Raw genomic sequence first — 57671 nt, 5'->3', positions numbered from 1 at the left:
GGGATGAGTGAGCAGGATGCTCAACAAATGGCGGACAAATATCGTGAAGATCACGGCATGAATGCGCCATTGCCAATGCAGTATGTCCGTTGGGTCGGCAATATCGTGACCAAAGGCGATTTCGGCGATTCTTATACCTATAACAAGCCTATCAGTCAGCTGATCATGGATCGCCTGCCAATGACCTTGCTGATCGCGCTGATGTGCCATTTCGGTTCCACCGTGATCGGTACTTTGCTCGGTATTTTTGTGGCCACCCGGCAATACAGTATTGCCGATACCGTAGTGACCATCTTTGCCTTTATCGGCATGACCACGCCCCGCTTTGTGCTGGCGTTGATCATGCTCTACCTGCTGGTTTTCCATTTCAATTCGACCAACGTCGCAGCGCTGTTTTCGCCGGAATACACCATGGCACCCTGGAGTCTGGCTAAATTCGGCAACCTGTTGGTTCATATCTGGCCGGTACTGCTAGTGGCTATCTTCGGTGGTATGGCGCAGAACCTGCGTGTGATGCGCTCCAACATGCTGGACGTGATGCAGGCACAATATGTTGAAACAGCTCGTGCCAAAGGCCTGTCACCGATGCGGGTGCTGTTCCGTCATATCGTACCAAATGCCCTGCATCCGATGATCATGTTCCAGGGGGTTGCCCTGCCCTACATGATTGCCGGTGAGCTGGAAATCGCGATTGTCTTTGCCCTGCCAACCGTCGGTCCGCTAATTGTCCAGGCCATGCAGGATCAGGACGTTTTTGTCGTCGCTTCATGCATGCTCATTCTGGCTACCACACTGGTGATCGGTAATCTGATCGCTGATATCACGCTGGCCTTACTGGACCCTCGTGTCCGTCTGTCCTGATAAGAGGTTTTTATCGTGGAGAACACTATGCAATCTGAAATCATCCTGGAACAGGATCCGCGTGAACGGCCAAAATCAAACGACGAGCGTTATCTGGCTCTGGTCTGGCGTCGTTTTAAACGTAATAAATTAGCGCTGGTTTCTATGTGGCTGATTCTGGCCATGCTGGTTCTGGCTATCTTTGCCTCTTTCTTTGCACCGCAGGATCCGGCGCAGCGCAGTAATGAAGATGTTTACCTGCCACCGCAGGGTATCCATTTCTTCAGTGATGAGGGTTTTTCGGTCCGTCCGTTTGTTTATCCGTATGAAACCACCTTTGATCCGGAAACATTTGAACCAAAATATGTGCAGAACACCGAGAAAAAGGTCTATCTGCAATTTTTCAGTGAAGGCTGGGAATATTCCTTCCTCGGCATGACCTTCAATACCCATCTGTTTACCGCGCAGGATAACCAGAAAATCTACATTCTCGGTACTGACGGGATGGGCCGTGATGAGCTGAGCCGTATCTTCCATGGTATGGGCGTCACCTTGCTGATGGCCGGGTTGATCACCTCTATCTGTGTGATTGTCGGTAGTCTGGTTGGTATCACCTCTGGTTATCTGGGCGGTAAGGCGGACTTATGGATCCAGCGTGTGGTTGAGTTGATGCTGGCGTTCCCGGAGTTGCCGCTGTATCTGTCGGTGATTGCGATTTTGCCGAAAACGGTGTCACCACAAACTACCTTCGTCCTGTTCGTGCTGTTGCTGGGCTGTCTGAAATGGGCGCAACTGGCGCGTGAAGTGCGCGGTAAAGCGCTGGTGTTACGGGAAATGGACTATGTGAAATCCGCGATTGCTGCCGGTGCTTCTGACAGTCGTATTGTAGTGCATCACATTCTGCCGAACGTGATGTCACATGTGATTGTGGTTGCGACCGGCATGATCCCGACTTTCATCCTGACGGAAAGTTTCCTGAGCTTCCTCGGCGTTGGGATTCGTCCGCCAATGATCAGTCTCGGTTTGTTACTGAATGCGGCCCGTGATTATCAGGTACTGGGTTCTTACCCATGGCTGCTGGCCCCTGTAGGCTTCATTCTGGTTTCAGTTTTGGTTTTCAACGCTGCCGGTGACGGTCTGCGCGATGCGGTTGATCCGTACTCAGGTCGTTAGGCGAGGATTTTAAGATGAATGAACAAACCCTGTTAGTGAACGCGGAAAACATTCAGGTCGATTTCAGAACGGAAGGCGGTATTGCTCAGGCAGTACGTGATGTTTCCTTCAAAATCTACAAAGGCCAGACTGTGGCGCTGGTCGGTGAATCCGGCTCAGGAAAATCGATCTCCGCCCGTGTGCTGATGAAGCTGCTGCCGAAGAGTGCGATTGTCGGCCAAGAGACCCGCATCACCCTGCATGGCGAAGACATGAGCCAGTATGACGAGCAGGCGATGCGCAAAATCCGCGGCAAAAAGATCGGCATGATCTTCCAGGAACCGATGACATCGCTGAACCCGATTTATACCGTGGGTGAACAGATCGGCGAAATTATCCGTGAACATAACCGCACCATATCCAAACAGGAAATCCGTGAACAGGTACTGTCGCTGCTGAAAGAGATGCAACTGCCGGATCCGGAAAAACGCATTGACCAGTATCCGCATCAGATGTCCGGTGGTCAGCGTCAGCGCGTGATGATCGCCATGGCGCTGGCGAACAAACCAGACCTGCTGATCGCGGATGAACCCACCACCGCGCTGGATGTGACGGTACAGGCCGAAATACTGAATCTGCTGAAACGGTTGCAGGAAAAATTCCAGATGGGCGTTTTGCTGATCACACACGATCTGACCATCGTGCGTAAATACGCCGACTGGGTCTATGTGATGCAGCACGGTAAAGTAGTGGAAAACAACGAAACCGAAAACCTGTTTACGGCACCAACACACCCTTATACACAGCATCTGCTGAATTCCGAACCGAAAGGCACCGCACCTGCTGTCCCGGCTGAAAATCCGGTAATTCTGGAAGGGAAAAATGTGCAGGTTTCTTTTGTGACTCAGACCGCCAACCGCTGGTTGCGCCGTCCGGAAAAGCGCTTCCATGCCGTCAAAGGGCTGGATCTGACACTGCGTCGCGGCGAAACGCTCGGTATCGTTGGTGAATCCGGCTCCGGAAAAACCACACTGGGTCATGCCATTCTGCGTCTGATCGAATCCGAAGGCGAAATGACTTATGATGGCATCACGCTGCACGACCGTGACCGCAAAGCGATGCGGCCGCTGCGCAAACGCATGCAGATCGTGTTTCAGGACCCCTTCTCTTCGCTGAACCCGCGTATGACCGTGCGCCAAATCATTCAGGAAGGGATGATCATCAACAATATCGGCACTGATGCTGCGGATCGAGAACAACGCGCCATTCAGGCATTGCAGGAATCCGGATTAGCGCCTTTTGCCATGGATCGCTTCCCGCACGAGTTCTCCGGCGGGCAGCGTCAGCGTATTGCGATCGCCAAGGCGATTGCGATGGAGCCGGAATTCATTCTGCTGGATGAACCCACCTCTGCGCTCGATTTGTCCGTTCAGAATCAGATCATCCAGCTGCTGCGGCAATTACAGCAAAAACATAACCTCTCCTATCTGTTTATCAGCCATGATTTACGCGTGGTCAGAGCGTTGTGCCACCGCATTATGGTGATGCGACACGGAGATTTGGTCGAAATGGGCGATACCGTCACGGTGATGGACGACCCGAAAGAGGAATATACACGACGACTGATCCGGGCAGCATTCGAGGTAGCAGCCTGATAACCCAGAAGAAATGTATTAATCGGAGGCAAGCATGTCGGATTATGTACCGAATGAAGAACGTTATAACCAGATGCATTATCGCCGTAGCGGCCAGAGCGGATTGAAACTACCCCGTATCAGCCTGGGTTTATGGCATAACTTTGGGAATACCGCCGTTCAGGATAACGCCCGGAATCTGATCCGGCATGCTTTTGACTGTGGTATCACGCATTTCGATCTGGCCAACAACTATGGTCCGCCACCAGGTTCAGCCGAAGAAAACTTCGGCAAAATCCTGAAGCAGGATTTCCGCACGCTGCGTGATGAACTGGTTATTTCAACCAAAGCCGGCTATCCGATGTGGACCGGCCCGTATGGTGATGGTGGCAGCAAGAAATATCTGATCTCCAGTCTGGACCAAAGCCTGCAACGAATGGGGCTGGACTACGTGGACATTTTCTATCACCACCGCCCGGATGCGAATACCCCGCTGGAAGAAACCATGGCGGCGCTGGATCTGATCGTACGTCAGGGTAAGGCGCTGTATGTCGGGCTTTCCAATTATCCGGCTGAGCTGACCAAGCGTGCATCGCAAATTCTGAAATCTCTGGGTACGCCGTGCATCATCCACCAGCCGAAATACTCCATGTTTGAGCGCTGGGTCGAAAACGGCCTGCTGGATGTGCTCAGTGAAGAGCAGATCGGGGGCATTGCGTTCTCGCCGCTGGCCGGCGGGTTGCTGACCGACCGTTATCTGAATGGCATTCCGGAAGATTCCCGCGCCGCTAAAGATGGCCGCTTCCTCAAGCCGACCGACATCACCGATGAACGGCTGAAGATGATTAGTGAACTGAACCATGTCGCCTATCTGCGTGGACAAAAACTATCCCAGATGGCACTGCAGTGGGTGCTGCGTCAGCCGGCCATTACCTCTGTGCTGATCGGTGCCAGCAAAACCAGCCAGTTGGATGATGCCGTCGCAGCATTACATTATGTGGAACTGAGCGCGAAAGAGCTATCACGTATCGACGAAATACTCGCCGGTGACAGCAAGTAATCCCTCGTACTCAGGCCATCTTTTTATCAGGAGAAAGAGATGACTGATCCTACGGAAATCAGCCCCCTGACCTGGCAACAGGCCGATGAAATATTAAGCGTTGAGTTCCGTCAGCCCGGCGATATGCCGGGCTATCACTGGCATCGCCAGGTTGAAGTGAATATTCCGTTTGGCGGCCCGGTGCGTTATCTGATCAATGATCAGCAGATTCAACTGCCGGAGGGTCATATTGGTCTCTTCTGGGGCGTGATCCCGCACCGGCTGATTGAGTGCGAAAACTGCACACAGATGGGCGTCATCAATATCCCCCTTTCCCACTTTCTGGCATTACCCGTTGATGACCTGCTGCTGAATAAAATTCTGCACGGCAGTGTCGTGATCTCCACAACCAAAGATCTGTTCGGTCATCATGAGGTGCTACGCTGGCATAATGACAGTCGCAGCAATTCCCATGGTCTTTATCAGCTGATGCAGGAAGAAATCGTGCTGATGATGAAGCGGGTTGCCGTTTCCGGCTGGCAGGAACTCCTGCATACCGAACCGGGGAAACTGCACAGCCTGCGCATGAACGAGCGGAAAATCCGTTATATACAGGCCATGCTGAGCTTCATCTCCGAACATTATTATGAGGCGATCCGGGTCAATGATGTGGCTGAACAAATTCAGTTACACCCGAATTACGCCATGAATCTGTTCAAGCAGGTCATGGGCTATTCGATCAAAGATCACATCACCATGATGAAGATAAACCACGCCCGGGCCTTGCTGGCAGAAACCAACCGTTCGATTCTGGATATTTCGCTGACTACCGGCTTCAGTGCCATGAGCCGGTTTTATGAGGCCTTTCAGAAATTGGTCGGCATCACACCGAATCAATACCGCCTGACGACCCGCAGTAACGCCGGCGTCCTGTTATTACCCATAGAAAAAGAGACAGCTTAATGCTGTCTCTTTCTTTCCTGCCGGTCATATTACAGACGGGCAAATTTCGGTAACCAGTCCCCATGCGCGCGGCGTAAATCATCAACCAAATCATGGATCTGATCCAAATCCAGTTCGGCACTGGTATGCGGATCCAGGTAAGCCGCGTGATAAATATATTCCGGGTTTTCCGTCATCAATGCTTCCACGGTCAGTTGCTGCACATTGACGTTGGTACGCATCAGCGCCGCCAACTGCGGTTGTACGCTGCCGAATTTCACCGGTTGCATACCATTGCGATCCACCAGACAGGCCACTTCTACCGCACAATCCTGTGGCAAATTATCGATCAGGCCTTTGTTCAGCACGTTACCGTAAATGACGGATGGTTCACCGGTAGCCAGCGAGTTGATAATAGCGGCGGCATATTCCCGGCTTTGCTTAATTTCGATGTCATGCTGTGTTTCGATACGTTGCAGCTCTTCTGCCCAGTCGGCAATCTGCCGTTCGCAGCGGCGCGGGTATTCGTCCAGTGGAATATTGAATTTCTCGATCAGATCCGGACGATCGCGCTTGATGAACCAGGGAGAGTATTCGGCAAAATGCTCACTGGATTCAGTCACAAAATAGCCAAACTTGCGCAGAATTTCATAACGCACCCGGTTTCCGTCCGGTACACGGCCTTCGGCGGCCAGCGCTTTCAGGCGCGGATACAAATCCTCTGTGGAACCATCCGGCAGGCGTTGCGTAAATTGGTTATAAAACGCCATGTGGTTGATACCGGCACAGGTATACACCAGGTTAGCCGGCTCAACACCTAAATCCTTCGCCAATTCTTCTGCCGTGCCCTGTACCGAATGACACAGACCAACATATTGGATCTCCGGTACCATACGCTGCACAGCCAGGCTCAGAATAGCCATCGGGTTCACATAGTTCATCAGCAATGCGTTCGGACACAATTCCCGCATGTCACGGGCGATATCCACCAGCACAGGCACCGTGCGCAATCCGCGCATGATACCGCCAACACCCAGCGTATCCGCGATCGTCTGGCGCAGACCGTACTTTTTCGGGATATCGAAATCAACCACCGTAGACGGTTTATACCCACCTACCTGGAACATGGTGATCACGACATCCGCTCCCCGCAATACCTCCCGGCGATCCATACTGGCACTGACAGTCGCCGGTACTTTTAATGCGGAGATGATTTGACCGGCGACCATTTGCGACTCCTGCAAACGTTTGCCATCAATATCCTGTAATGCGATATGCGTGGAGATCAAGGCGGGTTGCTGTAGCAGGTCGCGGACAATATTACGCATGAACACTGTGCTGCCGGCACCAATAATAGCGACTTTCATAGGGTAACTCCGTAATAGACAGGACTGAATCTGAGCATCAGTATCCAGTCTGGAGGCCTGTCCGGTCACTCCACGCTACCCGCAAGTTATTCCCGAAAAATAAGATAGGCCTATGCGATGGAATGACAGCGCATGCGCAGACCATGCCTGTCCGGACCATAGTAATCGGCCAGTTCTGCCGATGTCTGAAAACCGGCTTGCTGATACAGAGATAACGCGGCCGTATTTTCACAATCCACTGACAAATACAATGCCCGCATATGCCATTGCCGGGACAACGCCTGTGACAACTGGATCAGCCAGCGCCCCAGTCCTTTTTGCCGGAATGACCAGTGAACCGCTAACGCGCGGATCTCCAATCCCTGCCAGCCTTGATGCGGCAACAGACAGAGATAGGCAACCAGCGTTTCCTGATGAAACAACAAAAGCGTCGTACATGCCGACCCGGTAATCAGATAGCGCCAGCGACGACGTCCGAAGCCCAGAAACGGATTAAAGCAATATCTTTCCAGATGCAGTAATGCAGGCAGATCGGACAGCGTTGCAATCCTGCAATACATATCCGGAACATGAGGCGGGTTTTGGAAAAAAAATGCCAGCGCATCCCGATCACGCTGGCACTTTTTACCGGACTGAATCATCTCAGTCTCAGGATTCTGCAGAAAACATTAATTGTTCAGCGGTGATGGCAGTGGTTCACCGGTGATCGGATGACGCGCTTCCAGTATGTCCTGGCGCTCCATCAGTTTAGAGATCAGTTTGTTATCGGCCTGTTTAACCTTTTCTTCAGCCACTGCCGTTTCTATTGGCGCTTTTTTCTGTGCCGGTTTTTCCAGTTTCAGACCTTCTGATTTGGGAACATCCGCATCACCCTGAATAATGCAGATACGATCGTGATATTCTTCATCAATACAGTTACCCAGCAGGCTTTCCGCATCAATGTTATCCGCGATGACCGTAATATTGGCATCCGGCGTTTTTTCAATATGACGACCCAGTAACCAGGCCAGATACATTTCAACATGATGACCGCCAGTACCTTTAGTCGTCAGCAGTTCAACCGGTGAGCCACATTGAACCTGAATGCGCAGCAACTCTTTGACAAACTCGACAGGCAGACTCTTCTGGCTGGCACTAACCACAATCTCAAGCTGATTAAATTTAGTTAAATCCATGTCCAAGCATTTGTTCACAGCCTGTTCAATAACAATCAAAATATTCTTCGGCATACCCGCTATCCTTTATTATTCATGGTGAACCAGAAGTTACCCTCTGCCAGAAAGGCAGATTATAGTGCTTGGATCATTAGTCAATGCTACATCCGAAACCTTTACAATAAAATTTCAGTTCTTGTGATCTGTGCTCAAGCTTGATTTTCTTTTTGCTCAAAAAACAAGCAAGGGCCCCGAAAGGCCCCTGACAGATTAAGTCTTGATGATCTTATCCGGCGTCATAACCAAGATTCGGCGCCAGCCAGCGTTCAGCCTCGGCTAACGTCATCCCTTTGCGGGCCGCATAGTCTTCAATCTGATCTTTCTGAAGACCGGCAACCGCAAAATACCGGGATTGCGGATGACTGAAATAGAAACCGGAAACCGAAGCCGCCGGGGTCATGGCGTAAGAATCGGTCAGTTTCATGCCGATAGCCTGCTCCACGCCCAGTAATTTCCAGAGTGTGCCTTTTTCGGTATGTTCAGGACACGCCGGATATCCTGGCGCCGGACGAATACCCTGGTAATTTTCCCGGATCAGCTCGTCATTGGACAGATTTTCATCTGCGGCATAACCCCAGTATTCCTTCCGCACCTGAGCATGCAGGTATTCGGCAAAGGCTTCTGCCAGACGATCACAGACGGCCTGAATCAGAATCGCGTTATAGTCATCGCCGGCAGCTTTATACTGTGCGGCCAGCTCTGCTTCACCGATACCACCGGTGACGGCAAAACCGCCGAAGTAGTCTGCAACACCACTCTCCTTCGGTGCAACAAAATCCGCCAGACAGTAATTCGGGAAGACCTCGCCGTTTCGCGCCTGACTGACCTTGTCCGTCTGCTGACGCAGGAATCGGAATGTCTGCAAGACCTGGCTGCGGGACTCATCGGTATAAACTTCAACGTCATCACCGACGCGATTCGCAGGGAACAGACCAATAATCGCACTGACGTTCACTTCACCGGATGCTTGTAAACGATCCAGCATGGCCTGCGCATCATGATAGAGACGGGTCGCTTCTTCACCCACCACTTCATCTTCCAGAATCCGCGGGAATTTACCGGCCAGCTCCCAGCTCAGGAAGAACGGGGTCCAGTCAATGTAGTCACGCAGCGTGGCGATCGTGACATTATCGATCACTTTCACCCCAAGTTGATTCGGTTTCGGTGGCTGGTAGTTCTGCCAGTCCAGCTGCAACGCATTGGCACGCGCGGCTTCCAGTGTCACCGGCGGTGTGCGTGGCTGCTTGCGGCTGTGCTGTTCACGCACTACCTTATATTCATCGCGCAGACGCTGTACAAACGGTGCTTTCAGTTCGGTGCTCAGCAGGCTCTGCACCACGCCAACGGCACGGGAAGCATTCGATACATACACCACCGGCTCACTGTAATTCTGCTCGATTTTCACCGCAGTATGAGCTTTGGAGGTGGTCGCGCCACCGATCATCAGCGGAATTTTGAACCCTTGTCGTTCCATCTCTTTGGCGACATGGACCATCTCATCCAGCGATGGCGTGATCAGACCGGACAGACCAATAATATCCGCATTCACTTCGCGTGCGGTCTGCAGAATCTTCTCACAAGACACCATCACGCCCAGATCGACGATCTCGTAGTTGTTACACTGCAGTACCACACCGACGATGTTTTTACCGATGTCATGGACGTCACCTTTCACGGTCGCCATGACGATCTTGCCGTTGCTCTGCCCGGCAGCTTTCTCTTTTTCGATAAATGGCTGCAGATACGCCACGGCGCGTTTCATTACCCGCGCTGATTTCACCACCTGCGGCAGGAACATTTTACCGGCGCCAAACAGATCGCCGACCACATTCATCCCGGCCATCAGCGGCCCTTCGATGACCTCAATCGGACGGACTGCCTGCTGACGGGCTTCTTCGGTATCTTCATCAATAAAATCAGTAATACCTTTGACCAGCGCGTGTTCCAGTCGTTTGCCGACCGGCCAGCTGCGCCATTCCTGTTCACGCGGGTCTGCCGCCTGTTGCGCCGCTCCGCCCCGGTATCTTTCCGCGATCGCCAGCAGCTCTTCGGTGGCACCCGGATGCTTGTTCAGCACCACCGCTTCCACTTTCTCTTTCAGTTCGGCCGGAATGTCTTCATAAATAGCCAGCTGACCGGCGTTCACAATCCCCATATCCATGCCGTTTCTGATGGCGTAATAGAGGAAGACAGAGTGAATAGCTTCACGTACCGGATCATTACCACGGAAGGAGAACGATACGTTCGATACCCCGCCGGAAATCATGGCGTGAGGCAAATGGGTTTTGATGTCTTTAACCGCTTCGATGAAATCCACTGCATAGTTGTTGTGTTCATCAATACCGGTCGCCACGGCGAAAATATTCGGATCGAAAATGATATCTTCCGGCGGGAAGCCCACTTCTTCGGTCAGGATCTTGTAGGCACGCTGACAGATTTCGAACTTGCGCGCACGGGTATCCGCCTGACCAAGTTCGTCAAACGCCATCACGATCACGGCAGCGCCATAGCGCCGGATCAGTCTGGCCTGCTGAATAAATTTCTCTACCCCTTCTTTCATGGAGATAGAGTTCACGACGCCTTTACCCTGAATACATTTCAGACCCGATTCAATGACTTCCCATTTGGATGAGTCGATCATGATCGGCACACGGGAGATATCCGGTTCAGAAGCGATCAGATTGAGGAAACGCACCATGCACGCTTCGGCATCCAGCATGCCTTCGTCCATGTTGATGTCGATGATCTGGGCACCGTTTTCAACCTGCTGACGAGCAATATCCAGCGCTTCGTCATATTGTTCTTCTTTGATCAGACGTTTGAACTTGGCTGAGCCGGTGACGTTGGTCCGCTCACCCACGTTTACAAACATCGAGTTGTCATCAATGGTCAGCGGCTCCAGACCAGCCAAACGACAGGCTACCGGAAGTTCCGGCAAGGCACGTGGTTTGACCCCCTCGACGGCTTTCGCCATCGCCCGGATATGATCCGGCGTGGTACCACAACAGCCACCGACCATGTTCAGGAAACCGGACTCGGCCCATTCACGGATGTGTGCCGCCATTTCGTCGGCTTCCAGATCATAGCCACCAAACGCATTCGGCAGACCGGCATTCGGATGCACGGACACATAGCTTTCACTGATGCGAGCCAGTTCCTGCACATACTGACGCAGCTCCTGGGGCCCCAGCGCACAGTTCAGACCAAATGACAGCGGCCGGGCATGACGCAGCGAGTTGTAGAAAGCTTCGGTTGTCTGTCCGGACAAGGTACGGCCTGAGGCATCCGTGATAGTACCGGAAATCATCACCGGCAGTTTGACGCCCAGTTTTTCAAAAATGCTGTCTACGGCAAAAAACGCCGCTTTCGCATTCAGGGTATCGAAGATGGTTTCGATCATGATGATATCGGCGCCGCCTTCTATCAGGGCTTCGGTCGATTCTTTGTAGGCATCCACCAACTGATCAAAGGTGACGTTACGTTTCCCCGGATCGTTCACGTCAGGAGAAATAGAGGCAGTACGGTTGGTCGGACCCAGCACGCCGGCAACAAAACGCGGTTTTTCAGGTGTCTTTGCATTCCACGTATCGACAACACGACGTGCCAGCTGTGCGGCTTCCCGGTTGATCTCGGCTGACAGCGCTTCCATATGGTAGTCAGCCATCGCAATACGTGTGGCATTAAAACTGTTGGTTTCAATAATATCTGCACCCGCTGCCAGATAGGCGTCATGAATCGCCGCAATGACATCCGGTTTAGTCAAGACCAGCAGGTCATTGTTACCTTTCAGGTCTGATGGCCAGTCTGCAAATCGCTCACCACGAAAATCAGCCTCCTGCAATTGATAGCTTTGGATCATGGTGCCCATACCACCATCAATAAGCAGAATACGTTCCTGTAATGACTGATACAGTGCTGATGTGTTTACCTTTACAACCACGGGCGGCGTCCTCAATATCGGTGATGCAGATAATTCTAAAACTAAGATGTCCGACATCCCTGCCGGACAGAATCGTCATATGATAACTCAAGAATAGAGTCAGATTTCCCAGGCCAGCTCTTCTGTGCCCTGAGTCAGCGTATTTAAATCATATGGCGTCAGCTGGTAGACGTAATAGTTAAGCCAGTTAGAGAATAACAGATGTCCATGACTGCGCCAGCTATGATATGGCGGATTAAGCGGATTATTCTCCGGATAATAATTCGCCGGAATATTCGGATTAATCCCGGCCGTCATATCACGGTGATATTCGTTATGCAGGGTTTCTGCGTCGTATTCCGGATGCCCGGTGACAAACACCTGACGACAGTCTTTGGTCGCGGCCAGATAAACACCCGCCACATCAGACTCGGCAAAAATCTGCAGATCCGTATTAGCACGGATAAAATCGCCTTCAAAAGAGGCATAGCGGGAATGTGGCGCCAGAAAGACATCATCAAAACCACGAACCAGCGGATCCTGCTGTTCCAGCTTGCGGTGGTAATAGACCCCGGAAAGCTTCACATCACGGGTCTGTTTTTCCAGTCCGTACAATACCTTCAGTGCCGCCTGCGCCGCCCAGCAGAGGAACAGCGTCGAGGTGACGTTTTTCTTCGACCACTCAATGATCTTGATCAGTGTGTCCCAGTAGACCACATCGTCGAATTGCACCAGACCCAGCGGCGCACCGGTGATGATCAGGCCGTCATATTTGTTGTCTTTGATCTGGTCAAAATCCTGATAAAAGGTCTCGACATGGATCCTTGGTGTGTTTTTGGATTCACGGTCATCAATACGCAGCAGATCCACAATCACCTGCAGTGGTGAGTTAGACAACATGCGCATCAACTGAATTTCCGTTTCAATTTTTTTCGGCATCAGGTTCAGCAGCAACACTTTCAGTGGCCGGATATCCTGATGCGCTGCGCGGGTATCGGTCATGACAAAGATATTCTCTTCTGTCAGCACCCCTGCGGCAGGTAATTGGTCGGGAATTTTGATTGGCATGACTAGCTCCCACATCTATCAGTAAAAACGTCTGGACATCCAGAAATCTACACCATCCAGAGAGACCTGTCACCAAGATCCCCTTCTGATAACCCTATTCAGAAGTACGTTGGCGAAAATAACATCGATCATTACGGTAAAATATTCTGGTTGCGCGGTTTGTTTTACTGGCGATATGGCCTGAAAAAGTGGTGTCGATAGTAACTGGTTGTTAGTATAAAACGACTTAACCAACCTACCGGAACCACCATGATCATAGAAATAATAACTACCGGAGATGAAGTTCTTACTGGTTTCACCGTCGACACCAATGCCTCTTGGGTGAGTCTGCAGCTGCTGGAGCAAGGCTGGCAGGTTCGCCGTCGGCAGACGGTCGGCGATCGTATGGACGATTTAACGGATGTATTACGTGAACGTAGTCTGATTGCCGATGTCATTATCTTTAACGGCGGCCTGGGCCCCACTTCTGACGATAAAACAACGGATGCGGTCGCGCAGGTAGCGGGTGTCCCGCTGGAACTGAACAGCGACTGGCTGGCCAATATGGAACAGAAATTTTCCAACCGGGGCCGTGTCATGCCTGCCAGCAACCGTAAACAGGCAATGTTACCGCAGGGGTCAACCGTACTGGATAACCCGATTGGTACCGCTTGCGGTTTTAAATTAAAGATCAATAACGCGGTTTGCTATTTCACACCGGGCGTCCCGAACGAATTCAAACAGATGGTTAACGAGCAGATCATTCCGGATCTGAAACAGCAATTTTCTTATGGGGCAGCCGTCGTCCGCCGTTATTTCACCTTCGGCATTTCCGAATCCTCGCTGAGCGATATGCTGGATCCCCTCTGCTGGCCGGAACATATTGAGCTGGGCTATCGCTCATCCATGCCGATTATCGAGATGAAACTAATCAGTCAGCATGCGGACGCCGATTTCGATACGGCGGAAAAACAATTGCTGTCGGTCATAACGCCTTACCTGGTCGCTTCCGACTATCTGGACATGCCGAAACGCCTGGCTGCATTGTTGGAGACACATCTGGAGATTCTGGAGGGAAGTACCTGCGGTGAACTGCTGACTGAACTGGCGCCGGATATGCCAAACCTGTGTGCGGATTATCATGCGCATTTGCCTGACAGCGCAGATGAGCTGCTACAACATATCCAGCATCACTCCCGACTGACACTGGCCATCGGTACCGCCAAAGAACAACGTTATCCGATCGCCCTGTGGGATGGTATTCACGGCTGGGCACAAACCCTGTTTGTCCGCACGCTGGATGTGACCCTGCAGCGCCGGATTATTGCTTTTGCAGCGCAGGATATGCTGCGCCGTTATCTGCTGAAACAACCTGTACTGGGTGACTATCAGACACTGCAACGTACCGACAGCTCCTACCGGCCTTAAGCTCCGCGCCGTACGCCAAAACCAACTCCGGCGCCCCGGCCGGAGTTGTTAACGACCTCAGACTCCGAGCAGATTACGGAATTCGTCACCAACCATGGTGGGCATAAATTCGGTAATTTCATAATCCGCCAGTTTATGCAGATGGAACGGATCCGCCGCCAGAATCGGCTCCAGCGTCTCCAGACTTTCTGAACGCGCCAGAATGATGCCACCGGTTCTGGGAACTTTACGTCCGGAAGCAATAAAATGGCCGGCGTCATACTGTTCCTGCAGATATTTTTTATGTGCGTCCATATGGGCATCAATCTGTGCAATATCGGCTTTGTAGATCAGGGAAATAACGAACATAGTGCACCTCCGCGCTGACAATCCGGGTTATTATCAATCCAGCTCTTAATTCAGTATCAGCCAGTTATCCGCATGATGCCACCACTATCAACAATCCGTTTACATTTACGGCCCATCGCATTACGGGACATGAAACCGATCAATACTGTCGTGCAGGATCCGCGGTTTGTTCAGGCCAGTACCGGCTGCCTCATGCCACAATCGGATAGCCAGTTACTGCGCTGGATCATGTCGCAGCAAAAACAGCATGTAAGCGGTTCTGGCTGCTGTTATGCGATACAACTCGCAGCCGTTGACGACCTGATAGGTTTGATCAGTATTCAGCCACAGGGAAACTATGCCGAGCTGAGTTTCTGGCTGCACCCGGAATACTGGCGGCAAGGGTTAATGACCGAAGCGCTGACCGCGGTGATCAACGCCTGGCGGAACCATCATCCGGCAAGCCTGATAACGGCGAGCTGCCATATCAATAATCCGGCCTCTCAGGCACTACTAAAACGGGTTGGAATGCAACTGGCGGAAACAGACGAGATTAGGCAACAACAGCAGTATGCGTTGCCAGACGAATAAATCTGGCGAGGTGGATCCGGAGCTGCGGCGATAGCAGCTCCGGAAATAATCAGAGATTATTTTTTGGCTTCTGGCGCTGCTTCTGCAGGTTTAGCCTGATCTTTCACGATGTCCAGCAGTTCTACTTCAAACACCAGTACAGAGTTTGGCGGAATAGAACCGGCACCCTGTTCACCGTAAGCCAGCGCAGCCGGCAGAGTGAATTTGAACTTGGAACCAACTGGCATCAGCTGCACGCCTTCGGTCCAGCCCGGAATAACACGATCCAGCGGGAATTCAGCTGGCTCTTTACGATCGTAAGAGCTGTCGAATTTAGTGCCGTCAGTCAGTGTACCCAGATAGTGAACACGAACTTCATCGGTCGCTTTTGGTTTTTCACCGGTACCCATCTTCAACACTTCGTATTGCAGACCGGATTGGGTGACTGTCACGCCCTGTTTCTTGGCATTCTCTTCCAGGTATTTCTTACCGTTTTCTAAACTGGCTTTGGCATCGGTTTCGGCTTTCTTGGTTGCCGCTTCGTTGATCTTCTGATCATACGCTTTCAGCGCTTTCTCGATATCTGCGTCGCTCATCTGGGCCTTTTTCGCCAGACCGTCTTTAACGCCGTTCAGAATCATCTCGTTGTCCAGTTTTACACCCAGATCCTGCTGACGGGACAACGTGGTATTAATATAGCGTCCCATAGACAGACCAATCGCATAAGCCGATTGCTGCTCGAATGTTTTCAGCTCAACTTTATCGGCAACAGGCGCCTTGGCTTCTTCTTTCTGACATGCAGCCAGAGATACTGTCACTGCAACCGCCAACAAAGACATCTTGATCATTTTTTTCATTATTTTCTCCACGAGAACAAATCCGGCTCTCTGTTCTTATTAACGAGAGGCTCTTCAGCAAGCGCTCTATACTAACCCCTGTTTTAAACTAACAACAGGGGCCATAAAGGTAATTGTGAGAAAAATGATAAGGCATATAATGCGCCGGTCTACCGGAGAAGAGTGAAACAATGTTACAGCAGATAAACGAGCTTCATGAACGGATTGAACATCTGGAAAGCCGGCTGGCTTTTCAGGACGATACCATTGAACAGCTGAACCAAGCGTTGACGCTTCAGCAGCAGGATCTGGACAAGCTACAGCATCAGATGACCCTGATTATCAGCCGCATGAAAGAGATGGTGGTCAGTCAGATCGCCAGCCAGAGCGAAGAAACCCCGCCGCCGCATTATTAATGCAGTACCGGATTAAGGCTCAAAAATAAAAAAACCGCCGTTGTTTAACCGGCGGTTTTTGTTTTCGGCTTGAACCGGGTGAATTAACCCACCCAGGTATCGCGCAGTGCCACGGTCAGGTTGAACACCGGTTTGTCTGCGGATGACAGCTTGCTGTCGGCACAGAAATAACCTTCACGTTCGAACTGATAAACGAATTCCGGTTTGGCATCACGCAGTGATGGTTCCAGTTTCGCATGGCCTATAATCCGCAGGGATTGCGGATTGATGGTGCTCAGGAAATCATCCGCCGCGCCCGGATTGGCAACTGCGAACAGACGATCATACAGACGCACTTCCGCTTCCAGCGCGTGAGCGGCAGAAACCCAGTGAATAACGCCTTTCACTTTACGGCCATCTGCCGGGTCTTTACCCAGCGTATCGCGATCGACCGAGCAGTACAGCGTCGTAATATTGCCTTCCGCGTCTTTCTCTACACGTTCAGCCTTGATGATATAAGCATGGCGCAGACGCACTTCTTTACCCATCACCAGACGTTTGTACTGTTTATTGGCTTCTTCGCGGAAATCAGCACGGTCAATGAAGATTTCACGGCTGAACGGCACCAGACGTGAACCCATTTCCGGTTTGTTCGGATGATTGATGATCGAAATTTCTTCGAAATGATCTTCCGGCATGTTTTCCAGCACGACACGCAGCGGATCCAATACCGCCATCGCACGTGGTGCGCGTTCGTTCAGATCTTCACGGATGCAGGATTCCAGGGCGCTCATTTCAACGGTGTTGTCCTGTTTGGTCACCCCGATACGATGGCAGAATTCACGCACCGCTTCCGGCGTATAACCACGACGACGCAGACCGGAGATGGTTGGCATACGTGGGTCATCCCAGCCTTCCACAATTCCTTCGGTCACCAGCAGGTTCAGCTTGCGCTTGGACATGATGGAATATTCGAGGTTCAGACGACTGAATTCGTACTGACGCGGATGGCAAGGAATGGAGATGTTATCCAGTACCCAGTCATACAGACGGCGGTTGTCCTGGAATTCCAGGGTACAGATGGAGTGCGTGATGCCTTCCAGCGCGTCCGAAATACAGTGGGTAAAGTCGTACATCGGATAGATGCACCATTTGTCACCGGTCTGATGGTGATCAGCAAATTTGATACGGTACAGCACCGGATCACGCATCACCATAAAAGAAGAGGCCATATCGATTTTGGCGCGCAGACACGCTTCCCCTTCCTTGAAACCGCCGTTCTTCATTTTTTCAAACAGCGTCAGGTTCTCTTCCACGCTGCGATCACGGAACGGGCTGTTTTTACCCGCCTGAGTCAGGGTACCGCGGTATTCACGGATCTGTTCCGGGGTCAGTTCATCAACATAGGCCAGACCTTTGTTGATCAGTTCAACCGCATAGGCGTGCAATTGATCGAAATAATCCGAGGAGTAACGTACCGTGCCATTCCACTGAAAACCCAGCCATTGCACGTCACGCTGAATAGACTCGACATATTCCACATCTTCTTTTACCGGATTGGTATCATCGAAGCGCAGGTTGCAGGTGCCCTGATAGTCACGCGCGATGCCGAAATTCAGGCAGATGGATTTCGCGTGACCGATATGCAGGTAGCCGTTAGGCTCTGGCGGAAAACGGGTTGCAATAGTTGTATGTTTGCCACTCGCCAGATCCTCATCAATGATCTGACGGATAAAATTGGTTGGTCGATGCTCCGCTTGGGTCATCATTCACCTCGGATAGTGATTATCTTTTGTATGCAATAACCGGATATCATCCATATTTATGACATTGCACTCAATAGGTATTTGCCAAATCAGAACCCCGGGCTGGCAAACCTCGTGCAGATCGTCTAACTATTACGCGAAAAGCCGTATGTCATAAACAAAAAAGCCACTGCCGCGAAACGGGCAGTGGCTTGCAGACTTATACGTTCAGTGCGTTAAGTTAACCGGCGATTGCCGTTTTCATCGCACCTGCCACGATTTCAGCCTGTGGACCCAAGACCACCTGCAGATTGTTGGCGTTCAGTTTCACGATTCCACTCGCGCCCAGCGCTTTCAGCTGCTTGTCATTCACGCGTTGCATATCACGTACAGACAGACGCAGACGAGTGATGCAGGCGTCAATCTGGGTGAGGTTCTCTTCACCTCCTAATGCTGCCAGATAGTTGTTTGCTAACTCCTGCATGTCTTTGGATGCTGCAGTATAACTTTGCACATCGCCGTTGTCGGTTTCACGACCCGGAGTTTTCAGATCAAACCATTTGATTGCGGTGTAGAACACGGTGAAGTAAACCACACCGAACACCAGACCGATCACCAGCAGCAGCGCAGGTTTGGTTGCCAGCCCCCAGTTGATCACGAAGTCAAACAGACCAGCCGAGAAACCGAAACCATGCAGTACACCCAGCGCGTTGGTCACCACCAGCGACACCCCGGTCAATACCGCATGAGCGGCATACAGCGCCGGCGCCAGGAACATGAACATGAATTCCAGCGGTTCAGTCACACCGGTCAGGAATGCGGTCAGCGCAACAGACAGCAGCAGACCACCTACCTGAGCACGACGATCTTTCGGCGCAGCCAGATACATCGCCAGCGCTGCCGCAGGCAGACCAAACATCATGATTGGGAAGAAACCCGTCATGAACACACCTGCTGTATGATCGCCGGCGAAGAAGCGGTTCAGGTCACCACGCGCCGCCTGCGTGGCAATTTCTTTGATAACGCCACCGTCGATACCCGGTACAGCTCCGCCTACCGACAAGGTTTTCACCACATCCGGTGCCAGACAGATATTATGCAGCGCACCGGCGACTTCATAGCCAACCTTGGTACATTCGCCCAGACCGAACCAGAAGATGGAGTTCATCACATGGTGTAACCCTACCGGGATCAGCGCACGGTTCAGCAAACCATAACTAAACTCGCCGATAGCGCCTGAATTCGCCACAGTATGTCCGAAGGTATCAATACCATGCTGAATTGCCGGCCACACGACCCCGCTGATCCCGGCCAGAATCAGACAGATAAGACCCGTCATGATCGGTACCAGCCGTTTCCCGCCAAAGAACGCCAGATATGCCGGCAAACTGGTCGCATGGAAACGGTTATAGACATGACCAGCCACGATACCAGCCACGATACCGCCAAAAAATGACATGTTGATCTCGGGATTGATGGTTTTCGCCGCCTCGGTCAGCACCAGGTACCCTGCTGCCCCGGCCAGCCCCGCCGCACCGGCATCATCTTTTGATAAGCCAATCGCAATACCGATACCAAACAGTAATGGCAATTGCCCGAAGATAGCGCCCCCGGCCTGAGCCATAAAGGGAATATTCAGCATATCTGCTTGTCCCAGACGCAGCAGAATTGCCGCCACTGGCAGTATCGCAATTGGCAGCATGATGGCTTTGCCGAGTTTTTGCGTATAACCCAGAATGTTCATGTGTTCCTCTCTATAAGTGCATTTGTGCAGCCCCACAATCATCTTAGTTTATATCACGAAATAAGTTCTGTGATTTATGCCGCATAAAGCGTATTTGTGGAAAAAAAATGGTCAACCCAATTGCAATAATCCGGATGTTTATTCACAATTAAAAATAAGTAGTGAGACCTCATGGAGAAAACACAAATGCGTATGCTGCCGTTAAAAGATAAAGCTCAGGTTGGTTTATGGTCTGCCCGTTATATTGCGGAGCGTATCAATCAGTTTGCGCCTACAGCGGAACGCCCTTTCGTTCTCGGATTACCTACTGGTGGCACACCACTGGCTACCTATAAGGAACTGATAAAACTCTATCAGCAGGGTGAAGTCAGCTTTGCGCACGTCATCACCTTCAACATGGATGAATATGTGGGGTTAAGCGCCGATCATCCGCAAAGCTATCACCGCTTTATGTTTGATAACTTCTTTAATCACATCGATATTCCTAAAGAAAACATTAATATTCTGGATGGTACCGCTGCCGATCTGCAGGCAGAATGTGCAGCCTATGAAGCCAGAATCAAAGCCGTCGGTGGTATCAAGCTGTTTTTCGGTGGTGTTGGCAGTGATGGTCATATCGCTTTCAATGAACCCGCCTCCTCGTTAAGCTCCCGTACGCGGATCAAAACCCTGACGCAGGAAACACTGATTGATAATGCCCGTTTCTTTGACGATGACATCAATCAGGTGCCGAAAATGGCGTTGACGGTCGGTGTCGGTACCTTGCTGGATGCGGAAGAGATCCTGATCCTGGCAACCGGCCATAACAAGGCATTAGCCGTACAGGCCGCGGTCGAAGGCAGTGTGAATCATTTATGGACGGTGTCGGCACTGCAACTGCATGCGCGCGGCATTATTGTCTGTGATGAGCCGGCGACGATGGAACTGAAGGTAAAAACACTGCGTTACTTCCAGCAGTTAGAAGCACCTGAATTAACGAAGTATTAAGGAGATAAACATGTACGCGCTTTGTAACAGTGTACTCCTGACGGGTTATCAGCGGCTGACGGAGACAGCCGTTGTGGTTGCCGATGGAAAAGTGGTCGCGCTGTTACCACAGGCAGAGCTTCCGGCTGATCTGCCGCAGCAAGACATGCAGGGTGATATTCTCTGTCCCGGTTTTATTGATCTGCAGCTGAACGGGTGTGGCGGTGTCATGTTTAATGACACCCCCGATGTGGCCACTCTGGCGCACATGCAGCGCACCAACCTGCGCTCCGGCACCACCAGCTTCCTGCCAACGCTGATCAGCGACAGTGATGAAACCATTGAACAGGCGCTGGCGGCAACCAAAGCATTCATGCAGGCGCATCCGGACCAGGTGCTGGGCATGCACCTTGAAGGGCCATATACCAATCCGAAACGTCGGGGTATCCATCCGGAAGAACAGTTACGCCAGCCTTCCGATGATATGATCGCCTATTTGTGTCAGCAGGCTGTCTGGCTGAAAAAAGTCACGCTGGCGCCGGAACTGAATCTGGCACGCCATATCCGTCAGCTGGCCGATGCCGGTATCACCGTCAGTATCGGCCATTCCGCGGCGACCTATGAACAGGCCATGGCCGGCTTTGATGCCGGAATCCGTTTTGCCACGCATTTATATAACGCCATGACCGCCACCGAGAATGGCCGTACACCGGGCATTGTCGGCGCCATTTATGATCGGCATGACGTCTATGCCGGTGTGGTCGCGGATGGTTTCCATGTGCACTGGGCAAATGTGCGGTTAGCCCACAAAGTGATGGGCGAACGCCTCTGTCTGGTCACGGACGCGACGGCGGCGGCCATGCCACCGGAAGGGTTCGAGAAATTTGATTTCTGCGGCGCCGAAGTCTTCCTGCGTAACGGACGCTGCGAAGATGCTAACGGAACACTTGGCGGCTCCGCCCTGACCATGATAGAAGGTGTGCAGTTACTGGTGGAACAGGCCGGTCTGCCACTGGATGAAGCGGTGCGCATGGCGACACTGTATCCGGCGCGGGCCATCGGTGCGGACGATAAACTGGGGGCGATTCAGCCCGGCTTGATTGCAAACCTGACCCGGTTTGATAAAAATTATCAGATCACCGGTACGATGGTTTGCGGAAACTGGACCAAGGATGTCATATGAGTGCACGCGGAGAGCGGGTTGCCAATCATGAACTGCTCAAGCAGGTTAATGCGGCGTTAGTGTATCGGTTAATTGATACGCAGGGTCCGATCTCACGTGTGGATATCGCTCAGATCAGTGCGCTGGCCCCAGCCAGCGTCACCAACATCACCCGGCAATTGCTGGAGCACGGTTTAATCAAGGAAGTCGCGCAGCAGGCATCGACCGGCGGGCGTCCGGCCATTTCACTGACCACAGAACAGACCGCGTTTCTATTTATCTCCTGCCGGCTGGGACGTGAAGAACTGCAGTGTAGCGTCATGGATTTATCCGACACCGTACATCAGCATACCGTCAGCAAACTGCAGCGACACGATGCAGAAGGGATTGTCGCCGCACTTTCACAAGCCATCCAGCAACAACTGCAGACCGTCCGACCAGAGCAACAGGCCATCGCCATTGCCATTACCATGGCCGGACTGGTTGATCCGCAAACCGGCACAGTGCTGTACTCCCCGAATCATCAGATTGCCAATCTCAGACTGGCGGAACAGCTGCAGACGGTCACCGATCTGCCGATCTATATCGGTAACGATACCCGCGCCCTGGCGCTGGCAGAATACTATCTGGGAACAGCGCAGAAATGTCAGGACTTCATTCTGGTCAGTATTCACCACGGTGCCGGCGCCGGTATTGTCAGCAACGGCCAGTTGCTGCTGGGTAAAAACCGCAACGTCGGTGAAATCGGCCATATCCAGATCGACCCTTTCGGCAATCAGTGCCATTGCGGCAACTTTGGCTGTCTGGAGACATTTGTTTCCAACAAAGCCATCGTGGCACAAACTAAAGCGCTGCTGGAGCGCGGCCATTCCAGCAATCTGGACAGTAACAATTTATCCATAGAGATCATCTGCAAGGCGGCATTGGCGGATGATCCGATCGCCGTGCAGATCATCCGCCAGACCGGCAACCATCTGGGCCGGGTGCTGGCCATTCTAGTGAACCTGTTTAATCCGGAGAAAATTCTGCTGGCCGGTGAAATCGTGCAGAGTGCTGCCGTGCTCTTCCCTGCGCTGCAACAACAAATTCAGCGGCAATCCCTGCCCAGTTTCAATCAGGATCTGCAGTTAGAAAAAGCCCGTTTTCAGGGTCAGGGAACCATGGGAGGATACGCGCTTATCAAGCGGGCATTGCATGAAAGCGACCTGTTACAGCGGATTATGCAGCCCGGGATGGATAATGCTTAATTTCCAGGTAGTACAAGAAAAATACAGTTATCGCCTGATAAACATCATAATAAAAAAAATTTATCTTTAAGAAAAAAAACTCGATTTTTAAGTATGCGCGATGCTGAACATACTTCCCCGCGATGGAATAACAGAGGTACTCATACGCCATGAGCTTTGAATCAGAAAAACGTTTTAACGATCTGCAGCACTTTCCACGCGGTATCCGCCGCAGCGGTAACTTTACCGTAGGTGAAAGCGATCTGCTGGAACGCCATGGACATGCCATGATGGAACTGTACCAGGGCAAAAGAGAGCCAAAAGATGATGTGGAAGCGGCTTTTGTTGAGCGTGTTAAGGCAGACGATGCTGCCGGTAACCCGTTCGCCAAAGTATGGCTGAAGTACATCAAAGTGATTGGTCCACGTCGCGTACATCGTCTGTGCACTTCTAGCGGTGATGAAGGTAGCTTCGAATCCGTGGATGAGCCACTGGAGTAATGGACACGGATCTGCTGCGTACCTTTATTGAGGTCAGCAAAACCCGTCACTTCGGACGCGCCGCCGAGAATCTGTATCTCACACAATCGGCGGTGAGTTTTCGCATCCGGCAACTGGAACAACTGCTGGGTGTCAGTCTTTTTACCCGTCACCGCAATAACATCCAGTTAACCCAGTCCGGCGAACATCTGCTGCCCTATGCAGAAAACATACTGCAGACCCTGGGCCAGGCCAAACAGGCCCTGCAGCGGGATGACGCACAGCATCAGCTTATCATCGGCGCACCGCAGGTATGCTGGGAAATGGGCTTACAACAATGGCTGGATGGCTGGTTCAGTGAACAGCATAATCAGATCATGCGTTTTGAAACCGGCAACCGGGAACAGCTTTGCCGCCAGTTGCTGGAGCGTTCGCTGGATATCGCCGTGATGACTGAACCGAGCAAGATCGATGAAATTACGGTTCAGCAGGTCAGTGAATTCCAGTTGTGTCTGGTGAGTCGTACACCCAATATCACGACCGGAATGCTGGCAGACCAGCCCGTGATCTGGCTGGAGTGGAGCACCAACATGAGCGCTGCACCGCTTCCTGCTGAGTTATCCCAGCGCATACCGGTCTTGCAGACCAGTTCGGTACAGCAGGCATTACAGCACATGCTGAAACATGGTGGCGTTGCCTACCTGCCCCGTCACCTTATCGCGGGGCATCTGAAAAACAACGAACTCCACTTTGTGGAAGGGGCACCGGTATTACCGCGACCGGTGTATATCGCGTATCGTACCGGCAGCGAACAGCAGGCGCATCTGGCCTCGTTGCTGAACCGTCCGCTATATCTCGGCACTCAGACGGTATGAAATTTCCGTTTACTCACCTTGACGGAACTGTTGCGTAAGACCAGACGCGGCGACAGCGTGAGGTGATGAGTATCCAGCTCCCGACCTTCAATCAGACGCATCATTTCCTGACAGCCTAAACGACCGATTTCCCGCATAGGCTGCGCCACACTGCTGATATTCATGACCTGCGCCAGTAACGTATTATCAAAACCGACCACCTGAACCTGTTCCGGGATCTGATAGCCGCGCTGATGCAGGACATCCATCACCTGCTGGGCCGCAACGTCGTTAAACGCAAAGATAGAGGTAAATGGCAACACCGGATGGGCATCCAGATACTCCCGGAAAACGTCGGTCAGCTCCGAAGCAACCAGTGCCGGTGTCTGAATAATATTCTCCGGCGATAACGGCACGCCCAACTCGATCAGTTTGTCCCGGAAACCACCAAATTTTTGTTCACTGTCATCGATCGCTCCCAGATAACCGATCCGGGTGTGCCCCATACTGACCAGATGTTCTGCAACCTGCGCGCCCCCTTCGATATGATCGACCGCCACACTGGTGATCCCGGATATCAGTTGCGTCAGAATCACGATCGGAAATGACGGTTTACTAAACGAGGTCAGATGTACCGTACTGCGCGAGCTTGGCACAACAAACAGACCGTCGATTTTATATTGCTTGCAGGCATTAATCAGCGCCAGCTCCCGCTGTGCATCCCCGTGGGAATTAAACACCAGCAAAGCCCGGCCAAGAAACTGGGCCTCCTGCTCCACGATATCCAGCAATTCGGAAAAATAGGGGTTTGCCAGCGTGGGTAAAATAATCGCAAATAATAATGGCCGATCGGCACTGTTCCGCCGGTTGGCCAACGGTGGATTATAGACATAACCCAATTCCTTGATGACGGCCCGGACATGCGCCGCAGTATCCGGGGACACCTTTTCGGAATTATTTAATACGCGTGAAATCGTGGCAATGGATACGCCAGCCAACTGCGCAACATCTCTAATCGTTGTCATGTCTATTCCGTTTTTTCAGATAACAAGCAAGGCTGAGTCAGCACATGCCATTCCGCATCAATCTGCGCGGTGCCTGCGGTCAGCTCAGCCCGTAACGTCTGCTGCGGCCCTTCTTCCGGGAAAGCCAGATTGGTAACGGCATAACGTCCGTCATCCAGCAACAGCTCTGCCGAGCAGCGATCCAACAGCAGATCCAGCGTCAGAGTCCGGTTCATACCCAACTCAAGCGAGTAGTCATGCGGGAAATGCTGATCATAAGCCTCATTACCCCACGCGCCTTGCCGCAGACAACGCAGGACCAGCTGATTATTCTGCACGGTCAGCATCAGCTGTGTACCCTGCAGCGGTGTCAGCAACAGTGAACTGTTTTCAGCCAGAGTGATGGTCATGGTTAACCGCAAGGCACTGCGCCACTCTGCCTCGAACAGGGTTGCCGGCGCCGACAGGGTCATACCGGCTAACTGATGACTGTCGGCATAGGCTGTTTGCAGTTCACGGATAAAAGCATGATGCAGACGCAATCCGTCTACGGTATGTTTCAGTGTCAGCTCATGCGGCATACTCATCGCCGAGCGCCAGCTGTGCGTCGGCAAATGGTTGGCATACGGCCAGCAGCTCATCCAGCCCAGGGCGATACGACGACCGTCACTTTGTGGAATATCCGCCCAGGTCTGGGTGGCATAAAAATCACGGCCATGATCCAGCCACAACACCGTTTCCGGCGGGTTATCATTCACGAACCGTTTGCCATCAAACCGGCCGACAAAATATTGGGTACCGGAACCGCCGGCATAGGCTTCCCGCTGGACACCCACAATCAGGATCCAGCGACTGTCTGTACTGCCTTCCACGTTGATTTCAAACAGATCCGGACATTCCCACGCTCGCTCATCATGCGCGCCGTGCCCTTCACCAAACACCGAACTGAATACCCAGTTCTTCGCATCGTCAGAATAATAGATCCCGATCTGTTGTCCGAGCGTCACCACCATGACCCAGTGCTGGCCGGGTTCATACCAGAAGACTTTCGGATCGCGGAAATCCTGCAATCCGGGATTCGGGATGACCGGGTTTCCGCTGTATTTCGTCCAGTGACGGCCATTATCCGAGCTGTATGCCAGCCCCTGACTCTGCGGAAAATCCACATCCTCCGGCAGCTTCTCCGCAGCGATCGTGTAATACGCCAGCAGACCATCGTTGCCGCCGAATAATCCTGATTTATCACCGGTATCGACGGTCGCAGTACCGGAAAAGCACATGCCCAGTTCATCCGGCGCCAGCGCAATCGGCAGATGCGTCCATGACAGCAAATCATGGCTTACCGCATGTCCCCAGTGCATCGGACCCCAGACACTGTCGCCAGGGTAATACTGATAAAACAGATGATATTCACCATCTTTATAAACCAGACCATTCGGATCGTTCAGCCAGCCAAAAGCCGGCGTAAAATGCAGCAGTGGACGGTAATGTTTTTCGGCTAACATAGTGGCTCCGGACAGATATGTAACATATGAGACGTTACAAAATCATATTTTTTAAATGGCTATTTTTCCGGAATATACGCGCAAAAATCAGAGCTGAGCAGCAAAATAAAAGAATAATTATGTAAACCATGCTGAAACACACAAACATGGTTACATAAACGTTTCAGAAACGAATTCAGAAACGAATTCAGAAGGACGGGAAGGATCCGCGTTAAGCGCGGACCAGAGCGATCTTTGCCAGTATCTGTTGGGACTTCAGACCGATAATTTGCAGTTCATCGCCTCTATAAATAGCATAGCTGGCCTCAGCCCCGTTGCGCGGAAACGTCACGGAACCGGGATTGATCCGGTAAATGCCCCGCTCATCCTGTTCTATTCCGGCCACATGGGTATGTCCGCTTAGTAACACGTCACCGGCAGCCAGTGGCAATTCCTCCGCTTCATACAGATGTCCATGGGTCATGAACCAGCGCCGGCCACCGAGTAACAACTGGTTGTGAGGAGCCAGACACGGAAACTGCAGCAGCATCTGATCGACTTCACTGTCGCAGTTGCCTCTGACCGCAATGATCTTTTCCCGCAACGGGTTCAGCAGTGCGGCAACCTCCGGCGGCGCATATCCTTCCGGGATCGGATTGCGGGGCCCGTGATTCAGGATATCGCCCAGCAACAGATAGTAATCAGGCTGAAATTGCTCAGCGTGCCGCAGGGTTTCCTGCAGTGCCGGGTAACAGCCGTGAATGTCGGAAATAATCGCGAGGGAAAGCATGGAAGACACCTCATTACAGTACGGAAAACCGCCATTATAGGCATCAGAAAGCAACGCGCCCAGTCATACCGGGCGCGTTCTGTCGTCAGTTTTTCTGAATGAAGCCGATTAATCCTTCCGCCTGCCATTCATAGTAAATCTCGCTACGCTGGCCGCAGCAACTGCCACTGCATCCGGAGGCAGAAACTTTACGCACCCGTCCCTTTCGCATCCAGACACCCAGCATGGCATCGATAGCATCTTCCGAAGTCTGGAACTGCCGGGCCAGTTCGCGCCCGGTCATCCGTTGTTGCTGCTGCAGACAATCAGCCAGTTCACGCAGAATCATACCAGCACCTTCTTGTTCAGCAGAATATCACCCCGGCGACGCATGCCTAAGGTCAGCAACAGGAAACCGCCGGTGTAGAACGCAATCCAGAACAGGCTAGTAGCCGGATGCGCGTTAAAGGTCGCGATCTGGAAATGGAGTGTCGAAGCAGCAAACGCCAGCAGGTTACACCACAATGCCACGAAAACAGCCCAGTTACGTCCGGACTCGCGGAACAGCGCCCCCATCGCAGCAGAGCATGGCATGTACAACAGAATGAACAGCAAGTAAGCAAATGCGCCTGCCGCACCAGCAAAGTGTTGCTGCATGTTGTCATAGATAGAAATATCCACTTCCTGACTTTCCGCCGCAGCCTGCTGATCTTTGACATCACCAATATCCAGACCCACCGGATCTTTGACATTGATACCCGCCAGGTTAGCCGGGATCGTTTCGACCGCTTCAGTCACCTTTGCCCACAAACTGAATTCGGCAGCCGCTTCTTCGCCAGCCACATCAGACTGATACAGTGTATTCAGCGTACCAACCACGGCTTCTTTGGCAAAAATCCCCGTGATGATACCCACGGTTGCCTGCCAGTTATCCTGCTGAATACCCAGCGGAGACAGTACCGGTGTGACTTTCTGTGCGGCAACTGCCAGCAGCGATTTACCATTATTCTGGTTACCGAAAGAGCCGTCGGTACCCATGGAGTTAAACACACTCAGCACAGCCACCAGCAACACAATCACTTTGCCCGCCCCCAGAATGAAGATCTTCAGGCGCTGCCAGGTTTTCAGGAAAATGTAGTTCAGACGCGGCAATTCGTAATCCGGCATCTCCATGATGGAAGATTCGCTTTTGCCCGGCAGGATGGTGTTACGCAATACCAGTCCGGTAAAGATCGCAGCCAGAATACCCAGTAAATAGAGCGCAAAGACCACGTTCTGGCCCGATTCCGGGAAGAAGGCTACCGCGAACAGTGCATACACAGGTAAGCGAGCCCCGCATGACATAAACGGTGCCATGGCGTTGGTCAGCATACGTTCACGCTCGGAATTCAGGGTCCGGGTCGCCATGAACGCCGGCACCGAACAGCCAAAGCCCATCAGCATCGGCACGAACGCCTTGCCCGGCAAACCGAGATAGCGCATCAGGCGATCCACCACAAACGCGGCCCGGGCCAGATAGCCGGATGCCTCCAGCGCCGCCAGAAACATATACAGGAAGGCAATCACCGGAATAAAGGTCGCGACCGTCTGGATACCACTGCCGAAACCATCGGACAGCAGGGAGATCAGCCATTCCGGCAAACCGATATGTTCAAACAGTGTCCGGGAGCCTTCCACAAAAATGCCGCCGGCCAGAATATCGAAAAAGTCAATGAATGCGCTGCCGAGGTTGATCGCAAACAGGAACATCAGATACATCATGCCCAGGAAGAATGGCAATCCCAGCCAGCGGTTCAGCAGAATGTTATCCAGTTGCTCACTGCGCTTCTGGCTCAGCTTGCCATGTTGCTTCAGTGCCGGACGGCATTCGTTATAGACATAACTGAAACGCCCGTCCGCCAGGGTCAGATCCAGATCCTGCTCTTTTTGTAACTTTACCACCTGCTGCATGACCGGCGCGGAAAGCTGCTCCTGCATCGCCTCTTCCACCACCGGATCCTGTTCCAGCAGGCGCAATGCACAACCCCGGGCAGCCAGATGCGGATGATTCAGCTGCGCAGCAATCTCGTCCACCAGCGGATCGATCGCGGCACCATAAGACAGAGCCAGCGGCCGGGTGTCCTGCGCCTGTTCAATCAGTGCCGGCAGAATCGCTTTGAAAGAGAGCACTTCTTTCCGGTTATAAGCAGACAGTGCCACCACCGGACAACCCAGTTTTTCACTGAGGCTTTTGGTATCCACCGACTGGTTGCGGCGTTTGATCACATCGTATTTATTCAGTACAACCAGTACCGGCAGGCCTAATTCACGTAACTGCAGTGTCAGCAGTAATGAGCGTTCCAGACTGCTGGCATCAACCACGTTGATCACTAGATCGGGTTTGTTGTTCATCACATAACGGAAGGCGATCTGCTCATCAATAGAGCTGTCGCGGCTTTCCAGCGCATAGATACCGGGCAAATCGACCAGCTCGTACGCATAATCTTCAAACTGGAATTGGCCGGTTTTTTTGTCGACGGTGACCCCGCTCCAGTTCCCTACCTGCTGGTTGGCGCCCGTCAGTGCGTTAAAAAGGGAGGTTTTTCCGCTGTTCGGATTCCCGACTGTGACGATGTGATGACTCATACGGCTTGCACCTCTATCAAACGGGCTAAGGCTGTCTGAATGGATAGCGTAATGCTGGACGTCGCGATTTGCAGCGGATCCCCCATCGGCGCCTGCCGGATAAAACGAATTTCCGACGACGGAAGCACACCCATCGCCATCAATTTGCGTCTTACAGCAGGATCAAGCTGAACCATGCTCACGATGCGGGCTGTTTGTCCCGGTGTTAATTCAGACAGTAACATACCTAACCACCAGTTATTGAGAATCATTATTACTAAGATTCAGTGTAATGATTCTCCTCACAAAATAAAGTGTTTTATGCGGAAAATACGCCTTCCGGATGAATTAATTTCATCAAGAAATGTGCCATTACAGACCAAAAACATCTGGTTAACATTCAGGCAACAGCAGCAACGCCGTTAAAACAACGAGAGCTGGGTATCGACGATTTGATCAAATTGCAGATGGATAAAAGGCAGGATGGCATCCGCCACCGGCTTGAGCTGTTTTTCAATATAGTGCTGATAATCGAGCGGATGCTGCCGATAAGCCAGTGGCTCCGGCCCCTGGGTTGTGATCACATATTCGATCCAGCCGCGGTGCTGATAACGCGGTGCCAGCCCCCGCTGCTTGCGGATTTCATCGGCCAGCCGGGCCGCTTTTACATGGGGTGGCTGCGTTTTGTCGTAATCGTCGAGTTTGCGACGTAGCCGTTTGCGGTAAACCAGACATTCATCCAGTTCACCCCGCTGGGTTTTTTCGATGGTTTCGCGGATAAACGCACGCGGATCCTGCTCCAAAAAAATCCGCTCATACAGGCCGGTCTGAAATTGCTTCGCCAGTTCGGTCCAGTCGGAACGTACCGTCTCCATGCCTTTGAAGATCAGCTTGTCTTCACCGTTCTCATAACACAGCCCGGCGTAACGTTTTTTACTGCCAAGCTCCGTTCCCCGCAAGGTTGGCATCAGGAAACGGTGATAATGCCGTTCAAACTGCAGTTCCAGGCAGGAATCCAGCTGTAACTCCTGCTTTAACCGTTCCCGCCACCACTGATTGATCTTCGCGACCAGTTGTTTGCCAATCAGCTGCGCCTGCTCCGGACTCACCCGGTTTTTCAGCCAGACAAAGGTCGAGTCGGTATCACCGTAAATGACGGTATAACCATGCGATTCAATAAAGGTGCGGGTTTCCTGCATGATCCAGTGGCCACGCATGGTAATGCCCGAAGCCAGACGCGGATCAAAAAAGCGGCAGCCAACCGATCCCATCACGCCATAAAAGGCGTTCATCAGAATTTTAAGCGCCTGCGAGCGCGGCTGATCCCGTTCCGTTTTCGCCTGTTCCCGGGCATCCCACAAATGCGCGATCAGCCCCGGCAAGATGTGATGACAGCGGGAAAAACGGCCACCGACATAACCGGGAATAGTCTCTTCTTCCGGCTCCTGTAAGCCATGAACCAGTGCCAGAGGGTCAACATGAAAGGTGCGGATAATACTCGGATACAGGCTCTTGAAATCCAGCACCAGCACATCGTGATAAAAACCGGGCAGCGAGTTCATCACATAGCCACCCGGCGAGGTGGCGACTGCACCATATGGCAGATTCGGCGCCACATAACCCGCCTGATGCAACCTTGGCAGATACAGATTGGTAAACGCGGCCACAGAGCCACCGTAGCGATCCAGCTCCAGACCGGTCAGCTGGCTGCGCAGGCAAAGAAACGGTATCAGGTGACACTTGTCGAAAATTTCCAGCACCAGCCGGCAATCTTCCAGATTGTAATGCGCCAGCGCCGGCTTATCGTGATGAAACAGGCGGGTGATTTCGGCAACGCGGTCATCGGGATCATGTATCGCTTTTCCGCGGCCCAGCAATTCCTGTGCGACCGATTCCAGCCCGTAGCGTTCAAAACGGAACGTGGCAGACTTTAATGCGTCAATACCGTCCAGTACCACCCGGCCGGGGAGAACCAGTTGTCCCTGCTGATCATCCATCCGGGACGGACGCCAGCGCATCAGGCTTTGTCCCCTTCCCCAGCGCAGCGGATGCCGGTGAAATTCAGCCCGCCGCAGTAACAGCCGGAAGTCAAAATTCACCACATTCCAGCCGATGATCAGATCCGGATCATGACGCAGGAACCAGCGCTCCAGCGCCAGCAGCAACGAATATTCATCATTCACCCATTCAATATTCTGCTCCGCTGGCTGAGGCGAGCCCACCATGATCACCTGGGATATTTCACGGCCATCCGGCTCACGCAGCAGCAGGGCGACAGAATAGAGCTCACCGCTCATGGCACATTCCAGATCCAGTGACAGTATCCGGAACTTCTGTGTCACTTCAGCGGGTTCAAGCGCCGTGACGCTGACTTCGCGGTAACCGGCACGTTGCCGGTATTCCCCGCTGAAACGCATACCGGCGGTGATAAACCGGTTCATCAGACAAACATCCGCAAAGCGCAGATCGCTCTCGTAAATATCAATCTGATGCAGATGCAGTAACTCGACAGCGCGGTGATAACTCGCCAGGGAGGCAAAGCAGCAGGCCAAAACCGGCTCCTGCAGAAAGGTGTTTAACCGGGTCGTCCGCAAACGCCCGTGCAACTGATGCTGACGGAACAGATCCAGCGCCCGTTCTTTATTTTTCAGCGGCAGATAAAAACAGGGAAGTTCGCCTTCCAGCACCAAACGGACCGGTCCGTCTCCCGTAACCAGCCAGTATTCCGCCTGGGCATGGTCAGCCACATCCCGGCTTTGCCGGGTCAGCAGAAACCCTGTCTGGTGCGCGGTAAACATCAACGATTATTTTTTCCCGTAGCCGGACTGTTTCAATGTAAACCCGGCGTCATTACTCCAGGCATCCAGACCACTGCGGTTATTACCGGCAATCAGACTGGCAGCCAGACTCGGGCTGTTAAACAGATAGTCATCGGTAAACAGATAGCGGTCTTTGGTCCGCACCAGCACACCTTTGACAAGCAGATTATTACGCAGATCGATCACCGCCTGACGTAACGATCCCGCCTGCTCCAGCGTTGCCGTAGAGCCCTGCGTTATCATAAAGCCGGGCTTATAACGCTGCCCTACCGGATAACCGCTGGCTTCCGCATCCTTGACCAGAAAACGATACAGTTCCCGCTCACCGGGCTTGTTTGTCATGAGTGCTTTTTGCAGAACCATTAAGTCATCAAATATATCGATAGGAACGACCGCCGCAACCCGATTGCCCTGAGTATCGACAATAAAATTTACCTGTTTGTTTAACATCCGTGACGCCCTCTGTTTTCCATTATTATCCTGCTGATTTAATACCCGTTTTCCGGCTGAAACTACAACATTTAAATGAAAAATTCAGATGATTCTGCGCTTGCAGCATCACACGGGGTCAATGGATCATCTGATCAGTTGCGCGACATGCTCGCCCACTGCCTGCAACGAATAGAACAGTTCACTGTACCCCGCGTCGGTCGCCAGGGTGGTATGTACGGTCGTCACTGCCAGAACGGTCAGACCCGCATCATGCGCACTGCGAATGCCAGTGGGTGAATCCTCCAGCGCCAGGCATTCCGTCGCAGAGAGATTTAACCGTTCAAGCGCGGTCAGATAAGGCTCCGGATGCGGCTTGGCATGTTGCACATCATCCCGGGTCACAATCAATGGAAAGAAATCACGCCAGCCCAGGTTTTCCAGTACCGGTTCAATTTCACAGCGATAGGAACCGGTGACCAGTGCCATGGCCAGTTCCGTCTGCTGAATTTTCTGCAGTAGCGCTTCGGCGCCGGGCATCGGTACCGGCAGTTCGGTCTGTAATAACGCGAGAAAACGGGCTGTTTTCTGATCCATCAGTTGCTCAATCGCGATCGGTAACTGATAGTCACGGATCAACGTTTCTGCCGTGGCAAAAGTAGACACACCCGAGAACTGCGCCATATAGCGGCTTTTCTCCAGCGAACAGCCAAAAGGCTGCAATTCTGCCTGCCATGCGGCATAATGCAGATGCTCGGAATCCACCAGCGTGCCGTCAAAATCAAAACAGATCGCTTTTACCATTCCGCTGTTCTCCTCATTTATATCCTGCTGCTTGTTTCCTATCGCTACAAAATACATAAAAAATCAAAAAATATGATTATTTATACTTGATGCGAGTGGGGTTTTTTACCATCATAGCGCTACTTTTGATGTTAGGACATGACCAACCATGGTACGTGAAAGAGATGCAATGCTGGTGCATGCGTTCCGTCACTCGACTCCTTATGTAAACCATCACCGTGGTTCTACATTTGTGATCATGCTGAGTGGTGAAACCGTTGCTGATGAAAACTTTTCCTCACTGATTGCAGACATCGCTCTGCTGCACAGTCTGGGGATCAGACTGGTATTGGTTTTCGGTGCCCGACCGCAAATCGACGCGGCACTGATTCAGGATAATATTCCTCTGCGCTTTCATAAACATATCCGCGTAACAGACGATGAAACGTTCAGCGTTATCAAACAAGTCTGTGGTGGTATGCAAATGGATATCATGGCCAAAATGTCGATGGGTCTGATTAATACCCCGATGGCGGGCGCTCATCTGAACGTAGTCAGTGGTAACTTCGTCACTTCTCAGCCACTGGGCGTGGATGAGGGTGTTGATTATTGCCATGGCGGCCGTGTTCGCCGGGTTGATGCCGACGGTGTCAAACGTCAGCTGGATCAGCAGAACATTGTTCTGATCTCGCCTTTGGGTTTCTCCGTTACCGGTGAGAGCTTCAGTGTCAGCTCGGAAGAGGTGGCCGCCAAAGTCGCTATCGCGCTGAATGCCGACAAGCTGATTTCATTCTGTTCCCATCAGGGTGTGATTAACGATAACGGCGAGGTTGTTGCCGAGTTATTCCCGGAACAGGCAGAAGAATACCTGAGCCGTCTTGAAGAAGCCGGTGAGGACAGTTCAGGCACCGCGCGTTATTTCCGTTCTGCGATTGCAGCCTGCCGCGGCGGCGTAGCCCGCAGTCACCTGGTCAGTTACCGGGAAGATGGCGCGCTGGTTCAGGAACTGTTTACGCGCGATGGTATCGGTACACAGATCGTACGCCACAGTGCGGAACAGGCCCGCGCCGCCACCATTGATGATATCGGTGGCATCATGGATCTGATCCGTCCGCTGGAAGCGGAAGGTATTCTGGTCAAGCGTTCCCGCGAACAGCTGGAAATGCAGATCGATAACTTCTTCATCATCGAACGTGACGGCATGATCATCGCCTGTGCGGCACTGTATCCGTTCCCAGAAGAAGCCATGGCTGAGATGGCCTGTGTGGCAGTACATCCGGAATATCGCAGTTCTAACCGCGGTGATCGTATGGTATCGCAGATTGAAGATCTGGCCCGCGCCAAAAACATCCAGAAACTGTTTGTACTGACGACCCGTTCTATCCACTGGTTCCGTGAACGTGGTTTTGAGCCGGTTGAGGTAGAAGCGTTACCCATGGAAAAACAGCGCCTGTATAACTACCAGCGTCGTTCCAAGATCCTGATGAAAAGTCTGTAGAAAAATAAGAAAAGCAAAAAAAGACGGGGCCGTAAAATAGTCCGGCCCCGGTTTGGCAATGGAGATTTCTGGTTTCCACAATCGGGAATCTACCAACTTGCCCTATTATGGTTCGTGTCAGTCGTCACAGTTTGTTGCATTCGTTACCGACTATTAACATAAAGTCAAACCGCCATCACACTTCTCCCGCGTAAAAAGCACTGAAATCATTCAATATTTATTTTTGTGTACTGTTGATCGTGCATGAGGGATTCCCCTTTTTGGTGTTAGCCTGTTACAATGCGCAGGCAAATGCATAAATTTGCACCCCATCAGACGCAGCGCCGATGAGCATAGTGTTGCCATCCGCTGACACGTTAAATGGGGCCAGAAGAGGAGCGTTATCCAGGTCGCTGACAACAGGTGCCAAAACCGTTGAAGGTCAGTCAGGGGGTATAACGCCGAGATAGACACCATCTTTGGCGATGCTGTTTGTCGGCTGCGGGGGCTGAATCCTCCGGGCTGTCACCTGAGGGTGGAGCGCTTCTGGCTGGAAAGAATATCCCTTCCTGCCGCACAAGTTGCACCTTCGTTGTATCAGTTTGTTATACCTGCTTATTCAAGGAGAGCCCGTGAGCAAGGTTACTGTTGCTAAATTTGGTGGCACAAGTGTCGCCGATGCCGAAGCCATGCGCCGTTGCGCAGCCATCGTTACTCAAACTGCCAACACCCGTGTTGTGGTGCTGAGTGCCAGTTCCGGTGTAACCAACCTGCTGGTTGATCTGGCGCGCGGAACATTGTCTGCTACCGAGCAGGAAATTCATCTGAAAAAACTGAAATCCATTCAGGACAACATTCTGAGTGAATTGGGTAACCCTTCCCCACTGCGCGAAACCATGGACGGCATTCTGAAAGAAATCGCCGACATGGCTCGTCAGGCTACCCAGAACAGCGACGCTGCGCTGGAAGATCGTCTGGTGGCGCAGGGTGAACTGATGTCGACTCGTCTGTTCACTGAAATGATGAATCAGCTGGGCCACAAAGCGGTATGGTTTGATGTACGCAAGATCATGCGTACCGACAGCCGTTTTGGCCGTGCCACCCCGGCGATTGAAGCCATTCACAATCTGGCTCAGCAGGACATGGCGCCGTTGCTGAAAGATCATATCGTGATCACCCAGGGTTTCATCGGTGCGAACGCGGATGGCCAGACCACGACGTTAGGTCGCGGTGGTAGTGACTTCAGTGCAGCTCTGCTGGCAGAGGCACTGGGTGTTGATGAACTGGAAATCTGGACTGACGTGCCAGGTATCTACACCACCGATCCACGTCTGGTGAAAGAAGCACATCCTATTCCTGAAATCACCTTCTCTGAAGCCGCTGAAATGGCGACTTTCGGTGCCAAAGTGCTGCATCCGGCGACGCTGCAGCCAGCGGTACGTAAAGGCATTCCGGTATTCGTCGGCTCCAGTAAAGATCCGGCCGCCGGTGGCACCTGGGTGCGTGATACCACCGAATCCAGCCCGCTGTTCCGTGCGGTAACATTACGCCGTAACCAGATCCTGCTGACCCTGCACAGCCCGAACATGCTGCACGCCTGTGGTTTCCTGGCGCAGGTATTCACCATTCTGGCCAAACACGGTATCTCGGTTGATCTGATCACCACCTCCGAAATCAGCGTTGCTATCACGCTGGATCAGACCGGCAGTCAGTCCAGTGGCCGTTCTGTTCTGAGCGATGCAGTACTGGCGGAACTGAATGCGTTCTGTAAAGTGAAAGTAGAAAGCGATCTGGCGCTGGTGGCCCTGATCGGTAACCGCATGAGCGAAGTGAATGGCGTGGGTACTCAGGTATTCGATGCGGTCAGCGAACACAACGTCCGCATGATCTGCTACGGTGCCAGCACGCATAACCTCTGTTTCCTGGTTCCGGAATCAGATGCTTCTCTGGTTGTACAGAAGCTGCACCAGCGTTTGCTGACGAAGTAATCGTTTAAATATCCGTTAAAAGGGCGTCAGTTGAAGTGACGCCCTTTTCTTTTGGTCACAACCACCAGCGCATCAGGCCAAATACCAGCAGGCCACAGCTGATCACCACCAGCTGACGGTTGCATTTCAGCGCAACCACAAATGCGGCCAGTGCGGCAATCAAATGGGCGTTGTGCCAGTTCAGCTGTACGGCGCCGTCGTGGATCAGGGTCGTCTGAGCAATAATGGCACTCAGCACCGCAATCGGCACATAGTTGAAAGCACGCTCCAGCCATTCAGGAAATTCCATCTTTCCGGCCAGCAGCAAGGGCAAATAGCGTGGCAGGAAGGTCACCAGCATCATGCCGATAATCAGGGTCCAGTGATTCATTTCTTCATTCCTTTTTCCAGCACCATCCCCGTGATCACCGCCAGTAACGATGAAATCATTAATCCACTCTGATTTGGCCAGTCGCGCATCAGGATGCTGCACACCACCGCTACCGCGGAACAGGCCCACTGCGGAAACCGTTTCAATGCCGGCACCACAATACTGACGAAAGCCACCACCATGGCGACATCCAGCCCCCATTCGGTCATGTTGGGCAACTGACTGCCCACCGTGACACCCACCAGCGTACACAGCGCCCAGTTGGAATACATAAACAGCGCGGAACCCAGGTAATACCAGATCAGTTCACCGCGTTGTACTTCGGTCTGCAGCCGCTGACTGACCACGGCAAAGGTTTCATCGGTCAGCCAGAAAGCCATCAGCGTACGCCGGGGCAGCGAGATTTCCCGCACATGCGGCATCAGTGCTGCGGCATACAGCATGTGACGCAAATTGACGATAAACACCGTCAGGCAGATAACCGGAAGGGCGGTCGCAGACGCCAGCAAAGTCACCGCGATAAACTGGGATGCACCGGCATAAACCAGCAGCGACATGCCCAGTACCGACCACAGGCTCAGACCATTATCAATCGCCAGTGCGCCGTACAACACACCAAACGGGGCAGCCGCGACCACCAGGGGCAGCGTATCAATCCACCCCTTGCGAAATAAGTTCCATCTTGAATAAGACATTACGTTTTTACACACCACGAACAAGAATGTACTTATGCTATCATCCATCGATATTCCGGCATAACCCACTTCTTTATCATGCAAATAATTCCATGTAGTTATGAGCGGCATGCGGCCGCAATCCTCGATATTTTCAATGATGCCATTCTGCATTCCACCGCCCTGTATGATTATCAGGCCCGCACCATGGAAAACATGGTCAGCTGGTTCAAAAACAAAGAGGCCGGCAATTACCCGGTGATCGGAATCGAGAATGAGCAGGGCGAGCTGATGGGATTTGCCAGTTATGGCAGCTTCCGCGCCTACCCGGCCAACAAATACACCCTGGAACACTCTGTGTATGTCGCCAAGGCACACCGGGGGAAAGGGATAGCCAATATTCTGATGTCACATCTGATTGAACTGGCAAAAGAGCAGAATTATCACACACTGATCGGCAGTATTGACGCGAGTAATCAGGCTAGCATCGCGCTGCATGAAAAGCTGGGCTTTACCTATGCCGGCACGATCCGTCATGCCGGTTTTAAATTCGGTGACTGGCTGGATCTGGCGTTTTATCAGCTGTTGCTGCCAACTCCGCTCCAGCCGGTGGATGGTTGATCAGAGCGAACTGGCGCTCTTGCGGTATTCGCTGGGGCTCACCCCTACCCGCTTTTTGAAGACGCGGGAAAAATAGAGCTGATCGTCATAGCCCACTTGCTGGCCAATCACGGCAACCGGCATGGGTGTCGTCTGCAGTAACAGTTTGGCGCGGATGATCCGCTGATCTTCGCGCCAGCGCACAATACTGACCCCCACCTGTTCCCGGAACAGATGCGCCAGCCGTGAGGGGGATAAAAACACCTGTTCAGCCAATGTCTCTATCGAGATTTCTGCCGAAAGGGACGCGCTTAAAATCTGGCAGGCTTCCAGAATCCGGTGATCCATCGGTACATGATCAGCAAGTGAGGTCTGTTCGTAGCAACGGATCAGCAGCCGCTCCAGCAGGTTCATCGCCAACTGCTCCGACATCGGGCGGATCTCTTTGTGTGTTTCCTCGATATCCAGAAACAGCGTGTCAAATTCATCGGTCAGATGCTGATCCGGCAGAGTGATCCGACCGACCTTCTCCACTTCATGCGGCCATTTCAGCCAGTCCGCCCAATAGGCCCGCGGCCGGAAATACACCCAGCGGTGATACCATTCCTCGCTGTCATCCGCCCGGCCGTAGTAGTGCACCGCCTCGGGAGGAAATAACAACAAGTCGCCCGGTTCAACCATAAACTCATGTTCGCCGGAAAATATCTTCCCCTTCCCTTTGACGGTCAGGTTAATGATGTAACCCTTCATACCATTCGGGCGGTCAATAATAAAATCCAGCACGCCGCCTTTTTCTATCGGCGTCAGACCTGATACCAGGAAGACATCAAACGCATAGCCCGGCAGCAGCGGATTCAGCTGTTTCGGTTTATCTTTGTGCATGGTGGACATAGCGGAAAATAACGTCTCGGTAAAAAAATCTGCTTTATGCATTGTATTCAGCCACCATTATTTTGTTGCATCCGGAATGGATAAATCTGCTGAGTAAGTGAATCTGATCACAAAGGCTGAGGCAACTTATGTAAACGTTACCATTTGTCTGTTGCGATCTTGCCACTACATCCGCCGGAAAAAAGGCCAGCAGGATCGCTGGCCAGAAAACGTGTCCGGGGGTGAACACTAAACACGTGCTTTGCGAAGCTGTTTGTAACGGTCGAACAGAACGGCAGCCAACAGGATCAGACCACGTACCACATACTGTGCGAACGGAGAGATGTTCAGCAGGTTCATGGCGTTTTCCATCAGTCCCAGAATCAGTACACCGGCAATCACATAGGAGATTTTGCCGATACCGCCCTTCATGGAAACACCACCCAGTACGCAGGACGCGATAACAATCAGCTCGAAACCGATAGAGGTCATAGGCTGGCCGGAAGTCATACGGGAAGCCAGGATGATACCGGCCAGTGCCGCAATCAGACCGGTCATGGTGAAGATGATGATTTTGGTACGGACAACGTTTACACCTGCCAGACGCGCCGCCTCTTCGTTACCACCGATAGACAACGTGTTACGGCCAAAGGTGGTTTTGTTCAGCAGTAGACCGAAAACCGCGAAGCAGACAGCGGTGATCCAGACTGGAGTCGGAATACCCAGCATGGAGGAGTTACCGATATCAAAGAAACTTTCTTCAACGATACCCACCGCTTTACCGTCAGAGATGATATAGCCCATACCGCGCGCCATCTGCATGGTGGCCAGGGTCGTGATCAGGGCGTTGATCTTGAATTTCGCCACCACAATCCCGTTGATCAGACCGAACAGTAGACCGACACCCAAACCGGCCAGGATCCCCATGGTAATGCTTTCGGTCGCGTTGATCGCTACCGCGCAAGTCACACCGGAGCAGGCAATAATGGAACCGACGGACATATCGAATTCGCCGGACGCCAGACAGAACAGCATGCCGCAGGCGACCATACCGGCCAGCGATACCGCCAGGCCCAGCCCTTTCATGTTAATGATGCTGGCAAAGTTAGGAATCGTCACACTCGCAATCAGGAACAGGATGGCGAAAATCACCAGCATTCCGTATTGATCCCAGATCCGGGATAAACTCAGACCTGACTGTGAGGTCTCTTTTTTACCGGTTGCCTGTGCAGCCGCAGTGGTTGTTGCCATAGTCGTTCTCCTCAATTTACTCAAATCTGAAACCGGTTATTGTCTGGCTGGCATCGCCAGATGCAGTGCCTTCACTTCATTGGCTTCGGTGTGTAACAGTTCGCCGGATACCCGTCCTTCCCGCATCACCATGATGCGATCAGATACACCCAGCACTTCCGGCAATTCACTGGAAACCACCACCACGGCGATCCCGGATTTGGCCAGATCGTAAATCACGTTATAGATTTCGTTTTTGGCACCCACGTCGATACCGCGGGTCGGCTCATCCAGCAGGATCACTTTCATGTCTTCCGACAACCAGCGACCCAGAATGGCTTTCTGCTGGTTACCACCGGAAAGATTGGCGATAGCCTGGTGAGGAGACGGTGTTTTCACCCGCATATCACGGATACGCAGTTTGGCGTTTTCATCCTCCCATTTCTGGTTGATGATGAAACCACCACGCGCTTTATGGCGACGGGCACTGATGTTGATGTTTTCCTGCACGGAGTGGATTGGAATGATCCCCAGCGCTTTACGGTCTTCGGTACAGAGCATGATGCCGCTGTGAATGGCATCGATCGGGTTGCGGATCGGTACCTGTTTGCCGAACACGGAAATCTCGCCGGAAACCATCTTTTCCGCACCGAAAACCAGTTTCAGCATTTCACTGCGACCGGCGCCAACCAGTCCGAAAATGCCGAGAATTTCCCCGCGTTTTACCTGGAATGACACCGATTCTTTCAGACCCGGTCCCATCAGGTTTTTGACTTCCAGCCCGGTTTCGCCGTGCGGACGGGGCTCATAGCCGTAGATATCGGTCAGATCACGCCCCACCATGGTTTTCACCAGCAGATCACGATCCACTTCGGCCATGGATTCAAAGGTGCGGACAAACTGACCATCCTTGAACACGGTGATGGCATCGCACAGCTCAAAGATTTCATCCATGCGGTGAGAGACATACAGGATGACTTTCCCTTCATTGCGTAACTGATTAATCACGCGGAACAGTTGTTCAATTTCACGGGACGAAAGGCTGCTGGTCGGTTCATCGAAGGCAATTACCCGCGCATCGCGTGTCAGCGCTTTGGCAATTTCGACCATTTGCCACTGCCCCAAAGAGAGGTATTTCAGCGGTGTTTCCGGTGACACATCCATACCCAGACGCGCCAGCTGACGGGCGGCATCCTGATACAGTTTTTCTTTATCGATGAAACCATGCTTGGTTGGCAACTGACCCAGATAAATGTTTTCTGCAATGGTCATTTCCGGTACCAGATGCAGTTCCTGGTAAATAATGGCAATACCGCTTTCCAGTGCGTCCACCGTATTCTGGAACGCCACTTCCCTGCCACCCAGTTTGATGACGCCATTGGATGGTGCCTGAAAGCCGCTGAGAATTTTCAGTAATGTGGATTTACCGGCACCGTTTTCACCCATCAGCGCATGCACGGTTCCTTCGCGGCAGGAGAAGGAGACATTCTGCAGTGCTTTTACGCCGGGAAATTCCTTGCTGATGCCACAAAATTCCAGATAAGGGACTGACTGATTCATTTTTTCGCTCCGCGCCCGGCATGGGAAAACCCATGCCGGAGCTTATTGATTCCGATTACAGGCCTTTTTTCTTCAGCTCGACTTTGAAGTTGTCACGCGTGATCAGCACAACGTCGGTCACTTCGGTGAATTTGGCGGGTTCAGCACCATTCACTACCCAGTCGTGCAGCATCTGAATACTCTTGTAACCGTGAACGTCCGGACTTGGCAGCAGAGAGCCGAAGAAGCCGGTCGCCTTGGATTTGGACAGCTCGTTCACCGCATCCACACCATTAATGCCGATACCGATGACGTTTTCAGCCTTGAAGCCCTGTCCTTCGGTCGCACGCACGCCACCCAGAACGGTGTTATCGTTCATACCGACGATCAGCCAGTTTTTCACGTCAGGATGCTGAACCAGCATGGAGTTTGCTGCGTCCAGAGCACCCGGAATGTCGTTCGCTTTGGTTGGTACGCTGTAAATCTGAGCTTCCGGGAAACCGGCTGTTTTCAGCGCGCTGATAGAACCTTCAACACGACGACGCGCGGTGTCCAGCTCATTGGCTGTGATCGCCAGTACGCCGGTTTCTTTCACGTCCCATTTGCGGTTGCCCATCTCTTTGTAAAGTTCCTGGCCCTGACGTTCACCAATTTTGGTAGCCGCCATCATCACCAGCGGTACGTCTGTCATCGGATTGCCTTTGGCATTCACAAACTGATCGTCAACCGTGATGACCTTCAGATCCATGCTCTTCGCCTTCGCCACAATGGCCGGGCCTAACTTCGGATCCGGTGTGCAAATGACAAAGCCTTTCGCACCGTTTGCCGCCAGACTGTCAATCGCGTTCAGCGTCTTCTCACCATCTGGTACCGCAATTTTGATCACATCAAAATTCAGATCCTGACCGGCTTTATCAGCAAAAGCCCATTCAGTCTGGAACCACGGCTCTTCCGGCTGTTTCACCAGATACCCCAGTTTCAGTTTTTCTTCAGCAAAAGCAGTATTTGCTATACCGAGTGCTAAACCTGCAGCAATCAGATTTTTAACCATTTTATTCATGGCAATGTCTCCAGCTGTTGTGTCAATACGTTTAGTTATTTGATGTTTCATTTGAGTTTGTTTTTATCAACATGAAAAACATTAAGCTAAAACAGGTGTTTATCGACTTCGTTGATTGAACACTATTAGTTGTAATCGTTTTCCCGGAAAAATTTAGCGACTTGGATCACGCCAAAAAATTGTAGCGATTTCGTCTATATCTTTAGCTATTTTTTGACATATCGAATTTTGAACTGTCTTCCACAATCCAATCAGATAGCCAATATATCCATATTTACAGCAGCCAATTACTAACCAGCTGGTGCTTTCTTCTCCTATGTTTCCAACACAGATATTTCACCCATTTACTTTTTCAGGAGAACACCATGTCTGAGCACATCGTCATCGGTCTGGACTTCGGCAGCGACTCCGTACGTGCATTAGCCGTGCGCTGCCGGGACGGTGCCGAGCTCGCTACCCATGTGGTTTATTACCCACGCTGGAGCGAAGGCAAATATTGCGACGCCATCCGCAATCAGTTCCGTCACCATCCACTGGACTACATCGAGTCGATGGAACAGGCAGTAAAACAAGTAGTTGCGTTACTGGATCCGGCACAACGCGCAGCAATCCGCGGCATCGGCGTGGACACCACCGGTTCAACCCCGGCACCAATCGATGCTGACGGCAACGTGCTGGCATTGCGGGAAGAATTTGCCGGCAACCCGAATGCGATGTTTGTTCTCTGGAAAGATCACACCGCGATCACCGAGGCAGAAACCATCACCGAGCTGTGTCACAGCGGGAAATTCGCGGATTACAGCCGTTACATCGGCGGGATTTACTCTTCTGAATGGTTCTGGGCCAAGATCCTGCACGTCTCCCGCGCCGATGCCGCTGTGCGTGAAGCTGCCTGTAACTGGATCGAGCTCTGCGACTGGGTTCCGGCCCTGCTCAGCGGCACGCAGGCACCGAAAGACATCAAACGCGGACGCTGCTCTGCCGGTCACAAATCACTGTGGCATCCGGAATGGGGCGGCCTGCCACCGGCGGATTTCCTCAATGCGCTGGATCCGCTGCTCACCAAAGATCTGGACTATCCGCTGTTCACCGAAACCTATACCGCCGACATTCCGGTTGGAAAAATCACCCCAGAATGGGCAGCACGCCTGAACCTGCCGGAAAACGTGATGATTGCCGGTGGTGCCTTTGACTGCCATATGGGTGCCGTCGGTGCCGGTGCCAGCCTGAATACACTGGTCAAGGTGATTGGCACTTCCACCTGCGACATCCTGATTGCCGATTACAAAACCATCGGTAACCGCGCGATCGCCGGGATCTGCGGACAGGTCGATGGCAGCGTGGTGCCGGGCATGATCGGTCTGGAAGCCGGACAATCCGCCTTCGGTGATATCTATGCCTGGTATCAGCGCCTGCTGAGCTGGCCACTGGATCAGCTGGTCAAAACCTATCCGGAACTGCGCACCGCGCTGGAAAACTACAAGCAGCAGATGCTGCCATCACTGACGCAAGCCTGGGATAAACAGATCGATCTGGCGCATCTGCCAGTGGTGCTCGACTGGTTCAATGGCCGCCGCACGCCTTACGCCAACCAGCGTCTAAAAGGCACCATCACCGGTCTGAACCTGGGCTCTGATGCACCGGATATGTTCGGTTCGCTGATTGCCTCCACCGCCTTTGGTGCCCGCAGCATCATGGAGTGTATGACCAGTCAGGATGTGCCGGTGGAACAGGTTACTGCACTGGGCGGTATCGCCCGTAAATCCACCACTGTCATGCAGGTGTGTGCCGATGTGATGAACCGGCCAATTCAGGTTGTCGCTTCTGATCAGTGTTGCGCGTTAGGGGCTGCCATTTTCGCCGCCGTTGCTGCTGACATTTATCCATCCATCAACGCAGCACAGGACAAAATGGCCAGCGCCATCGAACGTACCTACCAGCCACAACCGGAAAAAGTTGCCGAATACGAAACACTGTATCAGCGCTACCAGCAATGGAGTATCGCCGCCGAGCCTCTGTACAACGAGGGGAAATCAGCATGAGTCTGCAACATCTGAAACAACAGGTACTGGAGGCAAATCTCGATTTGCCCCGTTACAACCTAGTGACCTTCACCTGGGGCAACGTCAGTGCTATAGACCGCGAACGCGGACTGGTGGTGATCAAACCCAGTGGGGTCAGCTACGAGACAATGAAAGTCGATGACATGGTGGTATTGGATCTGGAGGGAAACCGTGTCGAGGGAACGCTGCGTCCTTCTTCCGATACCCCCACCCATCTGGTGATGTACCGCCGCTACCCGGAACTGGGCGGCATGGTGCACACCCACTCTACCCACGCGACGGCATGGGCTCAGGCACGCCGCGCGATCCCGATCCAGGGCACCACGCAGGCGGATTATTTCCATGGCCACGTCCCTTGCACCCGTCTGTTATCAGAGAGCGAGGTCAGTGAAGACTATGAAGGACTGACCGGTCATCTGATTGTGGAAACGCTGAAAAATACGCCACCACTGACCATGCCCGGCATTTTGGTTGCCAATCATGGTCCGTTCAGCTGGGGAAAAGATGCGCATGATGCCGTACATAACGCCGTCGTGCTGGAAGAAATCGCTCGCATGGGCTGGATCACCCATCAACTGAATCCGCAGGCAGGGGAACTCCCTGATTACATGCTGGAAAAACATTACCAGCGCAAACATGGCAAAAACGCTTATTACGGCCAGTCAGGCACAAAATAAACAATGAGGACAAGACAATGGAATTTTTAAAACAGTTAGAAGTATGGTTTGTGGTTGGCAGTCAGCACCTGTATGGCCCGGAAACCCTGAAACAAGTTGCCGATCATGCGCAAACCATCACCAGCCGCTTAAATGAAACTGCCGGTCTGCCACTGAAGATCGTACTGAAACCAACCGGTACCACACTGGATGAAATTTCGGCGATTGCCCGTGATGCTAATCACGATGAAAAATGCGTTGGCGTCATGGTGTGGATGCACACCTTCTCCCCTGCCAAAATGTGGATCCCGGCACTGAGTCAGCTGAACAAACCACTGCTGCAGTTCCATACCCAGTTCAACCGAGATCTGCCATGGAAAGAGATCGATATGGACTTTATGAACCTGAACCAGACCGCACACGGTGGTCGCGAGTTCGGTTTCATGGGTGCCCGCCTACGCCTACCACGTACCGTGGTTGTGGGTTACTGGGAAGATAAATCTGCGCACGAAAAAATCGCCCGCTGGATGCGTATCGCCGCGGCGGTGTATGACAGCCAGAAGATGAAAGTGGCGCGTTTCGGCGACAACATGCGTAACGTTGCCGTGACCGAAGGCGATAAAGTGGAAGCGCAGATCAAGTTCGGCTATCAGGTGAACTACCATCCGGTCGGCGATCTGGTCAGCGTGATCAACGCCGTCTCTGCTGGTGATATCAACGCACTGCTGGATGAATATGAAAACATTTACACCCTGACCGATGCGGTGAGAGTCGGTGGCGCACACCGCGAATCACTGTATGAAGCTGCGCGTCAGGAACTGGGGATGAAAAAATTCCTGCAGGACGGCGGTTTCGGTGCTTTCACCACGACCTTTGAAGATTTGTACGGTATTCATCAGTTGCCGGGCCTGGCTTGCCAACGTCTGATGCAGCAAGGCTACGGTTTCGGCGGCGAAGGTGACTGGAAAACTGCAGCCCTGCTAAGAACCCTGAAAGTCATGGGGACCGGTCTGCCGGGTGGTACCTCCTTTATGGAAGACTACACCTATCATCTGGAACAGGGTCGTAATCTGGTGCTGGGCGCGCACATGCTGGAAGTATGTCCATCCATTGCCAGTCAAAAACCAGTACTGGATGTGCAGCATCTGGGCATCGGTAAAAAAGCGCCGCCAGCCCGTCTGTTATTCTCTGCCCCGGCCGGTAAAGCAGTGAACGCCAGTCTGATCGACATGGGTAACCGTTTCCGTCTGGTGGTGAACAATCTGGATGTGGTGGATCTCCCACAGGCACTGCCAAAACTGCCGGTCGCCTGCGCATTGTGGGAACCAAAACCAAATCTGGAAGTCGGTGCAGAAGCCTGGATCCTGGCCGGTGCCGCCCACCACTCTGTGTTCAGTCAGGCAGTCGATGCCGAATACCTGCGGATCTACGCCGACATGATGGGCATTGAATTCCTGCTGATCGACGAGAACACCACCATTCCGGAACTCAAGAAAGAAATTCTCTGGAATGAGGTCTATTACAAACTTTCTAAATAAATTTAACGCCCCTGTTATCTCACAGGGGCGTCTTTTCTGTATAACTCAAATAAATCCGTCGTATGTGACAAGGAGTTACCGTGAGCAGTTTGTTAGACCAATTACGTGTCGTTACCACCGTCGTCGCCGATACTGGCGAGTTACCTGCCATTAAATTGTATTCCCCGGAAGACGCCACCACTAATCCATCACTGATCCTCAAAGCCGTTTCTAGTCCGGAATACGCGCCACTGCTGGAGCAGGTGGTGTTTCAGGCAAAACAACTTTCTTCTGATGTTGCTGTGCAGGTTGAAGAAGCCGCTGATCGTCTGATTGTGGCGATTGGCTGTGAAGTGCTGAAGCATGTCCCGGGCCGCATCTCCACCGAAGTTGATGCCCGCCTCTCTTTTGATACCGCCGCCACCATCGAAAAAGCCCGCAAACTGATTGGCCTGTACGAGTATCAGGGCATTCCACGTTCACGCGTGCTGATCAAAATTGCTTCCACTTGGGAAGGTATTCGCGCCGCCGAACAGCTGGAAAAAGAAGGCATTAACTGCAACCTGACGCTGTTGTTCTCCTTTGCCCAGGCCCGTGCCTGCGCCGAAGCCGGTGCCTTCCTTATTTCGCCGTTTGTCGGCCGTATTCTCGACTGGTACAAGGCCAAAACCGGTGAAACCTACACGGCGGAAACTGATCCGGGTGTACTGTCGGTGAAAGCGATTTATCAGTATTACAAGCAGCACGGTTACAACACCGTGGTGATGGGTGCGAGCTTCCGCAATCTCGGCGAAGTGCTGGCACTGGCCGGTTGTGACCGTCTGACCATCAGTCCAAACCTGCTGCAGGAACTGGGCGAAACCAGTGGTGAACTAGTGCGCCAGTTGGCGGATGACGGTCTGCGTCTGCCACGGCCTGCCCCGCTGAGCGAAGCCGCTTTCCGCTGGCAGCATAACGAAGATGCGATGGCGACCGAAAAATTGGCGGAAGGCATTCGTAATTTTGCGATTGATCAGGTGAAGCTGGAGCAGTTGCTGGCAACGCGATTAGCTTAAGTTTCGTTCTTGTCCGGACTGTCGGCCAATGGAAACAACACCACCGACACGTCGTAAACCCATCCATGGGGACTCCGCCGCGCCATCCTTGGCGCGGAGGGTCGTTGACCTTGTTCCCATCGACCTCTCTGGTTACGGGTTGTTCACAGACAAAACCTATTTCTACATTTCCTATATCCCTTTGATGCTTTTATGGAGTTTTCCTAATGAGTTTAGATGCAAGAACCCTCGCCAATGCCGTGCGTATGCTGAGTGTCGATGCCGTACAACAGGCTAATTCCGGTCACCCGGGCGCCCCGATGGGCATGGCGGATATCGCTGAAGTATTGTGGCGTCACCATCTCAAGCATAACCCGGCGGACCCGCAGTGGATCAATCGCGACCGCTTTGTGTTATCGAACGGCCATGGCTCGATGCTGCTCTACTCCCTGCTGCATCTGACCGGCTATGACCTGCCGCTGTCTGAGCTGAAACAGTTCCGTCAGTTGCATTCCAAAACGCCGGGCCATCCGGAATACGGTTATGCCCCCGGCGTGGAAACCACCACCGGGCCACTCGGTCAGGGTATCGCCAATGCGGTCGGTATGGCGTTAGCCGAGAAAACACTGGCGGCGCAGTTTAATAAGCCGAATCACAATATCGTCGACCATTACACCTACACCTTTATGGGTGACGGCTGCCTGATGGAAGGCATTTCGCATGAAGTCTGTTCATTAGCTGGCACCTTAGGCTTAGGCAAACTGATTGCCTTCTGGGATGACAATGGCATCTCGATTGATGGGCATGTCGATGGCTGGTTTACCGATGACACCCCGACCCGCTTCCGCGCTTATGGCTGGCAGGTGCTGGATTCGGTGGATGGCCATAATCCGCAGGAAATCGAGATGGCGATTCAGGAAGCCAAGGCCAATACTTCTCAGCCAACGCTGATTTGCTGCAAAACCATCATCGGTTACGGTTCACCGAATAAATCCGGCAGCCATGACTGTCATGGCGCGCCGCTGGGCAAAGATGAAGTGGCGCATGTGCGCGAGTTCTTAAACTGGCCGCATGCCCCGTTTGAAATTCCGCAGGATATCTATCAGGCGTGGAACGCCCGGGAACAGGGTGCTCATCAGCAGGCCAGCTGGCAGCAACATTTCAGTGCTTACCGCGCCGAATACCCTGAGCTGGCCGCGGAACTGCTGCGCCGCAGCCACGGTCAGTTGCCGGTAGACTGGGCCGAACAGGCACAGGATTACATTAACGACCTGCAGGCCAATCCGGCCAACATCGCTTCACGTCAGGCCAGTCAGAAAGCCCTGAACGCCTATGCCAAAATCCTGCCGGAACTGCTCGGTGGCTCGGCGGATTTGGCACCATCCAACCTGACCCGTCATACCAGTGCCCTGGATGTCAGCGCCGAAGTGCCACAAGGCAACTACCTGCACTACGGCGTGCGCGAATTCGGCATGTCGGCCATCATGAACGGCGTGGCGCTGCACGGCGGCTTTATCCCGTACGGCGGTACCTTCCTGATGTTTATGGAATATGCCCGTAATGCGGTGCGTATGGCGGCGCTGATGAAACAGCGTTCGATTTTCGTCTATACCCACGACTCGATTGGTCTGGGCGAAGACGGCCCGACTCACCAGCCGGTGGAACAGCTAGCTTCTCTGCGCGTCACGCCGAACATGGAAACCTGGCGCCCGTGTGACCAGGTGGAATCAGCAGTGGCATGGAAGGAAGCGATTGAACGCCAGAATGGCCCGAGCGCGCTGATATTCAGCCGTCAGGCGCTGACGCAGCAACCGCGTACCCCGCAGCAACTGAGTGATATCGAACGTGGTGGTTACATTCTTAAAGACTGCGATGGCACGCCGGAGCTGATTATTCTGGCAACCGGCTCGGAAGTGGGTCTGGCGGTTAACGCGGCGAACACGCTGAATGCCGAAGGCAAGAAAGTCCGTGTGGTCTCCCTGCCCTGCACCGAGCGCTTTGACAAGCAACCGGCGGAGTACAAGGAACAGGTGCTGCCGAAGTCGGTCCGAGCCCGACTGGCAATTGAAGCCAGTATTGCCGATTACTGGCAGCGTTATACCGGCCTGGATGGTGACGTCATCGGCATGACCAGCTTTGGCGAATCTGCCCCGGCGGAGCAGTTGTTCAAACTGTTCGGATTCAGTGACGAGAATGTACTGGCGAAAGCACGGGCGTTGCTGGCTTAATCTTTAAGTATCATTAAAAACAAAGGCCATCATGATCTGATGGCCTTTTATTTACTGAAATATCAGGGGCTATCCCCCGCTGGTCCACAACAGGATCACCAGCAATTGCGGCGAAATAATACGCAGAAACATCACCATCGGATATACCGTGGCATACGATAAAGCGGCGGCATCACTGGTCGGATGCATTGCATTCGCAAAAGCCAGCGCAGGCGGATCAGTCATTGAGCCAGCCAGTAAACCACACAATGATAAGTAATTGATCTTGCCTAACATCCTTGCCAGAAATCCCGCAATCAATAACGGGATCAACGTGATCGCGACGCCGCACCACATCCAGAGCAAGCCATCACCGTCCACCAGCGTGGTAACAAAATCACCACCCGATTTCAGCCCAACCACTGACAGGAACAGCACAATCCCAATTTCCCGCAACGCCAGGTTAGCACTCGGCGGCATAAACCAATACAGCTTACCAATACTGCCAATACGCGACAGGATCAACGCCACCACCAGCGGCCCGCCAGCCAGCCCCAGCTTCAACGCCGCCGAAAATCCCGGGATATAAAAGGGTATCGAACCAACAATGACACCTAAACCAATTCCCAGAAACACAGGCAACATCTGAACCTGTTGCAGTTTATGCTGCGCATTCCCCACCAGCCCGGCAACGGAATTAATCGCCTCCGGCCGGCCAACCAGGTTCAGGATATCCCCAAACTGCAGGCTGGAGCTGCTGTTCGGCACCAGCTCTACCCCTGCACGGTTAAGACGTGATACGACGACATCAAATTTACTTTTCAGCTCCAGCTCACCAATGGTCTTTCCCAGCACTTTCTCATTTGTCACCACGACACGCTCAACCCGCATGTCGGTACCCTGAGTGGAAAGCGACGTTGCCACTTCTTCTCCAATCACCAGCCGGACTTTCCTCAGCGCCTTTTTATCCCCGACCAGATGCAGCAAATCCCCCAGCTGTACAATTGTATCCGGCTTCGGCACCATCAGCTCTTCACCTCGCTTGAGGCGGGAGCAAACCACATCCCCCTCCTCCAGATCCGGGATCTCCTGCATGGCCAGCCCTTGCAGATTGGCGTTACGTACCTCGACGTTCATCGTCTGAAGATTCGTTCGTCCGACACCAGATTGTTGCTGGTATAACCGGTTCTCACTTTCCACATTAATTCTGAAAACCAGCTTGATTAGCCACATTGACAATAAAATGCCACAGATACCAAACGGATAGGCCACGGCATAACTCAGGGTCATTACATTGGCATCGGCCCCCAGTTCTGTGAGCATCTGCTGGCCAGCCCCCAGCGATGGGGTATTCGTCACTGCGCCGGAATACGTTCCCAGAATAACCGGCAATGGAATGCCCAGTAATTTATGCAGCACCACTGCGACAATACAGCCCAATACCACCAGCAGCGCCGCAAATGCATTCAGCTTTAACCCGGATGTACGCAATGAGGAAAAAAATCCGGGACCAACCTGAATACCTATGGTGTATACAAACAGGATCAGACCGAATTCACGAATAAATTCCAGCGTGTGTAAATTCACCTCCAGCCCGTACTGTTTGGCAAAATGTCCTACCGCGATGCCACCAAACAATACTCCGCCAATTCCCAATCCCACACCATAAATACGCCAGTTACCAATCCACAGCCCCAGGATGGCAACCAGCGATAAAATACAGATAGCTAAGGCTATTTCACTCATGCTAAAGGTCCCTTGATATATTCAATTTCCCTTCGATCCCGGAACATCGCTTCCAGCCAGAATCACGCCCACACATTATCAATACGTTAATGTTAGAAACGATCCTGTGTGCCATTTGGCAAAATCAGTAAATTTCCCTGAAAATGCGAAGGGTATCGCCAAAAGAGTTCTAAACTTAACGTTAAAAGAAAGTTTGGCCGTTCATCACATGAGGGACTGCATGATGAAATCAATGACATGGATCCTGCTGAGCAGCCTGCTGGCATCTTCCGCCGTTCAGGCTAACGACAGCTTCGGCGCTGAGTTCAGTCATTTTGCAGGCCATACCGCGTTGGCGGGCGCATCGACTTACGTAGTGGATGAGTTCTGGCCAGAAGTGAAAGAGCCTGCCTGGGTTGGTTTCACTGTCAGTACATCTGTCGCCTTTGCCGGCGAAATCTACGATTCAACAAACGGGCATAGTTTTTCATGGTTGGATGCTGCTGTCGGAACGCTTGGTGCCGCCGTTGGTTCATACGCCACAGATAAACTCTATATCGCACCGAAATTAGAAACACAGAATGGTGATAAAACCTATGGTATGGTGGTAGTGTATAAATTCTGAACGATCACTTTGTGTAGCAATACGGATGACCCCATCAGACCAGCAGGAACAGTTAGAACTATTTCCCATTCCCAGCCCCTGTGTTGGCCGTTGTCAGACTGATAGCAGAGGCTATTGCATCGGTTGTTTCCGCTCACGGGAAGAACGGTTTGACTGGCTAAAGCTGACCCCGGCACAACAACGCGAAATCATCCGTCTTTGTAAACAGCGCAAATACCGCCGTCTGCTCGCAGCACAAAAACAAATGGCAGCGCCGGAGGCTGAAACGTCCATGACACTGCCATTATTTGATGATAATAAAGAGAACTAAACAACGGCCAGCGCAGTTGTAAGCAACTCACTATCTCTGATTACCCCGCATAAGAATCGGGTAATTTCATCAAAATCAGGTCGCAAGGAATGCTCTTCACTCAGACACGCCGCTGTTAAATCATTCAGGCGACAGATAACCTTTCGCAGCTCCGGCGATACAACATGGCATCGCCCGGTGAGTTCTTCCAGCAAACAGCCAAATGCTCTCACTTCCAGACACTCAAGTTTATCGGCTATGGTCCGGTCTTTAGTCTGATAAAACGACGCGGCGCCATAATCACCGATCAACGCCCGACCTTCCTTGCTATACAGAATATTATGCCCATAGAGATCACCGTGCATAATTCCCTGCCGGTGCAGATGCTGAACCGCCGAAGCGATGCTGGTCGCAATCAACAGTGCGGAAGATAAATCAAACTTTATCTCTTCCGGATAAATGTCACGCGTGCACGACGCCAGACTGGGCGGACCAGCCAGATTACGAAATTCCGGATTAATCAACTGCATCACCAGCCCATGAACATCTGCCGGATGTCCGGTGATTTTACCTATCACATTGATCAAACCCGGATGGCTGCCGGCTTTGATAGCCGCTGTCATTTCACATTGCGGCAGCCCATCACTGGTCATTGCACCTTTGTAAAGCTTCACCGCCACCGGAGAAGTAACCGCTTCCGAATGGTACTGTGCCCGATAAATCACACCGGATGCACCCTCACCCAATAACGGCCCCAGTGCCAGTTTATTCCAGTCAATTTCATCAATGCCTGCAGCCGCCTGCGCCTCTTGTTCCCACGCATGACTGAATGGATTACCGGAATAGGCCAGCCAGGACAATCGAGGCAAAGAGAGTAACCAGTCCGGTAAGGATTCCAGCCGGTTAGCCGCAATACGCAGCAATTCCAGGCGTTTACAATTTGCCAGTGACTCTGGCAAGGCCTGCAGCCTGTTACCAGCCAGCATCAGTTTCTGCAATTGCACACAGTTGCCAAGCTCAGAGGGTAACGTTTCAATTTCATTATCCGTCAGAATCAACCAGCGCAACTTTTCCGGTAACGAACAGGCAGGAACATTTCTGATCCGGTTTGTCTTAAAACCCACCATGGTTAATTCAGGACAACGTCCCAATACCGCCGGTAATTCCGTAAACCGATTCTCAGAACAGAAAATGATCCGCAGTTTTTTCAACCGGTGAAGATCATCCGGGAGTTCAGAAAGTTCATTACCAGATAAATCCAGAATTTCCAGCGTATCCGCCAGATCATAAATTTCAGCAGGAAAACGGGTCAGACCACAGCATAGTTTCAATCGCTGAATACCCGCTAATGCCCCCGCACGAAGCTGCTCAATTGTTTGCATCACACAACCTTATCAGCCAAAACAAAGCCCGCATAAAGCGGGCTTCAATTAACAAGGAACGGGATAAATTATTCCCACTCAATTGTATTATTTACATCTAATTCATTGATTTTAATTAAGTATTTTTAAATACAAAATAAAGATACCGACAAAAATACCGATCAGAGAAAAAGTTGCTTTTTTCGTTAAGAGCTGGATGAAAATTCACCAGATATTTAATTGCTAGCAACAATATCGATGATCTAAGAAAAACTTTTACCCTCATTATTATTCTTTTATTACCTGCCAATGGCCACCTTTTTTCGGCCCGATGAATGCTAAGCGGCCTTGTTGTTTCAATTTAGCGACAGATCGTTCAACTGTGGTGACTGATTTACCGATCTGCTGCGCGACTTTAGCCAGCGTCATATCCGGGTTTTCACTCAGTTGTTTCAGAATTAGATCAGGTGTTTTTACCCGCATTTCTACCCGCATTTTTACCCGCATTTTATCGGTGGCGAGTTGGGCATTAATGGCTTCTTGCAAGCTATCTTCGATGGCTTGTAATAAAAACTCGATAAAGGCAGAACAATCGCTTTTCTGATCGGATTCAGTCAGTAGCTGATAGTAGGTTTGTTGACGGTGCTTAATAACCGTTTCGACCGGCAGAAATGCCAACATGGGTTGCCAGTGGCTTAAAATGAGGGTTTGCCATAAACGCCCAATACGGCCATTACCATCACCAAACGGATGAATAAATTCAAACTCGTAATGAAACGCTGCAGAGGCAATCAGTGGATGAGCATCTGTATGGGCTAACCAATCAAACAGATCGGTCATCAGACGAGGAATCTGACTAGCAGGTGGCGCCATATGCACAAGCTGATCACCCCGATAAATACCAGCCCCCTTGCTGCGCCAATGGCCTGCATCATCAATCAAGCCATGCAGTAATAAAGCGTGTGCAGCCAGTAAGTCATCTATCTGGTGTGGATGCCACTGTTCCATCGCTTCATAGGCCGCAAAAGCATTACGCACCTCCTGGATCTCTTTCGGCAAGCCGAGCACCATTTTGCCTTCAATCACCGCTGTCACTTGCTCAAGTGTGAGAGTGTTCTGCTCCACGGCCAACGATGCCTGAATAGTTTTAATACGGTTGCCACGCCGCAACTCCGGCACCAGCCGATTCCGGTTGGCCGCTTTCCATGTGCCAATCAGTTCACCGATGCGGGCGACATGGCGCATCATGGTGTGGGTAAGCTGAAACGGTGGCTGATAAGACAATTATGCCTACTCCCTATAACCAGCAATTAGCGACTTATTGTGAACTCGTTTATTCATTTTCCCACTACACAGCTAGTTATTTTATAATATCTCTGAAATCTGAAGATCTGATATCTGAGTTGACAGGACTCAACATATCACTTGCCAATTTTCTCCGTCTGGATAAGAGTTCATCCAACGTTGCTTCAAATGTCACAATGTCCTTATCTCGAACTGTCGGATAATACACATTGAATCGCCACTACTTCACTAGACGACTTTTAGCCTCTTTAAAATACTGACGCTCATACTCTAGCGGCGACAGCCCATTATTGGAACTATGCT

Annotated in this window: 50 protein-coding genes and 1 riboswitch (1 of these 51 running past the window's edge); of the genes, 23 read left to right on the top strand and 27 right to left on the bottom strand. The window is 52.2% G+C overall.

What is annotated here, in order from left to right; genetic code table 11:
• The 5 genes in view from HNR75_RS09375 to melR are tightly spaced (at most 39 nt apart) and all read left to right on the top strand, a layout consistent with a single transcriptional unit that may run on beyond the window.
• Positions 1-861, top strand: partial view of an ABC transporter permease gene (locus HNR75_RS09375; protein ID WP_188026719.1) — the 3' portion only. The gene continues 138 nt to the left of window position 1, outside the view; the window shows 861 of its 999 coding nt (coding positions 139-999); the start codon falls outside the window, past its left edge; the stop codon is at positions 859-861.
• Positions 862-888: 27 nt separating this feature from the next.
• Positions 889-2013, top strand: coding sequence for an ABC transporter permease (locus HNR75_RS09370; RefSeq protein ID WP_188026718.1), 1125 nt, complete (start codon positions 889-891; stop codon positions 2011-2013).
• Between the two features lie 14 nt (positions 2014-2027).
• Positions 2028-3647 carry an ABC transporter ATP-binding protein gene (locus tag HNR75_RS09365; protein ID WP_188026717.1) on the top strand — a complete coding sequence of 540 codons (1620 nt, stop codon included), beginning with the start codon at positions 2028-2030 and terminating at the stop codon, positions 3645-3647.
• Between the two features lie 34 nt (positions 3648-3681).
• Positions 3682-4686 (top strand): aldo/keto reductase, encoded by a 1005-nt coding sequence (locus HNR75_RS09360; RefSeq protein WP_188026716.1) that lies wholly within the window; start codon positions 3682-3684, stop codon positions 4684-4686.
• A 39-nt stretch (positions 4687-4725) separates the two neighbouring features.
• Entirely contained in the window at positions 4726-5628 is a 903-nt protein-coding gene (gene melR / locus HNR75_RS09355) for a transcriptional regulator MelR (protein ID WP_188026715.1), read from the top strand.
• 29 nt (positions 5629-5657) lie between these two features.
• Here the strand turns inward: melR and melA are convergent, their stop codons facing one another.
• The 5 genes from melA to metA all read right to left on the bottom strand — a co-directional run bounded on the left by melA (position 5658) and on the right by metA (position 13175).
• Entirely contained in the window at positions 5658-6974 is a 1317-nt protein-coding gene (melA, locus tag HNR75_RS09350; RefSeq protein WP_188026714.1) for an alpha-glucosidase/alpha-galactosidase, read from the bottom strand.
• A gap of 110 nt (positions 6975-7084) precedes the next feature.
• Positions 7085-7615 (bottom strand): GNAT family N-acetyltransferase, encoded by a 531-nt coding sequence (locus HNR75_RS09345; RefSeq protein WP_188026713.1) that lies wholly within the window; start codon positions 7613-7615, stop codon positions 7085-7087.
• Between the two features lie 27 nt (positions 7616-7642).
• Positions 7643-8203 (bottom strand): hypothetical protein, encoded by a 561-nt coding sequence (locus tag HNR75_RS09340; protein WP_188026712.1) that lies wholly within the window; start codon positions 8201-8203, stop codon positions 7643-7645.
• A 211-nt stretch (positions 8204-8414) separates the two neighbouring features.
• Entirely contained in the window at positions 8415-12128 is a 3714-nt protein-coding gene (gene metH / locus HNR75_RS09335) for a methionine synthase (RefSeq protein ID WP_188026711.1), read from the bottom strand.
• 99 nt (positions 12129-12227) lie between these two features.
• Entirely contained in the window at positions 12228-13175 is a 948-nt protein-coding gene (gene metA / locus HNR75_RS09330) for a homoserine O-acetyltransferase MetA (RefSeq protein ID WP_188026710.1), read from the bottom strand.
• 249 nt (positions 13176-13424) lie between these two features.
• On the opposite strand from metA, the gene HNR75_RS09325 reads away from it, so the two are divergent.
• Positions 13425-14582, top strand: a complete 1158-nt coding sequence (locus HNR75_RS09325; RefSeq protein WP_188026709.1) for a CinA family nicotinamide mononucleotide deamidase-related protein — start codon at positions 13425-13427, stop codon at positions 14580-14582.
• A 57-nt stretch (positions 14583-14639) separates the two neighbouring features.
• On the opposite strand, the gene HNR75_RS09320 is transcribed toward HNR75_RS09325, so the two are convergent.
• Positions 14640-14930 carry a YciI family protein gene (locus HNR75_RS09320; protein WP_188026708.1) on the bottom strand — a complete coding sequence of 97 codons (291 nt, stop codon included), beginning with the start codon at positions 14928-14930 and terminating at the stop codon, positions 14640-14642.
• A gap of 72 nt (positions 14931-15002) precedes the next feature.
• On the opposite strand from HNR75_RS09320, the gene HNR75_RS09315 reads away from it, so the two are divergent.
• Entirely contained in the window at positions 15003-15500 is a 498-nt protein-coding gene (locus tag HNR75_RS09315; protein WP_188026707.1) for a GNAT family N-acetyltransferase, read from the top strand.
• A gap of 56 nt (positions 15501-15556) precedes the next feature.
• Here the strand turns inward: HNR75_RS09315 and fkpA are convergent, their stop codons facing one another.
• Entirely contained in the window at positions 15557-16336 is a 780-nt protein-coding gene (gene fkpA / locus HNR75_RS09310; RefSeq protein ID WP_188026706.1) for an FKBP-type peptidyl-prolyl cis-trans isomerase, read from the bottom strand.
• A 170-nt stretch (positions 16337-16506) separates the two neighbouring features.
• On the opposite strand from fkpA, the gene HNR75_RS09305 reads away from it, so the two are divergent.
• A complete protein-coding gene (locus HNR75_RS09305) occupies positions 16507-16731 on the top strand; it encodes a SlyX family protein (protein WP_188026705.1) in 225 nt (74 codons plus the stop codon).
• Positions 16732-16814: 83 nt separating this feature from the next.
• On the opposite strand, the gene glnS is transcribed toward HNR75_RS09305, so the two are convergent.
• Positions 16815-18476, bottom strand: coding sequence for a glutamine--tRNA ligase (gene glnS, locus HNR75_RS09300; RefSeq protein WP_188026888.1), 1662 nt, complete (start codon positions 18474-18476; stop codon positions 16815-16817).
• Positions 18477-18696: 220 nt separating this feature from the next.
• Positions 18697-20199 (bottom strand): N-acetylglucosamine-specific PTS transporter subunit IIBC, encoded by a 1503-nt coding sequence (gene nagE, locus HNR75_RS09295; protein ID WP_188026704.1) that lies wholly within the window; start codon positions 20197-20199, stop codon positions 18697-18699.
• Between the two features lie 186 nt (positions 20200-20385).
• Between nagE and nagB the strand changes: the two genes are divergently transcribed.
• From nagB to hdfR, 5 genes are all read left to right on the top strand, one after another.
• Positions 20386-21186, top strand: coding sequence for a glucosamine-6-phosphate deaminase (gene nagB, locus HNR75_RS09290; RefSeq protein ID WP_188026887.1), 801 nt, complete (start codon positions 20386-20388; stop codon positions 21184-21186).
• Between the two features lie 10 nt (positions 21187-21196).
• The gene (gene nagA, locus HNR75_RS09285) at positions 21197-22348 is read left to right on the top strand and encodes an N-acetylglucosamine-6-phosphate deacetylase (RefSeq protein WP_188026703.1); all 1152 of its coding nucleotides are present in this window, start codon (positions 21197-21199) and stop codon (positions 22346-22348) included.
• Positions 22345-23574: an ROK family protein gene (locus HNR75_RS09280; RefSeq protein ID WP_188026702.1), complete on the top strand. Its 1230-nt coding sequence runs from the start codon at positions 22345-22347 to the stop codon at positions 23572-23574. The genes nagA and HNR75_RS09280 overlap by 4 nt, the downstream gene beginning before the upstream one ends.
• A gap of 149 nt (positions 23575-23723) precedes the next feature.
• On the top strand, positions 23724-24053 hold the full coding sequence (locus tag HNR75_RS09275) for a MaoP family protein (protein ID WP_188026701.1): 330 nt from the start codon (positions 23724-23726) through the stop codon (positions 24051-24053).
• On the top strand, positions 24053-24907 hold the full coding sequence (hdfR, locus tag HNR75_RS09270; RefSeq protein WP_188026700.1) for an HTH-type transcriptional regulator HdfR: 855 nt from the start codon (positions 24053-24055) through the stop codon (positions 24905-24907). Before HNR75_RS09275 ends, hdfR begins: the two co-directional genes overlap by 1 nt.
• Here the strand turns inward: hdfR and HNR75_RS09265 are convergent.
• The 9 genes from HNR75_RS09265 to HNR75_RS09225 all read right to left on the bottom strand — a co-directional run bounded on the left by HNR75_RS09265 (position 24895) and on the right by HNR75_RS09225 (position 34799).
• On the bottom strand, positions 24895-25911 hold the full coding sequence (locus tag HNR75_RS09265; RefSeq protein WP_188026699.1) for a LacI family DNA-binding transcriptional regulator: 1017 nt from the start codon (positions 25909-25911) through the stop codon (positions 24895-24897). The two genes, hdfR and HNR75_RS09265, sit on opposite strands and share 13 nt — an antisense overlap.
• Positions 25912-25913: 2 nt before the next feature.
• Positions 25914-27395 (bottom strand): glycoside hydrolase family 32 protein, encoded by a 1482-nt coding sequence (locus HNR75_RS09260; RefSeq protein WP_188026698.1) that lies wholly within the window; start codon positions 27393-27395, stop codon positions 25914-25916.
• A 211-nt stretch (positions 27396-27606) separates the two neighbouring features.
• Entirely contained in the window at positions 27607-28164 is a 558-nt protein-coding gene (gene yfcE, locus HNR75_RS09255) for a phosphodiesterase (RefSeq protein ID WP_188026697.1), read from the bottom strand.
• An 85-nt stretch (positions 28165-28249) separates the two neighbouring features.
• On the bottom strand, positions 28250-28492 hold the full coding sequence (locus HNR75_RS09250; protein ID WP_188026696.1) for a FeoC-like transcriptional regulator: 243 nt from the start codon (positions 28490-28492) through the stop codon (positions 28250-28252).
• Positions 28489-30768: a Fe(2+) transporter permease subunit FeoB gene (feoB, locus tag HNR75_RS09245; RefSeq protein WP_188026695.1), complete on the bottom strand. Its 2280-nt coding sequence runs from the start codon at positions 30766-30768 to the stop codon at positions 28489-28491. The genes HNR75_RS09250 and feoB overlap by 4 nt, the downstream gene beginning before the upstream one ends.
• Positions 30765-30992, bottom strand: coding sequence for a FeoA family protein (locus HNR75_RS09240; protein ID WP_188026694.1), 228 nt, complete (start codon positions 30990-30992; stop codon positions 30765-30767). Before HNR75_RS09240 ends, feoB begins: the two co-directional genes overlap by 4 nt.
• A 177-nt stretch (positions 30993-31169) precedes the next feature.
• Positions 31170-33545, bottom strand: a complete 2376-nt coding sequence (locus HNR75_RS09235) for a DNA polymerase II (protein ID WP_188026886.1) — start codon at positions 33543-33545, stop codon at positions 31170-31172.
• Positions 33546-33551: 6 nt separating this feature from the next.
• Positions 33552-34016 carry a DUF4357 domain-containing protein gene (locus tag HNR75_RS09230; protein ID WP_188026693.1) on the bottom strand — a complete coding sequence of 155 codons (465 nt, stop codon included), beginning with the start codon at positions 34014-34016 and terminating at the stop codon, positions 33552-33554.
• A gap of 126 nt (positions 34017-34142) precedes the next feature.
• Complete coding sequence (locus HNR75_RS09225; protein WP_188026692.1) at positions 34143-34799, bottom strand: HAD family hydrolase; 657 nt, start codon at positions 34797-34799, stop codon at positions 34143-34145.
• A 148-nt stretch (positions 34800-34947) separates the two neighbouring features.
• Here HNR75_RS09225 and argA point away from each other — a divergent pair, with 148 nt between their 5' ends.
• Both argA and lysC read left to right on the top strand, forming a co-directional pair.
• On the top strand, positions 34948-36276 hold the full coding sequence (argA, locus tag HNR75_RS09220; protein WP_188026691.1) for an amino-acid N-acetyltransferase: 1329 nt from the start codon (positions 34948-34950) through the stop codon (positions 36274-36276).
• A gap of 362 nt (positions 36277-36638) precedes the next feature.
• Positions 36639-36809, top strand: a riboswitch (Lysine riboswitch).
• A gap of 78 nt (positions 36810-36887) precedes the next feature.
• Positions 36888-38243 carry a lysine-sensitive aspartokinase 3 gene (gene lysC, locus HNR75_RS09215; protein WP_188026690.1) on the top strand — a complete coding sequence of 452 codons (1356 nt, stop codon included), beginning with the start codon at positions 36888-36890 and terminating at the stop codon, positions 38241-38243.
• A 55-nt stretch (positions 38244-38298) separates the two neighbouring features.
• On the opposite strand, the gene HNR75_RS09210 is transcribed toward lysC, so the two are convergent.
• Together HNR75_RS09210 and HNR75_RS09205 are read right to left on the bottom strand one after the other, a co-directional pair.
• Positions 38299-38613, bottom strand: a complete 315-nt coding sequence (locus HNR75_RS09210; RefSeq protein WP_188026689.1) for an AzlD domain-containing protein — start codon at positions 38611-38613, stop codon at positions 38299-38301.
• A complete protein-coding gene (locus HNR75_RS09205) occupies positions 38610-39308 on the bottom strand; it encodes an AzlC family ABC transporter permease (RefSeq protein ID WP_246358856.1) in 699 nt (232 codons plus the stop codon). The genes HNR75_RS09210 and HNR75_RS09205 overlap by 4 nt, the downstream gene beginning before the upstream one ends.
• Positions 39309-39386: 78 nt before the next feature.
• On the opposite strand from HNR75_RS09205, the gene HNR75_RS09200 reads away from it, so the two are divergent.
• Positions 39387-39908 carry a GNAT family N-acetyltransferase gene (locus tag HNR75_RS09200; protein WP_188026687.1) on the top strand — a complete coding sequence of 174 codons (522 nt, stop codon included), beginning with the start codon at positions 39387-39389 and terminating at the stop codon, positions 39906-39908.
• On the opposite strand, the gene araC is transcribed toward HNR75_RS09200, so the two are convergent.
• The 4 genes from araC to HNR75_RS09180 form a co-directional block, all read right to left on the bottom strand.
• On the bottom strand, positions 39909-40820 hold the full coding sequence (araC, locus tag HNR75_RS09195; protein ID WP_188026686.1) for an arabinose operon transcriptional regulator AraC: 912 nt from the start codon (positions 40818-40820) through the stop codon (positions 39909-39911).
• A gap of 186 nt (positions 40821-41006) precedes the next feature.
• Complete coding sequence (gene araH / locus HNR75_RS09190; protein ID WP_188026685.1) at positions 41007-42008, bottom strand: L-arabinose ABC transporter permease AraH; 1002 nt, start codon at positions 42006-42008, stop codon at positions 41007-41009.
• A gap of 36 nt (positions 42009-42044) precedes the next feature.
• Positions 42045-43547 carry an L-arabinose ABC transporter ATP-binding protein AraG gene (gene araG / locus HNR75_RS09185; RefSeq protein ID WP_188026684.1) on the bottom strand — a complete coding sequence of 501 codons (1503 nt, stop codon included), beginning with the start codon at positions 43545-43547 and terminating at the stop codon, positions 42045-42047.
• Positions 43548-43602: 55 nt separating this feature from the next.
• Positions 43603-44586, bottom strand: coding sequence for an arabinose ABC transporter substrate-binding protein (locus HNR75_RS09180; RefSeq protein WP_188026683.1), 984 nt, complete (start codon positions 44584-44586; stop codon positions 43603-43605).
• 365 nt (positions 44587-44951) lie between these two features.
• On the opposite strand from HNR75_RS09180, the gene HNR75_RS09175 reads away from it, so the two are divergent.
• The 5 genes from HNR75_RS09175 (at position 44952) to tkt (ending at position 52084) form a co-directional block, all read left to right on the top strand.
• Positions 44952-46628 carry a ribulokinase gene (locus HNR75_RS09175; RefSeq protein WP_188026682.1) on the top strand — a complete coding sequence of 559 codons (1677 nt, stop codon included), beginning with the start codon at positions 44952-44954 and terminating at the stop codon, positions 46626-46628.
• Entirely contained in the window at positions 46625-47326 is a 702-nt protein-coding gene (locus tag HNR75_RS09170; protein WP_281364937.1) for an L-ribulose-5-phosphate 4-epimerase, read from the top strand. The genes HNR75_RS09175 and HNR75_RS09170 overlap by 4 nt, the downstream gene beginning before the upstream one ends.
• A 17-nt stretch (positions 47327-47343) precedes the next feature.
• Positions 47344-48843 (top strand): L-arabinose isomerase, encoded by a 1500-nt coding sequence (araA, locus tag HNR75_RS09165; RefSeq protein WP_188026681.1) that lies wholly within the window; start codon positions 47344-47346, stop codon positions 48841-48843.
• 80 nt (positions 48844-48923) lie between these two features.
• Positions 48924-49877, top strand: a complete 954-nt coding sequence (gene tal, locus HNR75_RS09160) for a transaldolase (protein ID WP_188026680.1) — start codon at positions 48924-48926, stop codon at positions 49875-49877.
• A 206-nt stretch (positions 49878-50083) separates the two neighbouring features.
• Positions 50084-52084, top strand: a complete 2001-nt coding sequence (gene tkt / locus HNR75_RS09155) for a transketolase (RefSeq protein WP_188026679.1) — start codon at positions 50084-50086, stop codon at positions 52082-52084.
• A 69-nt stretch (positions 52085-52153) separates the two neighbouring features.
• Here tkt and HNR75_RS09150 read toward each other — a convergent pair whose 3' ends face one another.
• Complete coding sequence (locus HNR75_RS09150) at positions 52154-53809, bottom strand: putative transporter (RefSeq protein ID WP_188026678.1); 1656 nt, start codon at positions 53807-53809, stop codon at positions 52154-52156.
• A gap of 220 nt (positions 53810-54029) precedes the next feature.
• On the opposite strand from HNR75_RS09150, the gene HNR75_RS09145 reads away from it, so the two are divergent.
• Both HNR75_RS09145 and HNR75_RS09140 read left to right on the top strand, forming a co-directional pair.
• Complete coding sequence (locus HNR75_RS09145) at positions 54030-54413, top strand: hypothetical protein (RefSeq protein ID WP_188026677.1); 384 nt, start codon at positions 54030-54032, stop codon at positions 54411-54413.
• A 25-nt stretch (positions 54414-54438) separates the two neighbouring features.
• The gene (locus tag HNR75_RS09140) at positions 54439-54723 is read left to right on the top strand and encodes a DUF1289 domain-containing protein (protein ID WP_188026676.1); all 285 of its coding nucleotides are present in this window, start codon (positions 54439-54441) and stop codon (positions 54721-54723) included.
• Here the strand turns inward: HNR75_RS09140 and HNR75_RS09135 are convergent.
• Together HNR75_RS09135 and HNR75_RS09130 are read right to left on the bottom strand one after the other, a co-directional pair.
• A complete protein-coding gene (locus HNR75_RS09135; protein ID WP_223157846.1) occupies positions 54720-56084 on the bottom strand; it encodes a leucine-rich repeat-containing protein kinase family protein in 1365 nt (454 codons plus the stop codon). The two genes, HNR75_RS09140 and HNR75_RS09135, sit on opposite strands and share 4 nt — an antisense overlap.
• Before the next feature lie 267 nt (positions 56085-56351).
• A complete protein-coding gene (locus tag HNR75_RS09130) occupies positions 56352-57347 on the bottom strand; it encodes a Fic family protein (RefSeq protein WP_188026674.1) in 996 nt (331 codons plus the stop codon).
• Positions 57348-57671 lie beyond the last annotated feature (324 nt).

It is taken from the genome of Tolumonas osonensis, from assembly GCF_014202415.1.
Classification (GTDB): Bacteria; Pseudomonadota; Gammaproteobacteria; order Enterobacterales; family Aeromonadaceae; genus Tolumonas; species Tolumonas osonensis.
The sequence above is the reverse complement of the archived record's forward strand: the minus strand, read 5'-3'. Positions and strand labels throughout refer to the sequence as shown.

Bases quoted from the DNA above. Each gene is read 5' to 3' on its own strand.
- HNR75_RS09370 (WP_188026718.1), top strand. From the start codon at position 889: ATGCAATCTGAAATCATCCTGGAACAGGATCCGCGTGAACGGCCAAAA.
- HNR75_RS09365 (WP_188026717.1), top strand. From the start codon at position 2,028: ATGAATGAACAAACCCTGTTAGTGAACGCGGAAAACATTCAGGTCGAT.
- HNR75_RS09360 (WP_188026716.1), top strand. From the start codon at position 3,682: ATGTCGGATTATGTACCGAATGAAGAACGTTATAACCAGATGCATTAT.
- melR (WP_188026715.1), top strand. From the start codon at position 4,726: ATGACTGATCCTACGGAAATCAGCCCCCTGACCTGGCAACAGGCCGAT.
- melA (WP_188026714.1), bottom strand. From the start codon at position 6,974: ATGAAAGTCGCTATTATTGGTGCCGGCAGCACAGTGTTCATGCGTAAT.
- HNR75_RS09345 (WP_188026713.1), bottom strand. From the start codon at position 7,615: ATGATTCAGTCCGGTAAAAAGTGCCAGCGTGATCGGGATGCGCTGGCA.
- HNR75_RS09340 (WP_188026712.1), bottom strand. From the start codon at position 8,203: ATGCCGAAGAATATTTTGATTGTTATTGAACAGGCTGTGAACAAATGC.
- metA (WP_188026710.1), bottom strand. From the start codon at position 13,175: ATGCCAATCAAAATTCCCGACCAATTACCTGCCGCAGGGGTGCTGACA.
- HNR75_RS09325 (WP_188026709.1), top strand. From the start codon at position 13,425: ATGATCATAGAAATAATAACTACCGGAGATGAAGTTCTTACTGGTTTC.
- HNR75_RS09320 (WP_188026708.1), bottom strand. From the start codon at position 14,930: ATGTTCGTTATTTCCCTGATCTACAAAGCCGATATTGCACAGATTGAT.
- HNR75_RS09315 (WP_188026707.1), top strand. From the start codon at position 15,003: ATGATGCCACCACTATCAACAATCCGTTTACATTTACGGCCCATCGCA.
- fkpA (WP_188026706.1), bottom strand. From the start codon at position 16,336: ATGAAAAAAATGATCAAGATGTCTTTGTTGGCGGTTGCAGTGACAGTA.
- HNR75_RS09305 (WP_188026705.1), top strand. From the start codon at position 16,507: ATGTTACAGCAGATAAACGAGCTTCATGAACGGATTGAACATCTGGAA.
- glnS (WP_188026888.1), bottom strand. From the start codon at position 18,476: ATGACCCAAGCGGAGCATCGACCAACCAATTTTATCCGTCAGATCATT.
- nagE (WP_188026704.1), bottom strand. From the start codon at position 20,199: ATGAACATTCTGGGTTATACGCAAAAACTCGGCAAAGCCATCATGCTG.
- nagB (WP_188026887.1), top strand. From the start codon at position 20,386: ATGCGTATGCTGCCGTTAAAAGATAAAGCTCAGGTTGGTTTATGGTCT.
- nagA (WP_188026703.1), top strand. From the start codon at position 21,197: ATGTACGCGCTTTGTAACAGTGTACTCCTGACGGGTTATCAGCGGCTG.
- HNR75_RS09280 (WP_188026702.1), top strand. From the start codon at position 22,345: ATGAGTGCACGCGGAGAGCGGGTTGCCAATCATGAACTGCTCAAGCAG.
- HNR75_RS09275 (WP_188026701.1), top strand. From the start codon at position 23,724: ATGAGCTTTGAATCAGAAAAACGTTTTAACGATCTGCAGCACTTTCCA.
- hdfR (WP_188026700.1), top strand. From the start codon at position 24,053: ATGGACACGGATCTGCTGCGTACCTTTATTGAGGTCAGCAAAACCCGT.
- HNR75_RS09265 (WP_188026699.1), bottom strand. From the start codon at position 25,911: ATGACAACGATTAGAGATGTTGCGCAGTTGGCTGGCGTATCCATTGCC.
- HNR75_RS09260 (WP_188026698.1), bottom strand. From the start codon at position 27,395: ATGTTAGCCGAAAAACATTACCGTCCACTGCTGCATTTTACGCCGGCT.
- yfcE (WP_188026697.1), bottom strand. From the start codon at position 28,164: ATGCTTTCCCTCGCGATTATTTCCGACATTCACGGCTGTTACCCGGCA.
- HNR75_RS09250 (WP_188026696.1), bottom strand. From the start codon at position 28,492: ATGATTCTGCGTGAACTGGCTGATTGTCTGCAGCAGCAACAACGGATG.
- feoB (WP_188026695.1), bottom strand. From the start codon at position 30,768: ATGAGTCATCACATCGTCACAGTCGGGAATCCGAACAGCGGAAAAACC.
- HNR75_RS09240 (WP_188026694.1), bottom strand. From the start codon at position 30,992: ATGTTACTGTCTGAATTAACACCGGGACAAACAGCCCGCATCGTGAGC.
- HNR75_RS09235 (WP_188026886.1), bottom strand. From the start codon at position 33,545: ATGTTTACCGCGCACCAGACAGGGTTTCTGCTGACCCGGCAAAGCCGG.
- HNR75_RS09230 (WP_188026693.1), bottom strand. From the start codon at position 34,016: ATGTTAAACAAACAGGTAAATTTTATTGTCGATACTCAGGGCAATCGG.
- HNR75_RS09225 (WP_188026692.1), bottom strand. From the start codon at position 34,799: ATGGTAAAAGCGATCTGTTTTGATTTTGACGGCACGCTGGTGGATTCC.
- argA (WP_188026691.1), top strand. From the start codon at position 34,948: ATGGTACGTGAAAGAGATGCAATGCTGGTGCATGCGTTCCGTCACTCG.
- HNR75_RS09210 (WP_188026689.1), bottom strand. From the start codon at position 38,613: ATGAATCACTGGACCCTGATTATCGGCATGATGCTGGTGACCTTCCTG.
- HNR75_RS09205 (WP_246358856.1), bottom strand. From the start codon at position 39,308: ATGTCTTATTCAAGATGGAACTTATTTCGCAAGGGGTGGATTGATACG.
- HNR75_RS09200 (WP_188026687.1), top strand. From the start codon at position 39,387: ATGCAAATAATTCCATGTAGTTATGAGCGGCATGCGGCCGCAATCCTC.
- araC (WP_188026686.1), bottom strand. From the start codon at position 40,820: ATGCATAAAGCAGATTTTTTTACCGAGACGTTATTTTCCGCTATGTCC.
- araH (WP_188026685.1), bottom strand. From the start codon at position 42,008: ATGGCAACAACCACTGCGGCTGCACAGGCAACCGGTAAAAAAGAGACC.
- araG (WP_188026684.1), bottom strand. From the start codon at position 43,547: ATGAATCAGTCAGTCCCTTATCTGGAATTTTGTGGCATCAGCAAGGAA.
- HNR75_RS09180 (WP_188026683.1), bottom strand. From the start codon at position 44,586: ATGAATAAAATGGTTAAAAATCTGATTGCTGCAGGTTTAGCACTCGGT.
- HNR75_RS09175 (WP_188026682.1), top strand. From the start codon at position 44,952: ATGTCTGAGCACATCGTCATCGGTCTGGACTTCGGCAGCGACTCCGTA.
- HNR75_RS09170 (WP_281364937.1), top strand. From the start codon at position 46,625: ATGAGTCTGCAACATCTGAAACAACAGGTACTGGAGGCAAATCTCGAT.
- araA (WP_188026681.1), top strand. From the start codon at position 47,344: ATGGAATTTTTAAAACAGTTAGAAGTATGGTTTGTGGTTGGCAGTCAG.
- tkt (WP_188026679.1), top strand. From the start codon at position 50,084: ATGAGTTTAGATGCAAGAACCCTCGCCAATGCCGTGCGTATGCTGAGT.
- HNR75_RS09150 (WP_188026678.1), bottom strand. From the start codon at position 53,809: ATGAGTGAAATAGCCTTAGCTATCTGTATTTTATCGCTGGTTGCCATC.
- HNR75_RS09145 (WP_188026677.1), top strand. From the start codon at position 54,030: ATGATGAAATCAATGACATGGATCCTGCTGAGCAGCCTGCTGGCATCT.
- HNR75_RS09140 (WP_188026676.1), top strand. From the start codon at position 54,439: ATGACCCCATCAGACCAGCAGGAACAGTTAGAACTATTTCCCATTCCC.
- HNR75_RS09135 (WP_223157846.1), bottom strand. From the start codon at position 56,084: ATGCAAACAATTGAGCAGCTTCGTGCGGGGGCATTAGCGGGTATTCAG.